The organism is Mesorhizobium sp. C399B (genome assembly GCF_030323185.1).
Taxonomy (GTDB): domain Bacteria; phylum Pseudomonadota; class Alphaproteobacteria; order Rhizobiales; family Rhizobiaceae; genus Mesorhizobium.
The window spans coordinates 57672-112840 of the sequence record NZ_CP100472.1 but is presented as its reverse complement, the minus strand read 5'-3'; the positions used below and the strand labels follow the sequence as shown (position 1 = coordinate 112840).

The window sequence follows — 55169 nt, the reverse complement described above, 5'->3', positions numbered from 1 at the left end:
TCCGCGTTCTGCGGGTGCCGCGATTCGAGGTAGGTGCGCACTTCCTGGGTGTGGGCCAGCGTCTTGAGCGCGCCTTCCATGTCGACCGGCTTCGGCGGAAATTCATAGTAGCCGGTGATGCGATTGGGATCGACGCGCCCGCTCTGGGCGTCACGGGCATAGCGCAGCACGCGCGCCGACAGCGCCATCTCGAAGCGCACGAGTTCCTTCAGATGGGCATCGGCATCGACTGCCGATGCGTTGGCTGCCGGCACCTCGACCGTGTAGTCGGCCGATGCGAGGCCATAGCTCGCGGCCTCGCCAAGCACCCTCACCGCGTCCTGGGCGCGGGCATTGGGATTGCCATCATTCACCCAGATGAAATCAGGATTGGCAGAGTAATAGGCAATCAGTGCCTTGGCGATATCGGGCTCGGCATAGAGTTCATAGTCGCTGAGGCCTGCAACGGCTTCACGGAAGGCAGTGCTGGTTGCCGACGGCACAAAGGCGGCGTCTTCAGCTGTTGCCACCTGGGGAGGTGCTGCCACCAATGCGGCAAAGTCGACGCGCACCAGCCGGTCGGCCTTGTAGGTGTAGTAGGACGGGCTGCTGATTCTGGTGCCGCCACCGCCCGATACGGCGGGCTTCGGCTTGCGCTTTGGCGGCGGCGGGAATTCGCCTTGCGGCCTGTGCTTGACGCCACCGCCGAACAGCATGTCGAACAGGCCTTGCGCGCTTGCCTGCGGCACACCGAAGGCCAGTGCTGCCGCCACTGCAAGCGGCATCACGGTGGCTTTATTTCCGAGGAATTTCATTAATCACCCGCTCCGGCTGCAAGCCGGCTCCCGTTCCGCGCCGCTAGACGATCTTGCCAACCGCATGGCGGATGTAAGGCGCTACCATACCGATTCATACCGATTTCGTTAAGCTTCCATAAATTTCCGCAGGCCTGTTGCAGAACGGTTTCACAACATCGTGACGTCTGGAGCGGCGTTGCCGCTCCAGACCGGTCAAAGCGGCTGCTGCTTCAGGCGTTGGCGCCACCGTCGATGGTGAGCGCGGCGCCGGTGACGAAGCGCCCTTCCGGACCGGCGAGCCAGGCAACCATGCCGGCGATCTCGTCAGCCTTGCCGAAGCGGGGCGTCGCCATCTTCCGCCGCTGGTGTTCGGCATGCGGGCCTTGGGCCGGGTTCATGTCGGTGTCGGTCGAACCGGGATGAACGACGTTGGCGGTAATGCCGCGCGGACCGAGGTCTCGCGCCAGCGCCTTGGTCAGGCCGACCAGCGCAGCCTTGCTGGTCGAATAGGCGCTGAGGCTGGTGTCGGTGACGCGCTCGGCCAGATTGCTGCCGATCGAAATGATGCGGCCGCCCTCGCCCATGTGAGCCGCTGCCGCCTTCGAGGCCACGAACGGCGCTCTCAGATTGACCTCAATGGTCTCGTCAAAGTCGGCCAGCGACATCTGTTCGATGGGCGCCGCGCGCCAGATGCCGGCGCTGTTGACCAGGATGTCGAGCCGGCCGAAGGCATTCACCGCCTCGGTGACCGAATTTTCGACGGCGGCAGCGTCGCGATTGTCGGCTTGGATGGCGATCGCGCGACCACCTGCCGCTATAATCTCGGCGACGACAGCTTGGGCCGGCGCCGCACTGTTGACATAGGTGATGGCGACGTCGGCGCCATCGGCCGCGAGCCGCTTGGCAATCGCAGCACCAATGCCGCGGCTGCCGCCGGTGACGAGTGCTGCCTTGCCGTTCAATCCATTCGCTGACATGTCATGCTCCTTTTATATAACGATCGATACATAAATCTGGCAACCTTGCCTGGCGACGTCAAGTGAATTATGTATCGGTCAACACAGAAAAGATCGTCATGCCGGAAAGAGGCCGTCCCCGCACCTTCGATCGAACCGCCGCCTTGCGGCAGGCGATGGAGCTGTTCTGGGCCAAAGGCTATGAGGGCACCTCGATCGCCGACCTGACCGCGGCGATGGGGATCAGCTCGCCCAGCCTCTATGCCGCCTTCGGCAGCAAGGAGGCGCTGTTTCTGGAAGCGACCGAGTATTACACCCGCAACGAAGGCACCGAGATCTGGAGCGCGCTGGACGAAGCGCCGACGGCATGCCAGGCGATCGAGAATTTCCTGCGCCAGACGGCAAAAGCGTACTCTCAGGACGACCGCCCGCAGGGCTGTCTCATCGCGCTGGGCGCACTGCACAAGGATTCAAGCAGCGGCGCGATCTGCGATGATTTGCGCCGCCGCCGCGCCGAAAACCACACCCTCTTGCTGAGACGGCTGGAACGCGGTGTGGCGGAAGGCGAATTGCCGGCGGGCTTCGACAGCAACGCGGCGGCGACCTTCTATGCGACGGTCCAGCACGGCATGTCGATCCAGGCCCGCGACGGCGCCTCGTGCGACGCGCTGATGGCCACAGTGGCCGGAGCGATGGCGGCGTGGCAGGGGCTGGTCGGAACAGCGTGACAAAGCGCGGAGCTTGTGCTGGAAATCCAGTCGGCGGCGAAATGCGCCGGGAGGGATCATCCGTGAAAAAAGGGTATCGCGAGTTGCTCGACGAGGCCAATGCCGAGATCGAGGTGGTCTCGCCCGAGGAAGCGGCCGGGCTGCTCGACGACGAGGACACCATCTTCGTCGACCTGCGCGATCCACGCGAGATCAAGCGGGACGGCCAGATCCCCGGCGCCAAACATGTCACTCGCGGCATGCTGGAATTCTGGATCGATCCCGAAAGCCCCTACCACAAGCCGTTCTTCGCCTCGGGCAAGAGCTTTGTCTTCTTTTGCGCGGGCGGCTGGCGCTCGGCGCTGGCCACCAAGACGGCGCAGGATATGGGGCTGTCGCCGGTCAAGCACATCCTTGGCGGCTATACCGCCTGGAAGGCGGCCGGATTGCCCGTCGAGCCGGGCGGCAAGAAGAAGGGCTAGCTCACCGCTCCGGCGTTGTCGGTGTCGGACAATACACCGATTGAATCAATGCAGTATCGGCTCGCGCTCGTTTTTGACAAAGGTCACAGCGCGTTCGATGACACCTTTGTCGGCGAGAATGCGACGGTGGCCGAGCCCATCGGCCCAGTGCAGCCGCACATGGCTGCCGGCGCCGGCGTAGCGCCTGGCATGGTCGGCCGGAACTTCGCGGTCGTCCGGCGCGTGGATGACCAGAGTCGGCACCGGCGCTTCGGCCAGCTGGCGATCGCCGGTGAATTCGTGCAGCGGCCGGCCCGACAACCTTTTCACCTGATCCGCCATGGAAACTTGCGAACGCGGGCCGACGTTGAGCATGCGGCTGAAGTCGGCGAAGATCGCCGGCAGGGAACTTGGCGCGGCGACCAGCACCAGCCGCTCGGCCGCGACGGGCTGGATACCCCTGATCGAACCGGCAATGGCATTGGCGGCGACGGCGCCACCGAAGGAATGGCCGACGATCGCCTTGAACGGACCGAACCATTCGCCGGCGACCCTGACCGCCTCGACCGCATTGACCATATTGAGATGACGGCCCAGCGACTGGCCATGGCCCGGCAGGTCGAGCGAGGCGACCCGGTAGCCCGCATCGCGAAAGCCTTCGATCAGCGCCCGCATATATTCCGTGCGCGAACGCCAGCCATGGACCACCAGCACCGTGCCGGCGGACGCCCTGCCCGGCTCGGGCCGGAATTCGTGCACCATGACGCAGCCGGCCTTGGTCGTCAGCCGATGATGGCGCGCCTCGGCCATGAAGCCGGCGGCGCGGTCGACCGCACGCCGCTCGCCGTCGCTGAGCGCCTTCACGCTCGGCGTGCGGCAGAACAGTTCGAAGGCGGCGCGCCCGCTCAGGCGGGGCGCCACATGCTCGGCGGCGCGGAACACGCCCCGGATGACCTTCAGTCCAAATGATGCCATAGTGGCGATCCATCCATTCCGTTCAAGCATGAACATAATAGTTCAAACATGAACATTAAACAAGAGCTGCCCTGGGACAACCCGCGCTTTCGCAACTGGGTCGCGGTGGCGCGCGCCTGCCATGTGCTGGAGCGTACGCTGGCGGTAAAGCTGGCGCCGCTGGATCTCAAGCCGGCGCAGCTCGACGTGCTGATGAACCTCTATCGCCATCCCGGCATGTCGCAGCACGATCTCGCCCGCAAACTGCTGGTCGGCCGCTCCAACATCACCATGCTGTTGCCGCAGCTCGAGGCGCGCGGCCTGCTGCGCCGCGAAGGCGATGAGAAGGACAAGCGCGTGCTGCGGCTGACGCTTACCGAGGCCGGCACGGAGCTCCTGATGAAAGCGCTGAAGGTGCATATGGCGCTGATCGAAAAGGCGATGAGCCAGTCGACAGCGGAACAGTGCGACATGATCGGCGAACAGATGCGCAAGATCTATGACGTGCTGAAGGATACCTGAGCCGTTCGATCCACGCGCCTCCCACCTCACCACATCGTCTTCTTCGCCCGCTCCGGCCATTCCTTGTCGTAAGTACCGGCATCGATATTCTTGCGGCTGGTGACTTCCAGGATTGTTCCGGGTGTCGGCAGCGATTTCGGGTCGACGTGCTTTGCCGGGTTCCACAGCTCCGAGCGAACGATGGCGCGGGCGCACTGGAAATAGACCGAATCGACATCGACCACGGTGACCGAGCGCGCCGGCTTGCCTTCGACGGCGAAGGAGGCGCAAAGCGCGGCGTCGGTGGTGATGCGGGCGCGGCCGTTGACGCGCAGCGTCGTGCCCGAACCCGGCACAAGAAACAGCAGCCCGACGCGAGGATCGCGGATGATGTTCTTAAGCGAATCGGCGCGGTTGTTGCCGCGCCTGTCCGGCATCATCAGCGTTTTCGGGTCATGCATGCGCACAAAGCCGGCGAGATCGCCGCGCGGCGAACAGTCCAGCCCTTCCGGCCCGCTCGTCGCCAAAGCGACAAAAGGCGAGGCTTCGATGAAGGCGGCATATTCGGGAATGACGTGGTCGAGTTCCTTGACCGTCGACGCTTCGCCGGGCAGGCCGTAGAGGGCTTCGAGCTGTTCGACCGTGGTGATGTCAGACATTTTCCCGTCTCCGAACCGTTGCCAGCGTTACCCCCAGTCAATGACGTTTTGCCGACAGTGCCGAACTAGCGGTCGCGGCTCAGTCCCTTCTCCTGGAGCTCGGCGAGATAGGCATTCCAGCGCGCGTCCTTTTCGTGGCCAAGCGTGTGCAGGTAATTCCAGGTGAAGATGCCGGTGTCGTGGAAATCGTCGAAGGTGATGCGCACGGCGTAGTTGCCGACCGGCTCGATCTTCAGGATAGCAACGTTACGCTTGCCGGGAACCGTCACCCGCTGGTCCGGCGAATGGCCCTGCACCTCGGCCGAGGGTGAAGCGACGCGCAGCAGTTCGGCCGGCAGTTCGAACGGCCGATGATCGGGAAAGGTGACGGACAGCAGTTTTCTGTCCTTCGAGACCCTGAGTTCCTTCGGCGCCGTCATTGTTCTGCATCCCGCATCAATCCGCCCTTCCCTACGCTGCTTCGCGCGAGCGGAAAAGGCCATTTGGACCCGGCCGACACCGGATGTCGGCCAGGGAATGTCACCAAAGATCGAGAGCGGCTATCTTGAATGGCGGGTTGGATCGTATCACATAGCCGTATATAACGGCACCACTCGCAGCATTGGAAACGCTTGAACGCATGGACATGATCGATCCCTTCGGTCGCACGATCAGCTACTTGCGCGTGTCGGTCACCGACCGCTGCGATTTCCGCTGCACCTATTGCATGGCCGAGGACATGGCGTTCCTGCCCAAGAAGGACCTGCTGTCACTCGAGGAACTCGACCGGCTCTGCACCGTCTTCATCGAAAAGGGCGTGCGCAAACTGCGCCTCACCGGCGGCGAGCCGCTGGTGCGCAAGAACATCATGCATCTGGTGCGCCAGCTGTCGCGGCACCTGAAGAGCGGCGCGCTGGAAGAGTTGACGCTGACCACCAATGGCTCGCAGCTGTCGCGCTTTGCCGCCGAGCTTGCCGATTGCGGTGTCGAGCGCATCAATGTCTCGCTGGATACGCTCGATGCCGACAAGTTCCACGCCATCACCCGCTGGGGCCATCTCGGCAAGGTCATGCAAGGCATCGATGCCGCGCAGGCGGCGGGGCTGAAGGTGAAGCTCAACGCCGTTGCGCTGAAGGACTTCAACGACGTCGAGCTGCCGGAGATGATGCGCTGGGCGCATGGCCGCGGCATGGACTTGACCGTCATCGAAACCATGCCGATGGGCGAGATCGACGCCGACCGGACCGACCAGTATCTGCCGCTATCGCTGCTGCGCGCTTCGCTCGAGCGCCAGTTCACGCTGAGCGACATCCCCTACAAGACCGGCGGTCCGGCCCGCTACGTCCATGTCGCAGAGACCGGCGGCAGGCTGGGCTTCATCACGCCGATGACGCATAATTTCTGCGAAAGCTGCAACCGCGTGCGGCTGACCTGCACCGGCACGCTCTATATGTGCCTGGGTCAGGAGGATGCCGCCGACCTGCGCGCGCCGTTGCGTGCCTCAGAAGGCAACGAGCTGGTCGCTGCTGCCATCGACGAAGCGATCGGCCGCAAGCCGAAAGGCCATGATTTCATCATCGACCGCCGCACCAGCCGCCCGTCGGTGTCGAGACATATGAGCGTCACCGGCGGCTGATTTTCTCCGCGATTGGTGCAGAATGCTTCCGTTGGAAGCGAGGGGGATTTCCATGCAGCGTGTTTGCCAAACCGGGCTGTCAGCGCTGGTCGTGGCCCTATCATTGGCGACCACAGTGGCGCTCGCAAAGCCGTTCACCTACATCAATGCGCGCTATGGCACGGTGTGCACGTTCCCGAGCCAGATTTTCAGCAAGCCGATGGCTGAGTCCCTCAATGGCGACGGTCGAAAATGGCTTAGCCCCGATGGTGCGAGCTTGTCCTGTTACGGCGGATACAAGCTGACGGAAGATACGCCCGACAGTCTGGTTGAAAAGGAAAAAGCCGACCCTGACTCTGGGGAAAAGGTCACTTACAGCAAAACCGGTAAGAACTGGGCAGTGGTCTCAGGCACCAAAGGCGACAAGATCTTCTATACCCGAATCGTCTTCGAAAAAGAGGATGCAATCCATACAGTCTGGATCGAATATCCCGCCTCGCTCAAGGCCAAGTACGACCCACTGGTCGGCGCTATCGGCGACAGCCTGCATGGGGCTGAGCAACACTGGGAATAAATCGCTCTCGACGCTGCAAACCCGATTTACCGCCATCGCGTTCCGCCCTAAATTTCGGCCTATAGCGGCTCGTCGCTCGGTTTGGGGGAATACGACATGCGCACATTCTTACTTTCTCTTGCAATGCTTGGGTTTGCCGTCGCGCCGGCAGCAGCACAGTCCATCGGTGGCAGCTACACCGTTGCGGGCACCAATTTCGACGGCTCGAAATATGGCGGCGAAGCCACCATCACACTGACCAGCGAGACCACCTGCACCATCCATTGGGAGACGGGCGGATCATCGTCGGACGGCATCTGCATGCGCAACGACGATGCCTTCTCCGCCGGCTATGTCATGGGCAAGGAAATCGGTCTCGTCGTCTACAAGGTAGAAGATGACGGCTCGCTGCACGGCCTGTGGACCATCGCCGGTAAGAACGGCAGCGGCACCGAGGTGCTGACGCCGAAATGAGCCTGCCGGTCATCGGCCAGCCCTCTCAGGGATTTCTATGGGTCACGGGTGAAAATCCGTGGCCTATTTCTTTGACGTTGCTGTCTTGCCGCCGGCTGCTACAGGCTTGAGCGGTTCACCGTTTCGCCGAAACGTCGAACCGCTTTATTCTTTGTTTTCACGCAATTCCGGACGGAAAACCGTTTCACACTTTTCCTGGAATTGCTCTTGCAAAACCGGTAACGCCCTTGCCTCTTTCCCCAAACATTCGCGGCGCGCTGTGCATGATGGTGGCCATGATCGGCTTCACCCTCAACGACGCCATCACCAAGTTCTCGTCGGAATCGATGAACATGGCGCAGGTGATGCTGGTGCGCGGCGCCTTTGCGTCGCTGCTCGTCGGCCTGCTCGCCTGGCAGCAAGGCGCGCTCGCGCGACCGAGGTCGATGCTGCAGCCGCTGGTGGCGCTTCGCGTGGTCGCCGAGGCCGGCGCCACCGTCGCCTTCCTTGTGGCATTAGCGCATCTGCCGATCGCCAATGTCTCGGCGGTGCTGCAGGCGCTGCCGCTGGCGGTGACGATGGGGGCGGCACTCGTATTCAACGAAGCGGTCGGCTGGCGGCGCTGGCTGGCGATCGCGGTCGGCTTCGGCGGCGTGCTGATCATCGTGCGGCCAGGCTTCGAAGGCTTCAGCGTCTATTCGCTGTACGCACTCGTCAGCGTCGCCTGTTGCGCAGTACGTGACCTCGCCACCAAGCGCATCCCGAGCGCTATCCCGACCTTGCTGGTGTCGACGGCAACGGCAATCGCCATGACCATCGTTGGCGCCGTGCTCCTGTCGCCGATGGGCGGCTGGACGCCGATGTCCGGCAAAGGCACGGCACTTTTGGCATTGGCGGCGGTGCTGGTGCTGATCGGCTACCAGTTCATCATCATGGCAATGCGGGCCGGCGACATCTCCTTCATTGCGCCATTCCGCTACACCGCCCTCTTTTGGTCGATGCTGCTTGGCCTCATCATCTTCGGCGATGTCCCCGACCTGCCGATGATCGTTGGCTCCGCAATCATCATCGGCTCCGGCCTCTACGCGCTCTATCGCGAGCGGGTCGTCGGCCGGCAGAAGCCGGCGGCCGAAAGCGCTGGACCCGACATGGCGCCGGACGGCATATAGGTTGGCCATGAGCCAAGACATTGCAGGAATTATCCTGGCCGGAGGCCTGTCACGGCGCATGGGCGGCGGCGACAAGACTTTGCTGGCGCTTGGCGGGCGTCCGCTTCTCGACCATGTCGTTGCCCGCCTGGCGCCGCAGGTCGGATCGCTGGCGCTCAGCGCCAATGGTGACCCGGCGCGCTTCGCCGCGGCCGGTCTTCCGGTTCTCGCCGATGCGGTCGAAGGCTATGCCGGACCGCTTGCCGGAATCCTCACCGGCCTCGAATGGGCGGCAGCGAACACCGCTTGCACGGCATTGGCGACGGCCGCCGGCGACACGCCGTTTCTGCCGGTGGATCTGGTCGAGAGGCTGGCTGCGGCTGTTGACGAGCGACCAGGCTCCATCGCTGTTGCCAGTTCCGGCGGCAGGCGGCATCCGACCTTTGCGCTGTGGCCGCTCGGGCTGCGTGAGGCCTTGCGCCATTTCCTGATCGAGGACAACAGGCGCGTCTCCGCCTTCATCGAGCGGCACGACTGTGTCAAAGTGGCATTTCCGTTGCTGACCCACGGCAGTGACGAGATCGACCCGTTCTTCAACATCAACACACCGCCCGACCTTGCGGTGGCCGAGCGTCTGTTGCAGAGCATCGGCCCATGAACATCTTCGGCATCACCGGCTGGAAGAATTCCGGCAAGACCACACTGACCGAGAAGCTGGTCACAGAGCTCGTCCGGCGCGGCTGGACAGTGTCGACGGTCAAACACGCCCATCATGAGTTCGACATCGACAAGCCTGGCGCCGACAGCTTTCGTCACCGCCAGGCGGGCGCCACCGAAGTCGCGGTGGTGTCGGGCAAACGCTGGGCGCTGATGCATGAATTGCGCGGTGAGGACGAGCCGACGCTGGAGACGGTCCTGTCGCGGTTGGCCCCGTGCGACATCGTGCTGGTCGAAGGCTACAAGCGCGAGGCGCACAAAAAGATCGAGACCCGGCGGCGGGAGGCCAAGGACCGCTCGCCGCTGTCGGCGAACGACGGACATATCGTGGCGATTGCCGCCGACTTCGCGGTTACCGGCGAAAGCCTGCCTGTGTTCGATCTCGACGACACGGAAGGGATAGCCGACTTCATCGAGCGCATGACCGGCCTCAAACCTTGAGGCCCCTGCCCTCGCCCGGGTCAGCCGCCCTCTTCAGCCGTTGCATTGTCTAAGCGCGTCGCGCCTGAACGGCCTCATGCGACGCGCTTCAGGTTGTTTTATTTATGCATGTCGTCGTCCCAAAACCGCTGCGCACTTTTGGGCGACATGCATTAACCCGGCGTCGGCATTGGCTGGACCCGCAAATCCCGCAAGCAACGGTTTTACAGTTGCTTTTCTCCCGAAAACAGTGGGAGTATCGCGCCAGCGGGCGGTCAAAAGCACCGCCCCACAGAGCCGTTCCGGAACGACGGCCGGGAGCCATAAAGAGAGGACTATCATGCGTATTGCACTGCGTATCGCGCTCGCCGCATCGGCTGCGCTGCTGACGCTCGGCGTCGCCCAGGCTCAGGAAACGACCCTGAGAATCGGCACCGAAGGCGCGTACCCCCCATTCAACAACCTGACCTCCGACGGCCAGCTCGTGGGCTTCGACATCGACATCGCCAAGGCGCTCTGCGACGAGATGAAGGTCAAGTGCACCTTCGTCGCCCAGGATTGGGACGGCATCATTCCGGCCCTGCAGGCCGGCAAGTTCGACGCCATCGTCGCCTCGATGTCGATCACGCCGGAGCGCGCCGAGAAGGTCGACTTCACCCACAAATACTACAACACGCCGTCGGCGATCGCGGTACCCAAGGATTCGACCCTCAAGGGCGTGACCAAGGAAGACCTGGCCGGCAAGACCATCGGCGTCGCAACCACCACGACGCATTTCAATTATGCCTCGAAAACCTATACGGACAGCACGGTCAAGGGCTATCCGAGCAGCCCCGAAGAGCAGGCCGATCTCGCCAATGGCCGTCTCGACGCGATCGAGGACGATATCGTCGTGTTGCAACAGTTCCTGGATTCGCCTGATGGCGCCTGCTGCAAGATTCTCGGCCAGCCTTCGCCGCAGCCGGTCGATATCTTTGGACCGGGCGCCGGCATCGCCGTGCGCAAGGGCGAGACGGATCTGGTCAACAAGTTGAACAGCGCCATCGACGCAATCCGCGCCAACGGAAAGTACAAGGCAATCAACGACAAGTACTTCAAGTTCGACGTCTTCGGCGCCGAGTCCTGATCGTCTGAAACAAGGCGGCAGGGGAAGTTTCCTGCTGCCGCCTTGGCCTGACAGAAGTGGAGACAAGACCCGTCAATGCCAAGCCAGAACATATGGATACTTCTCACTTGGGGACCCGATGGCTGGATTGACGATATTGCCTATGGCGCACTGGTCACGATTGCGCTCGCGCTGGCGACACTGCCGATCGGCCTGACGATCGGCTTTTTCGTCGCCTGGGCAAAACAATCCGAAGAGCCGTCGCTTCGCGTGGCTGCCAACATCTACACCACGGTGTTTCGCGGACTGCCGGAACTGGTGACGCTTTTCCTGTTCTTCTTCGGCATGCCGATCCTCTTGCAGTATGTCATCCGTCTGTTCAGGCCGGAAGCGACGGTCGATGTCGACAGCTTCCTCGCCGGCATGATCGTGCTGTCGCTGATCTTTTCGTCGTATTCCAGCGAAGTCTTCCTGTCGGCCTTTCGCGCCATTCCGAAGGGCCAGTACGAGGGCGGCTATGCGATCGGGCTGTCGAAATGGCAGACGATGCGCAAGGTGATCCTGCCGCAGCTGCTGCGCATCGCCTTCCCCGGCCTTGAGAATTGCTGGCTGAGCCTGCTCAAGGACACGGCCCTGGTGTCGGTCGTCAACCTGGCTGAAACCTTGCGCAACGCCGGCGTGGCGGCCCGTGTCACCAAACATTCCTTCCTGTTCTACAGTGTCGCGGCGATGGTGTTTCTCATCCTTGCCATCCTGTCGTCGATCGCCACCGGCTTCATCCTGCGTTCGCTCGGGCGGAGGGAGGCACGATGAGCGTCGTGACGCGCGCCGCCGTCGACATCGAGAAGCCACCACCACGGGCGCGGGGCTGGCCGCGGGCCCGTGTCGTCGGCTATGCACTGGTCGGCTTCTGGATCCTGTTCGGCATCGGCATCGCCGTCTATCTGGTTTACGCCTGGAATGGCGAGTTCTTCGCCAGATACGCGCCTGCCTATCTGCAGGGCTTGGGAACCACGCTTGCGTTGGTGGCCATCTCGATGGTGCTCGGCGCGCTTTTTTCGCTGCCCGTCACCTATGCCCGCATGTCAACGAACCGCTATTTGTCTGTCCTGGCCTATTGCTACGTCTATTTCTTCCGCGGCACGCCACTGCTCGTCCAGGTCTATCTCGTCTATTACGGCCTGGGCTCATTCCGGGTGCAGCTCGAATCCGTCGGACTGTGGTGGTTCTTCCGCGACGCCTTCAATTGCGGTGTGTTCGCCTTCGCGCTCAACACCGCCGCCTACCAGGCCGAAATCCTGCGCGGCGCCATAGAAAGTGTTCCGAGGGGCCAATGGGAGGGCGCTGCTTCGCTCGGCCTGCACAAATTGCAGACGCTGCGCAAGGTCGTCCTGCCGCAGGCCTTTATCGTCGCGCTCCGGCCCTACGGCAATGAACTCGTCTTGATGATCAAGGCTTCCGCCATCGTTGCCATCATCACCGTCTATGATTTGATGGGCATCGCGAAGCTGGCCTACGCCAAGTCCTTCGACTTCCAGGCCTATGTCTGGGTCGCCATCGTCTATCTGGTGATGGTCGAGATCCTGCGCCACGGCGTCGAATGGATCGAGCGACGGATCACCATTCATCTGATCCGCTGAGCGGTCGGCTGTACCAGTCGATCGGCTCATGCGCGTCTTGACGAATGGCGCGTAGAGCCTAGAGCTTTCCAAGACAATTCCGTTCCGTCTGAAGGGCAAACTCATGGCATCTGTGGCATTTCTCGGTCTTGGCGTGATGGGCTATCCCATGGCCGGGCACCTCAGGAACAAAGGCGGCCACGACGTCACCGTCTACAACCGCACCGCGGCGAAAGCCGAGCAATGGGTTGCCCAGCATGGCGGCAAGTCTGCCGCGACGCCGGCGGAGGCCGCAGAGGGCCAGGACTTCGTCTTCTCCTGCGTCGGCAATGACGACGATCTGCGCTCGGTGACGACCGGGGCCCATGGCGCCTTCGCCGCGATGAAAAAAGGCTCCGTCTTCATCGACAACACCACGGCTTCGGCCGAAGTGGCGCGCGAACTGGCCGACGCCGCCGAAAAGGCCGGTTTTTCCTTCCTCGACGCCCCGGTTTCCGGCGGCCAGGCGGGCGCCGAGAACGGCGTGCTGACGGTGATGGTCGGCGGCGAGCAGGCTGCCTTCGACAAGGCCAGGCCGGTCATCGACGCCTTCGCCCGCATGGTCGGGCTGATGGGTCCGTCGGGCGCCGGCCAGCTCGCGAAAATGATCAATCAGATTACCATTGCCGGGCTGGTTCAGGGACTGGCCGAAGGCATCCATTTCGGCAAAAAGGCCGGGCTCGACATCGAGAAGGTCATCGAGGTGATTTCCAAGGGCGCTGCCGGGTCCTGGCAGATGGAGAACCGCCACAAGACGATGAATGCCGGTAAATATGATTTCGGCTTTGCCGTCGACTGGATGCGCAAGGATCTCGGCATCTGCCTCGATGAAGCCGACCGCAATGGCGCGAGACTGCCGGTGACCGCCCTTGTCGACCAGTTCTACAAGGATGTGCAGGCGATGGGCGGCAAGCGCTGGGACACCTCGTCCCTGCTGGCGCGCCTGGAAAAATAGGCGTTCGCAATGGCCGAGCTTTCGCCCCAATCGAGCGCCGATGAGATCGTCGCCCATTTGCGCTCGATCGGCTCGGAGGACAATCGCCGCGGTATGCTGCGCTACGGCATCAAGATCGAGCGCGCGCTCGGCATCTCGCATGGCATGCAGCGGCAGATCGCCAAAAAGATCAAGCGCAACCACGAGCGTGCTTTCGAGCTTTGGCAGACCGGCATCATGGAGGCGCAGTTCATCGCTTCCGTCACGGCCGACCCGAAGCGCTTCTCAGCCGCGGATGCACGACAATGGGCCGCGTCCTTCGATTCCTGGGATATCGTCGACGGCGTCTCCGATCTCTTCGTCGACACGGACGCCTGGAAGGAGCTGATCGAAGAGTTCGCGGCGGACGAGCGCGAGTTCGTTCGACGCACGGCCTTTGCCATGATGGCGTGGTCCGTCGTGCACCGGAAGCAGGAGCCGGTGGCGACTTTCCTCGGCTTCCTGCCGATCATCGAAGGGCATGCCGCCGACAGCCGCAATTTCGTGAAGAAGGCGGCAAACTGGGCGCTTCGTTCGATCGGCAAGCGATCGTTGGAGATGCACGGTGCTGCCCTTGCCGTGGCCGAACGGCTGGCCCAGTCGACCGACAAGACGGCTCGCTGGATTGGCAAGGACGCCGTACGGGAACTCACCAATGCCAAGATCATCGAGCGGATCGCCGCCAGAAAAGGCTGACCTGGCCAACGTCCGGTTCACCGAGGTGACGCGGCAGACGCGCGCCGATTTCGAAGGCCTCTTCGAAGCGCAAGGCGGTCCGAAGTATTGCTGGTGCATGGTCTGGCGGCCCCTGCCCGGCCGCCGCGAGCATGTTCAGCACGCCGAGTTGAAACGGGCCATGATGGCGCTTGTCGAGGCCGGCACGCCGGTCGGAATCTTGGCCCAGATTGACGGCAAGACCGTCGGCTGGTGCTCGGTCGCGCCGCGCCAGACATATCGGAAGCTGACGTCGCAACAGGACGATGACGAGACCGGCATCTGGTCGATCGTCTGCTTCTATGTGCCAAGGGCGCTGCGCGGCGGCGGGCTGGCGGCAGCGCTGCTTGACGCTGCCATAGATCACGCCTTTGCCAAGGGCGCCGGCGTGATCGAGGCCTACCCGGTCGGCGAGGCATCGCCGAGCTACCGTTTCATGGGGTTTCGCGACATGTTCATCGCTCGCGGGTTCCATGAGGTCGGCATGGCCGGCTCTCGCAGACATGTGATGCGGCTCGAGCGTTGACGCGATCGGCCGCGGCGTCTTTACTCCTGCACAAAGGAAGCGGCCGATGAGCAGTCCTCTCAAATCGACCTTGGCGCTTGCAGCCGCGTTGTTGGTGTTCACCGCTACCAACGCCTCAGGCCAAACCGCGCGCATCTTCTGGAAAGATCTGCGTCCTGCGACGCAGGCGGTGGCCGAAGATGCCGGTCTGCCGATGATTGCGGCAAAACTGCCCGATCGTGGCGAGACATTGTCGCTCAACCTGCAAGACAAGATAGTACAATTAGCCGGCTACGCATTGCCGGTCGACCGTGATGGCGATCTCGTCTACCAATTCCTGCTGGTGCCGTGGACAGGCGCTTGCAGCCACATGCCGACGCCGCCGCCCAACCAGATCGTGCTGGTGACGCCGGCCCGTCCCTACAAGATGTCGCAGTCCTATGAGTCGGTTGCCGTGACCGGCGCTTTGCGGCCCGGCTTGGAGAAGAGCCAGTTGTTCATTCTCGACGGCGTCAGCATCATCCAGTCCGGCTACACCGTACGCAAAGCCGATGTGGTGGCAGTCGACACGGTGCCGGACACGATCACGCTGCCGGTCAACTCGCCCTGGAGTTTCCTCAACAAAAAGAAGAACTAAACGGCGCCTGCTTGTGCAGCGTCACCGCCCAGTCACGGACAACCGCGCTCAGGCCGCGTTGGCGCCGGATTCCTTGTCCAGCAGCATGTAGTCGAGCGGCATTTCGGTCGTGTACTTGATCTGCTCCATGGCGAAGGACGACGATACGTCGCGGATCTCGATCTTGGCGATCAGCCGCTTGTAGAAGGCGTCATAGGCGGCGATATCGGGCACCACGACGCGCAAGAGATAATCGACGTCGCCGCTCATGCGGTAGAATTCGACCACCTCGGGAAATTCCTGGATGACTTCCGAGAAACGCCGCAGCCATTCATGGCTGTGCGAATTGGTGCGGATCGACACGAAGACGGTGACGCGCACATTGACCTTTTCGTGGTCGAGAATGGCGACGCGCCGCTTGATGACTCCCTCTTCCTCCAGCTTCTGGATGCGGCGCCAGCACGGCGTCGTCGACAGGCCGACTTTCTTGGCGACATCGGCAACCGCGAGCGTCGCGTCCTCCTGCAGGAGGCGGAGAATTTTTCTGTCGAGGCGATCCATTGAGGTGCTCCTGGTGCAGGCCGCGTTCCCTCGAGCGCGACGCGCTTTGGGAATAGATTGGCTATACTCCCTCTTATTTCGACCTTTCACAAGAAAGAAATTCTGCCGGATGGCACAAAAGCGAGTGATATCTTGCTTAAAGTCTAATCTATGCGATAGCGGATTTCCGATCTCAGAAACGGCAGCAAATCCATTTCAAACCATGGATTCTGCTTCAGCCATCCTGAGTTGCGCCATGACGGGTGTGGCAGCGGCAGCACTTTCAGGCTGGCCGGCGCATCCCAGATGGTGCGCCAGTCCTTCACGGTTTCGGTCAGCGACGGCCGGCGCGTGGCGCCCATATGCCAGGATTGCGCGTAGGAGCCGATTGTCAAAACGAGGTCGATCTGCGGCATCAGCGCCATCAGCGGCGCGCGCCAGGCCAGCGCGCATTCTCGGCGCGGCGGCAGGTCGCCGCCCTTGGCGTCCTGGCCGGGGAAGCAGAACCCCATTGGCACGATGGCGAATTTATCCGTGTCGTAGAATTCCTCGCTTGTCACGCCCAGCCAGCTTCGCAAGCGGTCGCCGGAGGCGTCGGTGAACGGCATGCCCGACAAATGCACCTTTGTGCCTGGCGCCTGGCCGGCGAGCAGGATGCGGGCGCTGGATGATGGCAGCAGCACCGGGCGCGGCTCGTGCGGCAGTGGCCTGCCGACCGGAGTGTCGACGCAGATGCGGCAGGCGCGGACCTTTGCCGTCAAGCGTTCGAGTTCCGCCTCCATCAGGCGGAAGCGCTCGGACGGCTGGAGACGGCGCTGTACCAGCGCAGCACGTTGGTGCACTCGTCCGGCACTTTGATGCGCGCCGGTTTCATGAAATCCATGGCGATCATGCCGGTGATATCGGCGATCGAATAGGCGTCGCCGGCGGCGAATTCGCGGTTTGCCAGTTCGGGCTCGAGCAGTTTCAGGAATTCAACCGCTTTCGCCTTGTTGGCCTCGCCCCATTCGGGGATCTGCGGAATTTCCCATTCCTTCATCGCCGGATGGATGTGGCGAAAAGCCTGGGCGACGCAGCTGAGCAGATTGAACTCCATGCGCCTTTGCCACATCTCGACCTTGGCCTTGCCGAGCGCGCCTTGCCCGAACAGCGCCGGTTCGGGATGCAGTTCCTCGAAATAGCGGCAGATGGCGACGGATTCGGTGAGGATGGTACCGTCGTCGAGCTCGAGCACCGGCAGCCGCTGCAGCGGGTTGCGCGACCTGACCGGCTCCTGCTTGTGCCCCATCGCACCCATGTCGACCGGCACCAGCGGCACTGCGATGCCCTTTTCGGCGAGGAAAACCCGCACGCGCCGCGGATTGGGGGCGCGGCCGCCGTCGAACAGTTTCATGCTTATCCTCCCGATCTGGTCCTTCAACTATAGTGCTCGTCACCAGAAGCGAAACATCTCTCGCAAGGCGTCACCGACCGAAGCCAGGGTGCCGTGCTTTCTTTCGAGCGGGCCGCCGTGGTGGCTTTCGCGCCAGTCTTGCGGCTGATCGAACGTGCCGGCCCAGATGCCAACCTTGCCGGCGCGGGCAATGGCCTGCTCGGTGTCGAAATCGCCATAGGCAATTGCCCAGCCGGCCTCAACCTGGGCCCGGTTGAGATCCTTTCCACCGGCCTTGCAATCGCCGAGCAGGCGGCCGTAGCGGTCGCGCTGCCAGCCGCTGCAGGTCACCGGATTGCCTGATATCAGCCGCACCAGCGCCTGGCGCGCCAGCCTGCCGCAAGCATAGTCCGCGCCATCCCTACGGCAGATCTGCTGGTATTCCGGAGCGTCGATGCCGCGCATGCGGATACGTTCGGTGCCAAGAGTGAGTGAATCGCCATCGTTGACGATCGCCGCCCCTTGCGCCTTGCGCGTCTCGAAACGGTCGAGGCGTGCGGCGAGCAGGATCAGCAGGCCGAGCAGAATGACCGTCAGCGCGTAGTCCAGCAGCTTGCGCCACAGGCTTCGCGGCGGCGGCGGATAGTATCGCCGGCGCGGCCTTGGCGACCACGAACGGCTCATATGGCAAACAGTCTCTTAATCATTCGAACGTAGCTTAACGAATTGAGATCGCTGCGCGCATAAATCGAAGTTTCCATGCCTCTGCTACGCTCGAACACAGCGGATAAATTCATTGTGGACCGCCGGAAACCGCACCGCAACAGCGATGTGGCGCGCGCGGTGCGCAAGACGCGCGACCGTCTTTCGCAGCAGGTCGGCAATCTCGACTTCGACCGCGAGCTGCTGAAGCTGCACGCCGGGACCATGGTGGGCGGCGCAGCCGTCATCCCACTGCTGGTGTTGGCGGTCGCGGCGGCCGGGCTGCTGGCCGGTGTGGACAAACAGATCAGCGTCTGGGCGCTGTTCACCCTGATCTGCTATTCGATCGTCGCCTTCATGGCGCGCCGCGTCGGCCGCACCGAAGCCGCCGAGCTCAATCCTGTTCACACCCGCAGGGATTTCCTGATCGGACATTCGCTGTGCGGCCTCGGCTGGGCGTGGTTCGCATGGCTCGGCTGCGCCACCTGCCAGATCGACCAGTTCCAGGCCGCCAAGGCGGTGGTGCTGCTGCTGGCCATGGCGGCGACCGCTATCATGGCGTCGTCCTTGCGCGGCTCTCTGCTTGCCACCTTCGTCGTTCCGGTGGCGGTCTATGCCTATGCTGAAACGAAATTTTGGGTGCCGGTCGGGACGATCATGGTCGCCCTGCTGGTCGCGGCATTGCCGTTCTTTGCCTATATCGCGCGCCATCTCAACCGCTCGTCGCTGATACTTCTGTCCTTCCGCTCCGAAAAGGACGCGCTGCTCGCCGAGGTGGAGACAGCGAAATCAATGTCGGACGAAGCTCGTCGGCGGGCCGAAGACGCCAATCTGGCGAAGTCGCGCTTCCTTGCTTCTATGAGCCATGAGCTGAGGACACCCCTCAACGCCATTCTCGGGTTTTCCGAGGTGATGGCCAATGAGGTGCTCGGGCCGATGAGCAACCCCACCTATCGCGACTACGCCCGCGACGTGCACGATTCCGGCCAGCATCTGCTCGACCTGATCAATGAAATCCTTGATCTGTCGCGCATCGAGGCCGGCCGCTATCAGCTCAACGAAGAGCCGGTGATGCTGCTCAACATCGCCGAAGATTGCTGCCACATGATGGAATTGAAGGCGCGCAACAAGGACATCCGCATCGTCCAGGATTTCGAAAGTGCCCTGCCGCGGCTGTTCGCCGACGAGCGCGCGGTGCGGCAGATCACGCTCAACCTCCTGTCCAACGCCATCAAATTCACCGCCACCGGCGGCGAAATTCGCGTGCGCGTCGGCTGGACGGCGGGCGGCGGCCAGTACATTTCGGTCAAGGACAATGGGCCGGGCATACCGGAAGACGAAATCCCGATCGTGCTGTCCGCCTTCGGCCAGGGCTCGATCGCCATCAAGAGCGCCGAACAGGGCACCGGGCTCGGACTGCCGATTGTGCAGGGCCTGCTCGCCATGCATGGCGGCGAATTCGAACTTCAGTCGAAATTGCGCGAAGGCACCGAGGCAATCGCCATCTTCCCGCTCGCCCGAGTGATGGAGGAACTGCCGGCGCTGCCAACCAAGACCGTGGCGGCGGCCCGCCGACGTTGACAGCTTGTTCTAGGCTTTGACCGCCGCCGCCATGCCCGAACTGGTAAGCGCCGCCGCCTTGACCAGACCGGCGGCAAGGGCGGCCCCTACCCCTTCGCCGTGGCTGATGCCGAGATCGAACAGCGGCCTGAGGCCGAGCCGCTCGGCGGCAAGCCTTTGGCCGGGTTCGGGCGACTGGCTGGCCAGCAGGCAATGGTCGAGCGCACCCGGGTTGGCGGCATGCAGCACGGCAGCGGCAGCGGTCGCGGCGAAGCCGTCGAGCAGCACCGGGATTTTTTGCATCCGGGCGGCGAGGATGGCGCCGGCAATGGCCGCAAACTCGCGGCCACCGACCCGGCGCAGTGCTTCCAACGGGTCCTTCAGAGCCGCACCATGGAAGGCGACGGCTGCATCGACTACATCAGCCTTGCGCGCCTGCATGGCCGCGTCGGCACCGGAGCCGGGGCCGACCCAGTCGGCGCCGCTGCCACCGAACAGGGCGGCGCACAAGGCCGCCGCAACGGTGGAGTTGCCGACGCCGAGATCGCCGAGGCAAATCAGATCGGAGCCACCGGCAATGGCTTCCATGCCGAAGGCCATGGTGGCGGCGCAGCCGCGTTCGTCGAGGGCGGCGTCCTCGGTGATGTCGGCGGTCGCAATGTGCAGCGCCAGATCGAACACCTTGAGGCCAAGATTGTTGGCGACGCAAATCTGGTTGATTGCCGCACCGCCGGCGGCGCACAGCTCAACGGCGTTTGCGGTCGCAGCGACAGGGCGCGGCGAGATGCCGTGGCGGGTCACGCCATGGTTACCGGCGAAGATCGCCACTAGGGGCCGGTTCACCGCCGGCGGGGCGCGCCCGCTCCAGACAGCAAGCCAGGCGGCGATGTCCTCGATACGTCCAAGCGAGGCTTTCGGCTTGTCGGCCTTGGAAAACAGGGTGCGCACCCTGTTTTCCGCGACTGTATCGGCAGGCGGCAGGCTCGCCAGCAGATTGCGAAAGTCGTCGAAGGGCAGCGCGCTGGTCATGTCGGTCCTGATCATTCCCTGTGGTTGATCAGCGGCATAACCGCCTTGCCCGGCCGGCACAACTCCCCTCGACATTGGCGCGAAAGCGGTTGCCCGCGCCGCATTCCGAAGGGCTTGCATTGGCTTTGCCGTTGCACCATGTGGAGATGGAACGAGGGATTCCGGACGGAACCTTCAAGAGAAAGTCATGACGGCCATCGAATCCCCGTGCATCCTGGTCTGTTCGATCGACATGAAAACCGGCTTCTGCTTCGGCTGTGGCCGCACGCGCGATGAAATCGGCGCCTGGATGGGGATGACGCCGGAGGTACGCCGCAGCGTCATGGCCGAGTTGCCGGCCCGATTGGAAACGGTCGAGCGCCGGCCGCGCCGGGAAACACGCCGCAGCCGCATGGCGCGCGAGCGCGACGTCCTCTCTTGAGGCGGCAGGTCCAATGAACCGACTGTTCTGGATCGTGATGGCGGCAATCGGCCTCGGGCTGGTGCTGCTGATGATCAACAACGACGCCGGCAGCACGTTCGGCATCGAGAATTACGATTTCAGCCGTCTGGTCTGGCTGGGGGCGATCGGCTTGCTCGTCAGCGCCGGCCTTGTCCGGTCCGGCAGGCCGCTCGGCGTCATGGCCCGCAATCTCGGCACGTGGGCCCTGATCGTGCTGGCGCTCGTCGCCGGCTACCAGTACCGCTACGAGTTGCAGGATTTCGCCAGCCGGGTGACGGCGGGCCTCGTTCCCGGCAGCCCGCTGGAGCTCGGCGTCGAGGACGGCCATGCCACCGTGACCCTGGACAAGGCCGACAGCGGCCATTTCGAGGCCCGCATCACGATCAACGGCGCGCCGATCCGCACCGTCGTCGATACCGGCGCGACCAGTACAGTGCTCACCGCCGAAGACGCGCAGGCGGCCGGCTTCAATCCGGCAGCGCTGAGCTTCACCGTCCCGGTCTCGACCGCCAATGGCATGGCGCGCGCCGCTTCGGTGCGCACCGACGAACTGGCGATCGGCGGCATCGTGCGCAGGAACATGCAAGTCATGGTCGCCGCGCCCGGCGCGCTCAGCCAGAGCCTGCTCGGCATGAATTTCATCGGTTCGCTGTCGGGTTTCGACGTGCGCGGCAACCGGATGATTCTGCGCGACTGAACTGCTTAAGCGGCCTTTTCAACACGGTCGAAATCGACGGCAGCGAACGCTGCCTTCAGCACATCCGGTCCGGCGCCGGGTTTCGTGGCGTCGGTGGACAGTATCTGCCGGAAGCGGCGCGCGCCCGGCAGGCCGTGGAACAGCCCGACCATGTGGCGGGTGACGTGGCCGAGCCGCCCGCCCTGCTCGATATGCCGCGCGGCGTAGTCGGCCATCGTGTCGATCAGCGCGGCAAAATCGTAGGCGACGGCCTTGTCGCCGTAGAATGCCGCGTCGACGCCGGCCAGGATGCCTGGCGTGTGGTAGGCGGCGCGGCCAAGCATGGCGCCATCGACATGATCGAGGTGGCGAGCCGCCTCTTCGAGCGATTGAACGCCGCCATTGATGCCAATGAATTTGTTCGATTTTCTAGCCTTGAGGCGATAGACCCTGTCATAGTCGAGCGGCGGGATGTCGCGATTTTCCTTCGGGCTCAGACCCTCCAGCCAAGCCTTGCGCGCATGCACCCACAGCGCGTCGGCGCCGGCCGCGAAAACGCCGTCGGCCAGCGCGTCGAGCGCGGGCTCCGGATCCTGCTCGTCGACGCCGATGCGGCATTTGACCGTCACCGGGATTTTCACCGCCGCCTTCATCGCCGCCACACAATTGGCGACGAGGTCAGGCACTTTCATCAGGCAGGCGCCGAACGTGCCGGACTGGACGCGGTCGGACGGACAGCCGACATTGAGATTGATCTCGTCGTAACCGAAGCCCTCGCCGATGCGCGCCGCCTCAGCCAGCTTTTGCGCATCGGAGCCACCGAGTTGCAGTGCCACCGGATGTTCGGTCTCGTCAAAACCAAGCAGCCGCTCGCGCGTACCATGGATGACGGCGTCCGCCACCACCATTTCGGTGTAGAGCAGCGCACGCCGCGTCAACTGGCGGTGGAAGAACCGGCAATGCCGGTCGGTCCAGTCCATCATGGGTGCAATAGCCAGTCTATGATCTTGATTTTTCAGCATTTTTTCTTTAACATCAAATCGTTAGAGCAGCCCGAGTGCACGCGAATTTACGCCAGAATACGACCCTTTTCGCCACGTTTCGATCTCTCAGTGCACACGGAGCGCACACGAGAAAATGGCCACCTACACAAAACTCTCGTCCGGTTCATGGCGTGTCCAAGTCCGTCGCAAGGGTCGCTACGTTAGCGAGACCTTTCTGCGCCGAGACGACGCCAGGCGCTGGGCAACCTAAACCGAGCGCCAAGCCGATCGCGGTGAGACGCCGACCAAGTCCGTATAGCGCGCCTGAAAACTTTCGGCGAACCCATCGACCTTCATATCGACGACATGTGCGATGTAGGCAAGTCCCCTCGCCGCTCCAAGGCCGCAGCCCTCGATATGCTCCAAAGACATCCGGGGAAGTGCAACATAGCTGCCCTTGATCGCGAACGGCTCATTCGTTTTGGTCGCGACCGGGCCGCCCAAGGTGCCGGACGATGAGTCTCGGTATCGACATCACCTAGGGAAAGTCGTTGAGCGTCGTTCCTGGATGATCTGCCTGGTCGTGATCGCGACAGCCGCTGGCGAGAGCCGCCAAACTCGCATGAGATTGTCTGAAGCGGAGGACCATCCATGGAAGGACCCATTTCGAGCTATTTTGCATCGATTGAACCCGTGGGGCCCTTACGTTTTCTGGACCGCTTGCTGCATCCGGCGCGGCATTTCAAACATCCCCACGACGTTTTGGCCGATGTTGCCCTGGACGATCAGGAGAAGCGCGCCATTCTTTCGCCATGGGCATCGGATGCCTGCGCCGTAGAATCCGTGCCAGCGCTTCGCATGCTGCCGCGAGCGGGTGAACCGGTCAGCTTCGACACGATCATGGATGCGTTGCAACAGTTGGATCAATCGGATGAGCGTGCCGGTCCTGACTGCAGTGACAGCGCGGCAGTGGCCGCGTTCGTACCATTCGTCGATCGGATTTAAGGGCGACGTAGTTGTTCTTGCACCATGGACCCGTCGGCGAGTGACCCCGCCGGCGGAAGGGGTGGCATTGGTGCGTTCGCCCAGATTGCCGATGAAAATTTTCCTATTCTTGCTCTTGAAGGTGCAAGTCGCGATTCTAAATTGATGGTCGCCGGCCGCCCAATGGGGCCGGCAACACCAGGAGGCGGCAAGGCTCTTGGGCGCCTTCTGTTGTCCATGTTGCTCAAAGGAGGATGTGGCTATGAAGACAAACCTCGATTTTACCCCTCTATACCGGTCCAGCATCGGCTTCGACCGCATGGTCGACATGCTTGAAAGTGCGAGCCGTGTGGCCTCGTTCGACAACTGGCCGCCCTACGATATCGCCAAGGTTGATGATGATCAGTATCGCATAACGATGGCGGTCGCCGGTTTCCCGCAGGACCAGCTGACCGTCACCCACCAGCCCAACATGCTGGTTCTGAGCGGGTCGCAATCCGGCGATGAGAACGGCCAGTATCTCTACCGCGGCATCAACGGGCGCGCTTTCGAGCGTCGGTTCGAACTGGCCGATCATGTCAAAGTCGAGGGCGCCAGCCTTGAGAACGGGCTGCTGAGCATCGATCTCAAGCGCGAGGTTCCCGAGGAGATGAAACCGCGCAAGATCGAAATCTCCAGCGGGGCTCCCATGCCGAAGATCGAGGCTCCCAAGATCGAGACCGACAAGCTGGCCGCCTGAACAATCCACCATGAAGGCTTTCGCTTGAGCCGGGCGTCCCGTCCGGCTCAGAGACCTACGAAAGGAGAAAGACAATGAGCGTACGTGACTTGATCCCCTGGGGCCGGGGCAACGGAAACTCGGCGCCCAGTCTCTTCCCCGACGGAGATCGAGACCCCTTCGTCTCCCTCCACCGGGAGGTAAACCGGCTGTTCGATGACGCCTTCCGCAGCTTTGGCGCCAGACTGCCGGCCTTCGGTCCCTCTTTCGCCGCCAGTTGGCCGAGTGTCGAAATCTCCGACACGGACAAGGAAGTCCGCGTCACGGCGGAAATACCTGGCCTGGACGAGAGCGACATAGAAGTCCTGCTGGAAAATGGGGCGCTCAAGCTTAAAGGCGAGAAGCGTTCCGAGACCGAGGACAAGGACCGGCAGTTCTCCGAGCGCTTCTACGGTCGCTTCGAGCGCCTCATTCCGCTCGGCTACGAGGTTGAAGAAGACAAGGTCAACGCCGCCTTCAAGAACGGGGTGCTGACCGTGACGTTGCCCAAGACCGAGCGGGCGCAGGCGAAGGCCAAGCGGATCGCAATCAACGGGAAGAACTGACGGATGCAGTATGGGTGGCGGCCCTTACGGCCGCTGCCCGTGCGACCCTTCATAACGGGAAGGACAGGCAATGGAGACAGTTCAAAGCAGCGACAACAGAAACCTAACCAAGACGTCCGTCCGGCCGGACAATGACAATCGGCCTCGTCTAGACGGGCCGGCTTTGTCAATGGGACGGTCAGTGTTTCCGGACGGCGCAACGGCGCGGATCTACCAGCCATGCCGCCCGGCCATGACCTCGGCAAAGCCCCGCAAGGCCTGGCGATTGGTCTTCGAACGCCGCACAGCCCCGTTCATCGAGCCGCTGATGGGCTATACCGGTGGCCGGGACACCCTGACCCAGGTTGAACTGAACTTTCCGACGCTGGAAGCGGCGATCCGTTATGCCGAGCGTCAAGGCCTCAACTATGTCGTGCAGGCTGCACCTCCTGCTTCCCAGGCCAAGGTCACGCGCCAGCATGCATCGGAGGAGAAACAGGCCTTTTCCGACCTGGTTTGGCAGCGGCTGCAGTTGGCTTGGCTCCAGGCAAGCCACGGCTATGGCGCCGGCGCACAGGCAGCGCACATACAGACGGCGCTTTCCGAGCCGGAGACATTCTACGCCTCTCCGATGGAGGTTGTGGATGACCCGGTGCTCGCACCCGACGAGAAAAGCGCTGTGCTCAAGAACTGGGCCTGGAACGAGTACCTGATCGACCTGGCCACCGCCGAAGGCATGCCGGAAAATGCACGCCCGTCGCGATTGGACGAGGTCGAACTCGCCTTGCTGGCCTTGGAAGTCCGAAACCGGGGCTTCCAGACCTGGACCAGCCCGGTGCACTCCCGGATAGCCGCATGATAAGGCAAGAAGGAACCCACTGATCGTCTTCGACGCCCAATGGACCATCCCGAAACCCTTCCCGCTTGCGGTCGCGGCAGCGGGCGGGCGCGCGCCGACAACTTTCCCAATGCGTGGGCGCCCGATTGCGCCTCGGCAGAACTCGGCCCAGTTGTTAGGATCGCGCTGATATGGACTCCAATGAATTGGCGACAGAGGTTCCTATGTATCAATCCTTCAACGGCTCCGCCCATCCCCTGGCACCGAAAGAGATCGCGATCGCTGCCGTCCCCGAAGACGAGCGTGTCTGGGTCCCACAGGCGGAGGGCGTGTGGTTCCGACCACTTATGCTCAACACAATGCAAGGGCAGTGGTGCAATCTGCTCCGCGTACGCCGGGCCGGGATATTAAGCCGTCATCTGCATCCGGCCCCCGTGCATGGCTATGTGATCAAGGGGCGTTGGCACTATCTTGAACACGACTGGGTGGCAGAGACGGGATCTTACGTTTTCGAGCCGCCCGGTGAAATCCACACGCTCACGGTTCCAAGCGACGTGCCCGAGATGATCACCTTCTTCAACATTTCCGGCTGCATGGTTTACCTGGACAAGGATAACAAGCAGATTGGTTTCGAGGACGTTTTCACCAAGATCGACATGTGCAGAAATCACTATGCGAGCGTGGGTCTCGGGGACGATTTCGTCGATCAATTCGTGCGGTAGACATCCGCCCGTTTGTCTTCCGCTGCGGTAAGTTCGCGCTCCGCCACAGAGGCGAAACGAGGAGATCTTGGTGACCGATTCCATATGGGCCATTCCCTTCTTCGCGGGCAAGACCGTCGTCATTACCGGAGGCACGACAGGCATCGGAAACGGCATCGCCATGGCGTTCGCCGAGGCCGGGGCAATTGTCCACGCGACGGGGGCCACGGCCGCCGAGGTAGCGGCCGCTCGTGCATACGGCACCGCCGTCTCGTATTCAGTACTCGACGTCCGGGACATGACTGCGGTCGAAGGATATTCCAGTCAGTTCACATCCGTTGCAGCGCTCGTAAATTGCGCAGGGGTAAACCTGCGCGCCGCCGAATTCACTGTCCAGGGTTTCGAAACGGTGGTCGATATCAATCTCACCGGCTCCATGCGGAGTGCGAGCGCGTTCCGAGGGGCACTCTCGAACGGGGGCGCCATCGTCAACATCGCCTCGATGTTCGCGTTTTTCGGCGCGGCTCATGCCCCGGCTTACGCCGCATCCAAGGGCGCCATCGTGCAACTTACCAAGTCGCTCGCCATCGCCTATGCCGGGGATGGCATCCGCGTAAACGCATTGGCGCCTGGCTGGATCGAGACCGCCATGACCGCCGCGCCACGGGCCGATCCAGTTCGCAACGCGGAATTGATGAAACGCACTCCGATGGGTCGCTGGGGTACGCCGGGCGACCTGACCGGCCCCGCCTTGTTCTTGTGTTCTCCGCTCGCGGGGTTCATCACTGGGGCAATTCTGCCGGTTGACGGTGGCTATCTCATTGCGTGAGGCGTTGGCTATGCTGCGCGACCGATCTCCAAGCCTGTGTCGTCGAGATCAAGATCGAACGCGACCAATCGACCATGCCTGACCGCAATTGCCGCCACCAACTCCGCAAGCTCGCCATCCGTATGCTCGCAAAAAGCTGCCTGTTTCCTGACAATCGTGACCGCATCCCGGGTCGATACGACAGAGAACGGCCTCCGGGATCTCACGAATGATTCCGCAACCTCGGCGACGGATGAAGCTCGGTCAAAATTATCTTGCATACTTGCACCTCTGTACGACGCTAGCCCAAGCTCGGCCCGCGCAAATTGTTCCCATTGGCCTAATGCAGCCAGTTAGCATCCGGCTTGGGCTCTTTGTGTGCGAAGGCCGGGAGCAACGCGACATGGCCGTCGCCGTCTGCCTTAGACAGTCGGCTGGACGCATTCGTCTCCGAATACGAACACGGGGCCGGACGCCTAAAAACGAGGAGGATCAGATGTGTCCAAGCCGCTCGCCAAAGTTTCCGATCCTCGGATCACCGCAGTTCCCGCGCAACAAGTCGCCGGGAGGACTGTTTGCTCGCGTTAATTGCGGTCGACCGACTCTGGCTCATTCGCCGCCTCGCCAGTTGGCTCCGGTCAGCCGGCCTCGTCCGTCTCCGTCATCGCTGGCCGGCGGACGATCCAATCCACCAAACCGGCTTCGGTCTGCTCGCAGGCCACGAATTCGCGCACCAGACTTCGCGCCAGCTCGCGCCATTGACACTCGGGCACGTTCATCTCCGCGATCAGATCTCGGCATGCAGCGCGTATGATGTCGGCATCGAAGGCTGACACGGCGACAGGACCACGGTCTGCATTCTTTGCTCGAGCAGTGTCGTCGCCCTGACGTTCGCGAAAGCGCCTCAGCACCTCGCGCGATGCGGCGATCGCTTGTCGGGTTTGACTCATAGCCTCGTAAAATCCAACTTCGCGGACCAGTGAGCGGTGCCGCGATAGAATGAAGTCCTCCATAACCGCATGCGCAGTGTCCGTACGCGTTGCAACCATCGCCGCCTCCCTGCAGGCGCACCCAATGCTTGCAGCTTCTGCCGGTGTTCGGGCGGCCGCCTGCATTTGTCGTGTCGCTGCTATGATCGCGTGAGTTAAAGCCGGTGAAGCGTCGCTGCAATTACAAATGTAAGTGTGGCATCCGATAAGTGGTATGCCCGCTGGCTGCGGCGGCGGCGAGTTCGTTCTTCAGACGGTCGAAGTCTTCCTCGGCGAAGCGCTCTCCGCGTTGCCGGAACGAGGAAGCAGGATCTGGACAAAATGCATGCGGCCGTGCCGCCGTTCAGGGGGCGCTATTGGCGAAAATCCGCCAATTTCCGCCAGTCGAAGACAACGCCCACTCCAGGCTCGTCGGGTGCTATCGCCAAACCATCCTGAAGCCTCAGCGGCTCAGTGGTATAATGGTCAACATCAAAACTATGCGCCTCCACCCAGCCGGCATTTGTCTGACCTGCAACGAGGCTGACATGAAGTTCCTGCATCCCGTGACTGCAGACCGGAATGCCAGCCTTGCGTGAGAGCGCTGCCACGCGCAGCCAGCCCGTGACCCCGCCGCAGTTGGAGGCGTCGGGTTGGATGTAGCTGAGATTCGACCAAGCGAAGGCATGCTCGAACTCCTCGATGACATGCAGGTTTTCTCCCATTGCCAGGGGCATTCCGGTCGCCTTGGCAATGCTGGCGTAACCCTCATAGTCGTCGGGTATGATGGGCTCCTCGAACCACAGCAGATCGTAGGCGGCGAATGCTCTCGCTGCCTCGATCGCTCGCGGGACGTCCAGCGCGTAGTTGGCGTCAACCATAAAGGTGACATGAGGGCCGATGCGCTCGCGAACTGCCTTCACCCGGGCCACATCCTCGGCAAGGTCGTCCTTGCCGACCTTGATCTTCACCCCGGTGAAGCCGGCATTGAGATAGGAATCGATGCTAGCCAAAAGCTGATCGAGGGTGAAGTTTAGGTCGATGCCGCCGCGATAGGCGTTGGCGCTCTTCCCGGCCCCGCCCGCCATCTGCCAAAGCGGCAGGCCGCTACGCCGGCCCTTGAGGTCCCATAATGCGATGTCGATCGCCGAGATCGCGAAAGAAGCGATGCCGCCGCGCCCGACATAGTGGATGTGCCAGAGCATGCCGTCGTAGATCGTGTCGATTTGCGTTGCGTCGCGTGCCTTGAGGAACGGCGCGAGGTCGTGATCGATCATTGCCTTGATTGCATAGCCGCCCCTGCCGCCGGTGTAGGTGTAGCCTGTGCCCTCGGTGCCGTCGGCAAGCCTCAGCGTGACGGTGACCAGCTCGAAATGCGTGTGCGCGCCGTGCTTGGCATCGGTCATCACCTCACGCAGTGGGACCCGAAACAGCCGGGTCTCGACTTCCTTGATTTCGGTGCGGCTCATGCTGCGCTCCATTCACGTTTTTTCATCGGACCATAATTGCACCGGCAGCGCTGACTGGCAACAATGTGGCTGATCTTTCAGCGGTTCTGAAGCCAATCCGTCATTTTTGGTCCTACAAAAGCATCAATCCGCTTGTGCTTTGGTCCGATTTACCTTCTAATAACAGGACCATCTGGGAGGAAAAGGCTTGCTGGATACGGAAGAGCGTCCTGAGATGCCCGCGGCTATTCTCGCCGCCCGCGCGGCCGACGCGATGGTGGCCGGCATAGAGGCCGACATCACGTCCGGAAGGCTTGGCGACGGCAGCTACCTGCCGGCCGAGCGCGAACTGATGATCGAGTATGGTGTGGGCCGGGGCGTTGTGCGTGAGGCGATTGCGCGCCTGGCCAGCCGCGGCCTGGTGGAAGCGCGTCCGCGGTTCCGGCCCGTGGCGCGCCGGCCTGGCCTGGATGCCGCGCTCGGCGCCCTCGACGGCATTGTAGGACATCTGCTGAGCGACCAGGCGGGCGTGAAGAACCTCTACGACATGCGCGTCTTCCTCGAGGCGTCGCTGGCGCGCAACGCCGCCATCCATGCCCGCAAGGATGACGTCACAGCCCTGAGGGCGGCGCTGGCGATGAACGAGGCGGCCATCCCGGATTCCGAGAAATTCTATGCGACGGACGTGGCGTTCCACGCAGCGCTCTATGACATCGCGCGCAACCCGGTGCTGCCTGTCGTGCACAAGGCATTTACCGCCTGGCTGTCGCCGCATTGGATGCGCATGCCGCGGTCGCCCGAGCGCAACCGCGTGAATTTCCTCAGCCATCGTGAAATCTGCACGGCCATCATTGAGCGAGATCCTGACGGCGCCGAGCGGGCGCTGCTCAACCACCTCTCGGCGGCCTGGGAGTATGTCCGCGGTACATTCGAAAGCCGTGAGGCGCCGGAAGCATGACGCAGTCCTACGACCATATCGTGGTGGGCGGCGGAGCAGCCGGCTGCGTCGCGACGGCAAGGCTTGTCAAAGCGGGACGGCGAACCCTGCTGCTGGAGGCCGGCCATTCCCATCATCACCCCTTGCTCGACATGCCGCCCGGCATCTTCAAGATGATCAACGGCTCGAAATTCATGCGCTATCACCGCACCGAGCCGCAGGCCCATCTCGACGGCCGCGTCCATGAAATCTCGCAAGGCAACGTGCTGGGCGGCGGCACCTCGGTCAACGCCCAGGTCTACATGCGAGGCCGCTCGGCCGACTATGAGGAGTGGGACGAACTGCTGCGCGGCAACAATGCCGGCGTGCGCTGGAACTGGCAGGCGGTGCTGCCGCATTTCACCGGCATGGAGGGAAACAACCGCCTCGGCGGCGAACTGCATGGCAGCGAAGGTCCGCTGCTGGTCTCGGATCCAGGCCACATCGATGATGTTTCCCGTTGGTTCGTCCAGGCCGTCCAAGGCCTTGGATTGCCGTACAACCATGACTTCAACGGACCGTCGCAGCGCGGGGTCGGCTTCTACCAGTTCATGAACCGGCGGGGAAAGCGCAGCAGCGCCGCCTATGCCTTCATCGAGCCGCTGACGAATGATCCCAAGCTGACGCTGAAACTCAATTGCACAGTCAGCCGGCTGCTGATCGAAAACGGTCGGGTCACCGGCGTCGTCTATTCGGATGCGTCGGGCGCCGAGCATACCGTCCATGCGGATGCCGACGTGATCGTCTCGTCCGGTGCCCTCGTCTCGCCGAAACTGCTCATGCTGTCCGGCATCGGCCCCGCCGAGGCGCTTGCCGGGCACGGCATTTCCTGCGTCGCCGACCTGCCCGGGGTCGGCGAAAACCTGATCGACCATCCGGAGGTGCCGATCATCGCCACCGCAAACGGCCCATACGGCTATTTCAGGCAGGGCCAAGGCTGGAGGATGATCAGGAACGGCCTGCATTTCAAGCTCTTCGGCACCGGCACGATCCTGTCAGCGGGGGTGGAGGCCGGAGCCTTCGTCAATCCGGCCGATCCCGAGGGCGAACCGACGATCCAGGCCTTCTGCGTGCCGCACGTCTATCTGGACCGCGATATCCTGACCTTGGTCGAGAACACCTATGGGCTTACCGTGACGACAGTGGTGGTGAAGCCAAAGTCGCGCGGTTTCGTAAGGCTGCGTTCGGCGGATCCGAAGGACATGCCGATCGTTTCGCCGAACCTCCTTAAACATCCCGACGACATGCGGGAAATGATCTCCGGCCAGCGTTATTTCCTGCAGGCTTTTCTGACCAAGCCGCTCGCCGATCGGGTCAAGACCATTGCCGTGCCAAGCCAGGATGATCTCAGCGACGAAGCCATGACAAAGCATTGCAAGCGCTTTGTGAAGACCAACTACCACCCGGCCGGGACATGCCGGATGGGCTCGGACAGCGACCGGATGGCGGTGCTGGACGCGGCGCTGCGCGTGCGCGGAATAGACAATCTGCGGGTTGCCGACATGTCGGCCTGCCCCAACATCAATGCCGGCAATACGGCGGCGCCCGCCATGATGCTGGGCGACCGCTGCGCCGACTTCATTTTGGAGGCGGCATAGAGCCTGATCCAGCTTGCCGACGGCGTCATCGCCAAAGCCGTCAAGGCCGATATCGTGAGGAAATTACACAGTCGCTGAAAGCGACAATAAAGGAGGAAAGAGCATGATCATTACCCGTCGAAAACTATTGGTTGGCTCCGCCGCCGGCGCGGTCGCGCTGACACTCGGCTCACGCGCCTTCGCGGCGCTCCCGCCGCTCGCCAAGAAGGACAAGTACAAGGTCGGTTTCGCCCAGACGGAAAGCAACAATCCGTGGCGTCTTGCCGAGACCAAGAGCATGCAGGACGAAGCCGCCAAGCTTGGCCATCAGCTGGTCTACACGGATGCCGCCGGTTCGTCGGCCAAGCAGGCCTCCGACGTGAACTCGATGATCGCGCAGGGCGTCGACGCAATCTTCCTGCCGCCCCGCGAAGACAAGCCCCTGGTGCCGGTCATTCTTGCCGCGCGCGATGCCGGCATACCGGTGTTTCTGGTCGACCGCGACGTTGATCACACCATGGCCAAGCCGGGCGAGGATTATGTCTGCTTCATCGGTTCGGATTTCATCGAGGAGGCGACCCGCGTCGGCGAATGGCTGGTCAAGAACGCCAATGGCAAGTCGAAGATCATCGAGCTGGAAGGCACGACCGGAGCCTCGGCCGCTACCGACCGCAAGAAAGGCTTCGACGATTTCATCGCCAAGCACTCGCAGTTCACCATCCTGGCGTCGCAGTCCGGCGACTTCGCCCGTGACAAGGGCCGGCAGGTCGCCGAGACGCTGCTTCAGGCGCACCCTGATGCGGATATCATCTACGCGCATAATGATGAGATGGCGCTAGGCGCCATCGCCGCTCTGGAAGCCGCCGGCAAGACCCCGGGCAAGGATGTGCTGATCTTGTCGATCGACGGCGAGAAGGAAGGCGTTCAGGCGATCATCGACGGCAAGATCGGCGCTATCTGCGCTTGTAGTCCGCTGTTCGGGCCGAAGGCCTTCGCTACGATGGCCGACTATGCGGCCGGCAAGAAGATCCCGCCGTTCATCAAGAACGAGGATGCCTTCTTCGACGCCACGAACGCGAAGAAAGACTTCGATATTGCGTTCTGATATCCACTTTCTTTCCAGTTGCCCTACCCGCTTCGGCGGGTAGGGTTTGGGAGTTTGACGATGACCGCTCAGCCGGACCAAGCCGCGCTGCTCCTGGACATGCGTGACATCCAGAAGCGTTTTGCCGGCATCCCTGCCCTGGCCGATGCCTCGCTCCAGGTTCTTCCGGGCGAGATCCACGCACTCATCGGCCAGAACGGTGCGGGCAAATCGACACTTATCAAGGTGCTCACCGGCTATTACCGCCGGGATGCGGGGCAGGTGCTGTTCGAACGGAAGCCGTTCGAAGTTGGGTCTCCGCATCAGGCGCAGGTCAGCGGCATCAGCACCATCTACCAGGAGATCAATCTCGTACCGCTGCGCTCGGTGACCGAGAACATCTGCCTTGGACGCGAGAAGCGCCGCCGCGGCCTGCTCGACTGGAGCGCGATGCATGCGGAAGCCGAGCGCCTGCTCAGCCGCTTCTCGATGGGCATCGACGTGCGCCGCCCGCTCAGCGATTTCAACACCGCCACGCAGCAGATGGTGGCGATCGCCCGCGCCATCGGCTTTTCCGCCCGCCTCGTGATCATGGATGAGCCGACCTCCTCGCTGGACGAGCGTGAAGTCTCGGTCTTGTTCAGCGTTATCCGTCAGCTCAAGGCCGACGGCGTCTCCGTTCTGTTCGTCAGCCACAAGCTCGACGAGTTGTACGAGGTCTGCGACCGGGTCACGATCATGCGTGACGGCCGCACGGTGCGAAGCGCGGCGATGAGCGACATCGGCAAGCTGGAGCTGGTCGCGGCCATGCTCGGCCGCGACGTCGCAGCCGTCGAAGGCCACGCGACCGCGTTCGGCGAACGCGATCGGTCGAGGATCGGTGATGTGCTGTTTACCGCGCAAAGGCTGGCAGCCGGCCAGTTGGTCCGTGACGTGAGCTTCGACCTGCGCCGCGGCGAGATCGCCGGCTTTGCCGGCTTGCTCGGCGCCGGCCGCACCGAAACAGCCCGCCTCGTATTCGGCGCCGACCGCCGGAGCGCAGGCGAGATGACGATGGAGGGCGCGTCCTACCATCCCGCACGTGCCGCTGATGCCATCGCCGCAGGGATGGGCTTCTGCACTGAGGACCGCAAGGCCGAGGGCATCGTGCCGGAAATGACCGTCGCGGAGAACATAACACTGGCACTGCTGCCGAAAATCAGCCGCAATGGCATCCTGAACGAGGCCCGGCAGAAGGAGATCGTCGAGCGCTTCATTCGTGAACTCGACATCAAATGCTCGGGGCCTAACCAGAAGGTCCGCGAGTTGTCGGGCGGCAACCAGCAAAAGGTGCTGCTTGCCCGCTGGCTGGCAATGAACCCGAAGCTGCTCATTCTCGATGAGCCGACGCGCGGCATCGATGTCGGGGCCAAGGCCGAGATCCAGCGCCTCATCCGCAAGCTTGCCGATGACGGGCTCGGCGTGCTGATGATCTCCTCGGAACTCGAGGAAGTGATGGAAGGAGCCGACCGCATATTCGTGCTGCGCGAAGGAGTGAGGGTGGCCGAACTGGAAGGCCAGGCAGCCGACGAGGAGGACGTGCTCGCGGCGATGGCGCATGGCGGCGCGGCGAAGGAGGCAGCGTGAGCGATCTGGCCACACCATCCGCAGCCAACGACGCTGGAAACCGCCGCTTTGATGTGTTCGGTTTCCTGGCGCGCTACGGCACGGTGATCGCGCTTGTGCTGCTGGTGGTCTTCAACCTTGCCTATACGCGCAATTTCGCGACGCTGCAGACACTCAACGTCAACCTAACCCAGGTCTGCACGATTGTGATCGTCGCGGTGGGGATGACCCTGGTGATCGCCACCGGCGGCATCGACCTGTCGGTTGGTTCGCTGATGGCGATCTCCGGCGCATTGGCGCCGATGATCTTCATGGGCACGATCTTCCCGGTCGGAAACATCTATCTGGCGGTAGCCGTCGCGATGATTGCCTCGATCCTCGTCGCCGGCCTGTTCGGGCTGTTCAATGGCTGGTTGGTCTCGCGTTTCCGCATCCAACCTATTGTTGCAACGCTCGTGCTGTTCATCGCCGGGCGCGGGATCGCGCAGGTCATGACCAACGGCAATCTGCAGACCTTCCGCGTGCCGCAATTCCAGTGGATCGGACTTGCCCGCCCGCTCGGCATTCCCGCGCAGGTCATCATCATGGCCGTGCTGGTTGCGGTGGCCGCTTGGGCCCTTCACCGCACGGTGTTCGGGCGAAGCATCCTGGCGGTCGGCGGCAATGAAAAGGCCTCTGAACTCGCCGGCATCGCCGTATCGAGGATCAAGCTCGCTGTCTATGCGATCAGCGGCCTGTGCGCGGGGCTAGCCGGTCTCGTCGTCATTGCGATCAACTCCTCCAGCGACGCCAATCTCGTGGGGCTGGGCATGGAACTCGACGCCATCGCGGCGGTCGCGGTGGGCGGCACGCTGTTGAGTGGCGGAAAGGCCACAATCATCGGCACCCTGCTGGGCGCACTGACCATCCAGTTGGTGCGCTACACGCTGCTCGCCAATGGCGTACCCGACGCCGCTGCGCTCGTCGTCAAGGCCGGCATCATCGCATTCGCCGTCTGGCTGCAGCAGCAACACCGGGTGTAATCCATGAACAGCGCCAGACTGGTTCGCATCATCGGCACTTACGGTGTCGTCATCGCGCTTGCAGCCCTCGTCCTGTTCGGATTCCTGCGCTACGACCGCTTCCTCGGCCTCTTCAACGTGATGAGCGTTCTGCGCTACAACTCGATGTTCGCGCTCGTCGCGCTCGGCATGTGCTTCGTGATCATGACCGGCGGCATAGACCTGTCCGTCGGCTCCGTCGCCGCCTTGGGCAGCGTCGCGTCAGCCCTGGCGAGCCCGCACGGCATCGTGGCAGGCCTTGCAGCGGGCGTTGGCGCCGGCCTGGCAGCCGGGCTGATCAACGCGCTCCTGGTTACACGCGGCAACCTGATGCCATTCATCGCCACGCTTGCCACCATGCTGGCCGCAAGCGGCTCGGCGCTGCTTCTGGCCGGCAACCAGACCGTTTCGGTGTCTTACGATTCGGGTTTCACCGCCATCGGCCAAGGGAATTTCTGGATTTTCCCGATTCCGGCAGTCATCGCCCTGGTTGCCTATGCCGTCGGCTCAGTGGTCCTGAACTACACCAGCACGGGACGGACGGTGCTGGCCATCGGCGGTGGCGAGGATGCCTCGCGGCTGATGGGGCTGCGCACTGACCGCGTCAAATTTCTCGTCTATGTCGCAAGCGGGTGCCTGGCCGGGCTCGCCGGCGTCGTCCTCGCTTCTCAGTTCGGCGCAGGCCAGCCGATCGAGGGCGTCGGCTGGGAGCTGTTTGCCATCGCAGCCGTGGTCGTGGGCGGGACGCTGCTGACCGGCGGCTCGGGCTCGGTGTTGACCACGCTGGCCGGCGTGCTGTTGCTCGGGATCCTTTTCAACGTCCTGAACTTCGAAAACGGCATGGGTTGGATTTCGCTGTCAGCCTACTGGCAGTCGGTGATCCGCGGGCTGTTTTTGCTCGTCGTCGTCCTTCTCCAGGCACGGCTTACGGCAAGGCGCGAAACTGCCTGAGGATGGGGAGCACACTCGAGCACGACGAGCTCAAAAGAGCTCTGAGGCTGCAGAATAAGTGCGCGTTGCGCGCCTGGCCAATGAGCGCATCCCGCAAACTTTCTGCGGCGATGCTTCCCCGTTGCACCTGGGCTCCGGCGCCTTTGGAGCGGATCCGCAAGCGGATCGTGGTGCAGTCACATGGCCGTCCTGGAGACGGTCATTTCCCGGCGACCGCCACGAACACGGACTGCCCCTGCCTTTCCAGCCGAAACAGGATGGGCTTGCTCTGCCGGCGAGAGTTCGCCCACTCCTCGACGATATCCGAAGGCTCCGTCACGCGGCGATCGTTGGCCGATATGATGACATCGCCCGGCTGCAATCCGCTCCGGGCGGCAAGGCCATCGGGAACCACTTCCACGACGAAGACGCCGGTCGTTCCTGATTTGATGCCTAGCTGCTGACGCGCCTGATCCGGAATCGGGCTGAGGGATAGGCCGAGGCCTTCGGCCGCCGACTTCTTGTCGGGAACAGCGCCGGTCTTCACCTCCGCATCCTTGCGCTCACCGATGACAAGCGCGATCTCCTGGTCCTTGCCGCCGTTACTCCGTGTCAGAGTGGCCTTGCTGCCAGGCTTCTGGCTAGCCGTCGCAAGCGTGAGGTCATGGACACCCTCAATGCCCTTGCCGTTGAACCGGGTGATCACGTCACCCGGCTTCAAGCCGGCCTTCTCCGCCGGGCTGCCGGGCTCAACCGAAGCAACCAGCGCGCCCTTGTCATCCTTCATCCCGAGGGCCTCAGCCAGCGACGGCGTGATGTCCTGCAGGCGGACCCCGATGAAGCCGCGCTCGATCCGGCCGGTTCGGATCAACTGGTCGGCGATGCTCTGGGCGGTACGGGATGGCACCGCAAACCCGATTCCGATGCTGCCGCCCGACGGTGAGACGATGGCGGTGTTGACGCCGATCACCTCGCCACGTGCGTTGAACAGCGGACCGCCCGAGTTGCCTCGATTGATCGACGCGTCCGTCTGGAGAAAATCGTCGTACGGCCCGGCTTGAATGTCTCGCGAGCGGGCCGAAAGAACGCCGACAGTGACAGTCCCTCCGAGCCCGAAGGGACTGCCGATCGCGATTGTCCATGCGCCCGGCTGCATTGCATCCGAGTCACCCCATTTGGTCGTGGTCATGTTGGGCCGCGGCTCGACCTTCAGCACCGCTATATCGGTGGCGGGGTCACGGCCGACCAATTGCGCCGGCGCCGTTTCCTTGTCGGAAAATACGACATGGATCTCTGTCGCATCGGCAACGACATGGTTGTTGGTGACGATGTAGCCGTCGGCACTGATCACAAATCCGGAGCCAAGCGCCTCCCTCACCTGCGGCTGAACGGGTCCGAGGCCCTGGCCGTCGAACGGACTTGTAAAGTCGCCCGCCGTCGTCTGGTCCTGGACAACCTCCCGGGTCGTGATCGCGACCACGGCCGGCAATTTCTGCTGGATGATCGCTGTGAAGTCGGTCGGGGTATCCTGGGCCAGGACAGGCGCCACGCCACTGGCCGAGAGCATCAGCGCAACCGCGATCAAGCGCGTTGCAAATCGTCTTTGCATATCGTGAGACATTGCTGGACCTCCTGCCGGACAGCCCCGGCCGCTCGGCCGCGCCGCGCGGAGCCGGTGCTCCGGACGCTAGAACTGCCAACAAAGCTGTTTGTTTCAGCCCCCCGGAAAAATGGCACGGCCAGGAAAAATAGCCCGACCGCGGGGGTCCGGAAGGCAGCAGCCGGGAACCATTGAGGCCGTCGAGTTGAACCGTCCACAGGACTGGTCCCGGACGTGGCAGAAATCAGCAAAGCGACTGCGTCAGCTCCGGCAAATGCCCGATATGCCCATGGAGCCAACCTAGCGGCTGAGGTGCCTCTACCGGGCCTGGTGCGAAAAGGATCTGCAATGAAAGAGGGAGCTCCACAGCCGCTGAGAGACGCGGCTGTGATCACCACCGCTCGAACTCCCTCAAGGGAACAAAAAGGTACCAACTAAGTTCGACCCCATAATGAGGATGCCTATATGGACCTGTTGCCCCAGTCAGCCGAACACACCGTCTCCCCGCCGCCCGCTCCAGACCTTCACCGGCTTTTGTTCGATCCAAACTTGCGTATACACGGCTTGATTGATGACACTGTCGTCACCAAAGCCTTGGACGATTTGAAAGCCGTGCGTTCCGGCGAAGACGATCTCTACGTTGAAATCGACACGCCCGGAGGCGACGCCGACGGCGCGCGACGTCTAGCTCTAGAGTTCAAACTTTTTCTGAAACACTCAGGCCGCAACGGCTACATCATTGGCAAGAATACGGTTTACTCTGCCGGGGTAACGGTCCTTGCCGCTTTCCCGAAAGCCTGCAGGTTCCTTTGCCCGCAAGCAGTCCTGCTGATTCATGAAAGAAGGCTTGAGAAAGACTTGGTTCTGAATGGACCAATTCGAAGCTGTCTTCAGATCGTTCGCGAACAACTTGCGCTGTTGGAAACAGCAGAGCGACTCGAGAATGAAGGGTTCGCCGATCTCGTCCAAGGTTCTCGAACATCGCTGGAAGAGCTGCGCGACCATGCCCTGAACAGCTGCTACCTGATGGCAGCAAGAGCTTTGGAGCTAGGCCTTGTTGAAGACATTGCCCATTAACTTGATGCCTCGATGCAAACGGCAGAGCGGAGTCCAACACGTTTCCCCTCACTCATGTCGGCGGCGACCATGAACGACGAGGTTGACAAGATAGAACGGACCGGCGGCTGTCTTTGCGGGTCTGTGAGGTATGTTGTTACCGGCGCGCCGTTGCGCGTTGGCTTGTGTCATTGCCAGGATTGCAAGCGAACCAGCGGCAGCACCTACAGTGCCTTTGCCGTGTGGCCGCGGTCGGCTTACCAGTGCAAGGGCGAGCTTGCAGCGTTCAACGGCAGAGGTTTTTGTCCGGCATGCGGGTCGCGCGTGGTGAATCTCCGCGACGACGAAGCCGAGATCATGACCGGCACTCTCGATGATGCGCCAAACGACCTTCTCCCGACATACGAGCTTTGGACCCCCCGGCGCGAAGCCTGGCTCCACAACCTGCCTTGGGCTGACCAATTCGCGGGCGATCGCACCGAAGAAGGCCAAAATTGGCGCGAAGCCCGACGAGTATGACCATGCTCGAATGGCCCTCCACCCCTTGAACCGTGAAAGTCAGCTTGATGCGCGATGAATCACTCAAGTTCTTGAAGGAAATTGTGGCGACCCCGTCGCCGAGCGGCTTTGAGCAACCCGTAGCGGAGCTTTTCCGCAAGTATGTTCGTCCGTATGCCCACAGGTTGACGACGGACGTCATGGGCAATGTCACGGCGATCATCAATCCTGAGGCGTCTGTGCGCTTCATGTATGCCGGGCACATGGATGAGGTCGGCTTCATCGTCCATTACATCGACGATGACGGCTTTCTTTTCTTCAGCACCATAGGTGGAACGGACGTTGCCACTGAAATCGGCCAGCGTGTCTGGGTGCACGGCAAGGAGCCGATCCTGGCGTCGTAGGTCGCAAAGCAATCCAGACGTTCAAAGCCTCTGACACGTCTCAAACTCCCTCGCTGATGCAACTATGGATCGATATCGGCGCGAGTTCGCGAGAGGAAGCGTTGAAGGTCGTAGAGGTCGGCAGCGCGGTCACTATCCACGGCGAGTTTGCGGCGCTACAGGGCAACCTTGCTGTCGGACGAGCGTTCGACAACAAGGTTGGCCTCCTCATCGGCGCCGAGGTCCTGCGCTGCCTCTCCGAGGAGGGAGGCGTTCACCCCGGCGTGGGCCTCTATATCCTGGGTACGGTTCAAGAGGAAATTGGTTCCCGAGGCGCGATGACCTCAGCGTTCAACATCGCACCTCGAACCGGCCTCGCAATCGATATGGGCGTGGCAATGGACTATCCGCGCGCTCGCGCCGAGGATCAGGGCAAACTGGACCTTGGGAAAGGGCCGGCAATCACTCAAGGCGCGAACACCAACCCGGTGGTGTTCAATCTGCTGAAGTCGGTGGCCGAGAAAGAGGGCCTACCTTATCAGCTTCAGGCGGTGGGCAGCTCAAGCCCTACCGACGCGCGTGTCATGCAGCAGAACCGAGGCGGCGTCGCAAGTGGGGTGCTCTCCGTGCCTTTGCGTTACATGCATACCCCGTCGGAAGTTGTTTGCCTGGATGATGTGCAAACGACGATTGACCTGGTTTGTGCATATTGCCGGCAATTGACGCCGGAGATCGACTTCACGCCAAGATGAGGCGGCGGGATTGATTGTGGAAGTCGTGGCTCCAACAGTCGCCGATCTGGCGCCTGTCGGCTACCGTCTGGTGCGTCGGTCACCGCGCACCTGGGAAAACCCGACTGCAGTCCACCAGAGAGCGCGCCTCAGGTCACCGCCACCGCTTCCACCAAACGCCTGAGGAAGTCCGTCAGACCGGCTTCAGGATCATTACCTGCGCCAACGAGCACCGAAATACCCCAGCGCCCAAGCACGGCCTCCTCCACAGGGTTGCGGCTGGGCATGAAGATGAACGAAGGGGGACGATCTTTCTCATATCCAGACCGGTGCCAGGTCTGCCAAAGCCGGTGCAACAGCAGCCTGATGTTTGGATCGGAGAGGCTATAGCCAATGAACAGGATCGTGCTGCCGAGAGCATCGGAACGAAAGCGGACATCAAGGGGAGAATTGAAGGACAGGCGGTCAAGATAGTCGGTTTCGGTGAGGACAAGGGAAGAGTCCTCGTCAAAGTCGCCGTGAAATTTCACGATGTGCGTTACGCCTCGACGGGCCTGCGCAACGTGCCGTGCGTTGGCCACTTTCACGTACTCTCGACCGTGGATTTCAAAAGCGAGTTCCAGGTTCCGGTCATAGTTCGTCGTATAGATCACGGGAAAATCGAGCGTCACGATGAGACGGTGCAATTCCGATTTCTCGATCCGTTCCTTGGCGACAGACCAGTTTCTGTCCATCCAACTGCGAAGTGGTCCGATGCTGCCATGCTTGATCCGATAGTATTCGGCCAAGGTCTGAAAACGATCGCGTCGCGTGGAAAATTCATCGTCGACGCCGAGCTCCTTTGCCATTCGCTCGATGAGCTTCTCCCAAGACGGAAGTCCGACGCTGATCGATACCCCCGCCCCCACAAACAAAATTGCGCTGCGATGACGAATTGCATTGGCGAGCGAATTTATAGGATCATCATCGTTCATGGATAGGTCCTCCGAAGCCACTCGCGTGGGCCGGACCTAAAGGTGCGTGCCCCGGTGCGGGGATCGTGGACGTGGCTCCCCAATTCGAGCCAGCGTGCTCCGCCCCCATCGACTAAATCGGATCGACCACGCACCAGCCAGCCCAGAGGGGGCGGCCCTTGCAGTCCTGCCGAGCCGCTTGCCACCCGAACCGAGGTAGCGGCTGCGAGGACACTGGCTGTGAACTGGAACCGGCGCTGTTGCGGTTTACTGGCCACGATGATTCAGTTCTGCGCCAGCCATATTGCGCAAAGCTCTATCGAGTTTCGCATTCACCAAGAGGTTGCGCCGCTTCGCGCCGATAAAGATGGCGAGAGAGTAAATCATTGTAAGAACAGAGATCATCGTCATTCCGGCCTAAACATCAACGACCGGAGATGTTCCATGCGCCCGGAAATATTCCAGTGTAGGTGTTTTAAATCGCCGAAGCTACGCGCTCAATGCGCGGTTGGTTTCGTGTCCAGGGCGGACGAATTAGCGCAAGGCGGTATTCATCCTCCCACATCGGCGGAGGACTGAAGCGAAATGCTGGTTGTGTCCCCCAGGATGCAATGAAACGCCGATGCTTTGCATGCGGCCCGGAACAAATGCCCGCTTGCACAGTTCGAGCCATGCAGCGGTCGACCCCCGCGCTGCAAGATCGGTAGCCCGATCGCCCGCGCCGGCCCCTCCCACGGCGCGGGCTTTCGTTTGAATTCACGCTGTCGGGGTTGGAGTCGCTCCACCGTTGTCGCGAGCCGGCTGATATACGCGCTGTCCGGGGCTCGCGGGGTGTCGGCGACATCGGCATTCGCGCAGTCCGGCAGGTCAGCCGATGCACGGGAACAACGCGGCACTGTGATGGTTTGGTGGCTCGGAAGGTGGCAGAGAACGATGGGCAAAAAGCCCAAACAGCACGCAAAATCCACGGCGGATCGCGAAAAGGCGATCGAAGCGCTCTACTTCGCGCGCAAGTGCGGCCTTACGAAGGAAGAGGCACTCAAGATGCTCAGGGAAGCCCCGATCGGGATCGATGATGAAGCCGAAGAGCGCTCCGGCAGTTAGAGTCGATCGCCAATCGCGCGTCGCAGCCGGCCGCGGCGCATGATCTTCTTCACTTCCGATACGCATTTCAACGATCCGCGCATTCTGCGCCTCGACCGGCGTCCCTTCGCCTCGTTGGTAGAGCATGACCAGGCGCTGGTTGCGTTTTGGAACGAAACCGTTGGCCCGAACGACGAGGTCTGGCACCTCGGCGATTTCGCCAAGGGTCCAGCCGAGACCGTGTCTTCACTGCTGTCGTCTCTTAACGGGTCCAAGCACCTGATAATTGGCAACAATGACAGCGCTGCCACCGTTGGCGACCCGGCCTGGGCGAGCGTGCACCACTACATGGAGCTTCCTGTCGAGGGCAGCTTGCTGGTTCTCTGCCACTATCCTTTTCGCACCTGGAACCAGATCGGCAAGAGATCGGTAAACCTGCACGGTCATTCGCACGGTCGTCTGAAGCCGATGACGCGCCAGCATGATGTCGGCGTCGACGCATGGGGGTTTCGTCCGGTAACCTTTGCTGCCATTCAGGCCAGTCGCCGGCGGGGTTAGCCCGGCAGAACGCCGGGCGAGCGAAGGTCTCAGCTTTGCGGGATTCGAGCCGACGAGAGGCCGTCTGTGATCCTGCCGTGTTCGCAACAATGCGACCATCCTGGTGGCGGCTTCAAATGGGAGAACAGCCTCACGGATAGCGGTTTTCGCGCGTGGATCGGCACTGCTCGAGGGCCCGGTACGCGGACCGCGCCACACCATCAACTTGAGTGCGGCGAAGTCTTAAGGAATCCCCACCGGCCGTCGCAGCGCGAGATCGAACCCGTCGCCTGAGCTCAGCACGTGAACCCTAAGATCATGGATGGAAAGGGCGGCATCAGGCTCACCTTCCGCGATGTTGGAATGCGTCACGCCGGCTGCATCGACCAGATAGACAGCGCCGCTGCCGATGACCTTGAACATCTCGCCCTTCACCACGATCGCGGTGTCTTCATCGATGCCGATGCCGAGGACGCGCGGGTTCTGCGACACCGCCCCGATGAGCCGCCCAATGCGGCCCCGTTCCGCAAAGTGCTGGTCGATAATGACATTCGGCAGCAGGCCCAGTCCCGGCGCCATCCGAATGTGGCCGATCCGAAAGGACGCTGCGTTCGGCCCCCTCACCATCATCGTGTCGCTCATCACCGACGCGCCCGCGGAGGTGCCGGCAATGACGCCTCCGGCTTCATAGATTTCGTGCACCCGCTCGTCGATGGGCGTGTCGCCGATCTGGCTGGTGATCCGGAGCTGGTCGCCGCCGGAGAAGAACACCGCGCTCACGTCTGCAAGCGCACTTATTTTCTTTTCATGAGCTGCCTCGAGGCGGTCGTTGACGTAGAGTTCGATGACATCCTTGATGCCCAGCTCACCGAAGGACCTCTGATACTTCTCGAGATAGCCATCCGGCTCATGAGACGCGATGGTGGCAAGCACCAGGCGGCCGTTCGGAACCAGGCTCGCCACCTCCTTCAAGATGACACGATCGCCATCATGGTCCTCGTGGCCGCCGATGATGACGAGCGTTCCGGCTTTACCGTTCGAGGATCGTTTTTTCTTCTTGTCGGTCATTTGTCCACGTCTTTCTTGCGCAGGAAAACGTGTGGGTGGTTGTCCTCGCTGGTCATGAATGCGACTGCGAACTCCCTGCTGTTATGCGCCCATCCAGACACGCCGGTCGCGGTAAGCACGATGGCTCCGGCTTCGCCGCCGATCGCCTCGACTTCCTTGAGCGCGGGATTCAGCACCTGCTCCAGGCCGCCTTCAGCCTGCCCCGAGGACAATGCCTGCCGCGCCGAGAGTGCCTGCATGACACGGGCCGCGAGAGCCTTTCGCGCAATATGCTCACCGTCTCCCGAGAAGGCGACGCCTCCCAATTGGTTGTCGGCATAGTAGCCGCAACCGGGTTGCGGAGAATCCCCCACACGACCCGGAGCACTGCCGTCCAGTCCGCCGGTCGAAGTGCCCACGGCGATGTCCCCGTATTGATCCAGGGCAACCACACCGATCGTATCCTTCGCCTCAGACTTGCTGGAGGCGTCGCGCTGCTGCGGCGTGATCAAATCCGCCGGATCGCAAAGCTCCAGCTGCTTGTCGGCGGCGAAACGCCGGGCCCCCTCCGACGCCAGCAGGATCGGCTCCTCATGCAGCATGGCCTTCGCGACACTGATTGGATGGCGCACGCCCTTGATCACTGCGACGGCACCTACATTGAAGTCCCTGCCCTCCATCAGGCCAGCGCACATCTCGACCTCGCCGTCCGAATTGAGGGCACTTCCATATCCCGCATTGAACGTCGGGTCCGCCTCGAGGACGCGACCGGCAGCTTCCACGGCATCGACCGCCGTTCCGCCGCCGGCCAGGATGGCCCGACCTGCCTCGAGCGCCTCGATGCATCCGTTGCGATGCGCCTCCTCCTCTTGCGGATCGATCTCCTTGGCGCCGCCGTGCAGGATCAGCGACCACATCAGCCAGCCCTCAGATGGCGAATATGGGTCTGATCGGGCCCTCCCCTCGAAGGCGTCGCGCCTCCGAAGCCGGTTACCTGCCGCCACACGGCTTCAACGTCGTCGACGGTGAGCACGACAAGGTCGTTCTCCCGAGCAAGCCGGAGACACACGTCGACGGCCTCCTTCTCGGGACAGACGGCGTGTATGCGGCCTGGGGCGCAGCCGGCGTTCAACGCACCTTCCCGCAGCAAGCCGGCGATCGCTCCGGGGGCTCGGCCGCGCAGCTCCTGCTCATCCTCCTTGAAGACGATGACGTCGAATATCCGCGAAGCGATCGCGCCCATCTCGCGGATATCGCAATCGCGGCGGTCGCCCGGTATGGCGACCAGGCCGATCGTGCGCTGATAGCCGCGCCTCATGTGGGAAACGAGCTTTCCGAGCGCCTTCAGCCCTTCCGGATTGTGCGCATAGTCGACGATCGTGCGGAAACCATGCCCGTCGAAGACGTTGAGGCGACCGGGAGATTGCTCGAACGAGGTGCCAAACTCGGCCAGCGCCGCCCGGATCGTTGCCGCCGGAACGTCGTGGCAATGCGCCATGGCGACGGCTGCCAGGCTGTTGGCAACGTTGAATTCGGCCGAACCCTCGAAGGTCGCGGGAATTTCGTCGACGCTCATCAGGAACATCGATTCCCCATCCTCGTGGATGAAAATGTCCCAGCCGTCGCTGCTGGGCTCCCGCGTCACGGCGCGGCCGCCTTCCGCCAGGTGGCTGCGCAAGAAACCGGGCCACTCGCTCCTGCTCGCCAGCGAGAAGTAGCAGGTCCTGCCGCCGGCATCGCGCGACATTGCGGACGTATGGACGTCGTCGGCATTGAGAATGCTCCATCCGCCGCGGCGGACGGACTCGACCACGACCGATTTCACCTCCGCCAGGTCCTCGATCGTGTCGATGCCCCTCAGCCCGAGATGGTCGCCGTGGACGTTCAGCACCGCGCCAACATCGCATGCATCGAAGGCAAGCCCTTCGCGCAGGATCCCGCCGCGCGCACATTCCAGCACCGCGACATCGACACCCGGCTCGCGCAGCACGATCCTGGCGCTCTGCGGGCCTGAGCAATCGCCTGTGATGATTCGTTCGCCGTTCAGGTAGACGCCGGTGGTCGAGGTGAGCCCGACGGTTGCGCCATTCGCCTGCAGGATGTGCGCCAGCATTCTGGCAGTGGTCGACTTGCCGTTGGTCCCGGTGATCGCGAAGATCGGAATCCGGCCGTCCTTGCCGCCTTTGAAGAGAAGATCGAGCACGGGCCGTGCGACGTTGCGGGCGCGCCCCGACGAGGGTTCGAGATGCATGCGAAAGCCGGGACCGGCATTCACCTCTATGATGCCGCCGCCGGTTTCGCTCACCGGCCATGAGATGTCGGGACAGACGAAGTCGATCCCGGCAATGTCGAGACCGACGATCTGTGCCGCCCGCCTGGCGATCAGCGCGTTTTCGGGATGGATTTCTTCCGTTCGGTCGATCGCGGTCCCACCGGTGGAGAGATTGGCGGTGGGCCGCAAGAGCACCATTTGACCCGGCGCCGGAACGCTCGCCAGGGTGAGCTGCGATTTTGACAGGAAATGCTCGACACATTCGTCGATCTCGATGCGGGTCAATACCGAGGAATGGCCCTCTCCCCTTCGTGGGTCGCGGTTCGTCTCCTCGACGAGCTCGGCGACAGAACTCCGGCCATCGCCGACCACATGGGCCGGAACCCTCTCGGCAAGCGCCACGACCTTTCCACCGATCACCAGGATCCTGTGGTCCGAGCCGACGAAATGCTGCTCGACGATAACGCTGCGGCTGTATTCTCGCGCCTGTTCGAAGCCCCAGCGGACCTCGTCTTCTGTTGCCAAACCGATGTTGACGCCGCTTCCATGATTGCCATCGAGTGGTTTGGTGACCACGGGGTAGCCCAGCCGTGCTGCCGCCGCGACTGCGTCCTGCGCCGATCGCACCAGCTCCCCGCGTGGCACCGGCAGGCCGGCCTGTTGCAGCAGGAATTTGGTCAGGTCCTTATCCGAGGCGATCTCGGTCGCAATCTCGGAAGTGAGGTCGCTGCAACTGGCGCGGATGCGCTTCTGATGCTTTCCGTGACCAAACAGCACGAGGCTGCTGTCGTCGATCCGCGCCGCCGGAATGCCTCGCCTCTCGGCCTCGCGCACCAAGGAAGCAGTCGTAGGCCCCAAGGCACGCTCGGCGGCCAGAAGCTTGAGCTGCTGCAGCCTGGCTGCGAACTCGAATGGCCCCTGCGTTTCCGCAATGTCGCCGAGCCCCTCGACACCATGCAGATTGGCCGGCAGCAGGCTGTCCACCAGTTCGAGCGCGACGCGTCCGGCGAGCAGCCCGACAAGCTCATCCTTGTAGGCGAACATGACGTTATAAGTGCCGGGACTGCCTTTGACCGACCGTGTCTTTCCTCGTGTCACCCGGTGACCGAGCATGCTCTGCAGTTCCAGGGCGACATGCTCGACGACGTGGCCGAGCCAGGTTCCTTCCTGCATGCGGCGGACGAAGCCGCCGGCGGCGCCATAGCTACAGCCATGGCCCGCAAGGCCGGGCAACAGTCGGACGATTTGTTCGGAAAACCCAGGCAGTTTGTCTGTCGGGAACGCCTCAAGTGCTCCGAGGTCGATCCGAATCTGGACCATTGGCGTCATGCTATAGAGGTGCGGCCCGCGAAACACGCGGGCGTCCACGACGCGGATAGGGCGAAAACGCGAGGCGCCCCGATGAATTTCTTTGTCCGACATAGTCCGTTTCTCCTGACTAACTCCGCAACATCCGGAGGATCGGTTAGTTCCCGGCCTTTCAGCCCCAAATATTTTTGCAGGAGAGAGAAACAAAAGTGGCCGTTAACATATGTTGGCCCAAGAACACCCTCTGGTCATCTCGGCCACGTACGGTCGCTGTTCTGAGGGCTACTTATCTCTCGGGACGAGGCGGGCCAGGCATTCGCTCCTCTTCACAAGCATTCGCCGGGCACACCGCGGCCGTTGAGCTAGTGCCCGGCTTTGCTCATGGCGACCCATTGTGCGGGTGCAGCACTGAGGCATTAATCTTCAGCACGCCTTCGGCACCCGGGAACATTTCCAGACGCGTCAGGTTTGGAACCATCCTTGCACCGGAACTACAGCCATGCAGAGTCGAAAATCGGTGAAGGCCGCGCTTGTCAAGGAGATCGACGCGGTCCGCCTTCGTATCTCGCTGCTTGAAAGCGAGTTATGCAGAGATGGCAGACCCAGGCAAATTGGATGGCGTTCAGGATACGAACTGAACGCCCACAAAGCCCGCCTTGCTCGACTGGAGACCGTGCTTGCCCACTATCCGTCGGCACCGGCGGCCCGGGCATCGAAACAGCAACAGCTTGAGTTGCGCGCAAGGCAACCAAGTAATTTTGGGGAAACGCCATGGCTGACAGACCCTCAATCAGAACTCCGCTAGCTCGAGTGCGGGGCCTTGGATCGGCGAAACACGGAACCGAAACGTTCATGCTGGAGCGGCTGACATCTGCTGCCCTGTTGATCCTTGTCATTTACATCGTCGCGGTCGTTATAATGCTGGTCGGTGAGCCTCGAGACGCCGTCCTCAGCGTCGTAGGATCGATCTATGTCGCGCCAGCCCTTATTGGCTTCATTCTCGTAAGCTGCGTTCACATGCGGCTTGGAATGCAATCGATCATCGAAGATTACTGCCATGCCACCGTGCTCAAATCGCTTCTTCTGATCGCCAATTGGTTATTCTGCTGGGCAGTCGCGCTCGCAAGCTTGTTCGCTGTGCTGTTAATCAGCTTCAGATAGCGATCCGGTTCTCAGCTGCAGCCAACGTCTGCCACCGGCAGGCTGAAGTTCGCCTCAGCGGCGAACCGGGCTGGCTTGCGCAAAGGAGTTCGACAACCCGGCCTCATCTGATTTGCGGCAGCCTGTCCCATTGATGGAAAGGGGGTGGAGAGGTCAGCTCCCACTCCAATGTGGTAGCTCCTGGCCCCCATGGGTTCATGCCGGCGGCTCTTTGCCGGTAGAAAGCTTCCAAGATGCCGAAGAGGAAAATCACGACACTCGCGGCCGACAGGTACGATCCATACGAGGACACCATGTTCCAGCCGGCGAATGCGTCGGGATAGTCGACATAGCGACGCGGCATGCCCGCCAATCCAAGGAAGTGATGGGGGAAGAAGACGAGGTTCACGCCGACGAAGGTCGTCCAGAAATGGACCCCAGCCAGAAGCGGATTGTAGAGATATCCCGTCATTTTCGGAAACCAGTAATACCAGCCCGCGAAGATGCCGAAGATCGCTCCCAGTGAAAGTATGTAGTGGAAATGCGCGACGACGAAGTATGTGTCGTGCAGTTCACGGTCGAGGCCGGCATTTGCGAGTTGAACGCCCGTCACCCCGCCTACGGTGAACAGGAATATGAAGCCGAGGGCCCAGAGCATCGGCGTCCGCAGGCTGACCGAACCGCCCCACATGGTTGCAATCCAGGAGAACACTTTTATCCCGGTCGGCACTGCGATCACCATCGTGGCGAAGGTGAAGTAGCGCTGCGTGTCGAGGCCTATCCCGCTGGTGTACATATGGTGGGCCCAGACGACGAAGCCGATCACCCCGATCGCCACGATCGCGTAGACCATCCCGAGATACCCGAAGATCGGCTTTCGCGAGAAGGTCGAGATCACCTGGCTGACGATGCCGAACGCCGGCAGGATCATGATGTAGACTTCCGGGTGGCCGAAGAACCAGAAGAGATGCTGGTACAGCAGCGGGTCGCCTCCGCCGTCCGGCGCGAAGAACGTGGTTCCGAAGTTGCGATCGGTCAGGAGCATGGTGATGGCGCCGGCCAGCACCGGCAGAGCCAGCAGCAGGAAGGCGGTGATGAGGATCGACCACACAAACAGGGGCATCTTGTGCAGGGTTATCCCCGGCGCGCGCATGTTGAAGATGGTGGTGATGAAGTTGATGGCTCCCAGGATCGAGGAGGCGCCCGCAATGTGCAGAGACAGGATGACCAGATCCACGGCGGGACCGGGATGGCCGGAGGTCGACAGCGGCGGGTACAGGAACCAGCCGGTCCCAGGGCCATAGCCGCCGGGGACGCTGGGCATGAAGATCGACAATAAAAGCAACATCAATGCCGGCGGCAGCAGCCAGAACGAGATGTTGTTCATGCGCGGGAAGGCCATGTCGGGGGCGCCGATCATGATCGGAACCATCCAGTTGGCGAAGCCGCCGATCAGGGCGGGCATCACAGTGTAGAAGATCATGATCAGCGCGTGGGCCGTGGTGAAGACGTTGTAAAGCTGCTTGCCGGCGTCGATCGCCGCGTCGCCCTGGTAACCGTAGATCATCGACGCCAGTCCGGGGAAAAACTGGATCCCGGGTTGCTGCAGCTCGATTCGCATGCTCACCGACAAGAGCATGCCGATCACCCCCGCGATGAAAGCGAAGACCAGATAGAGTGTGCCGATGTCCTTGTGGTTGGTCGAAAACAGCCATCGGGTGATGCCGCTCGGCTGATGGCCGTCGAGACCGCCCGGATCTGCCGCCGTATATTCGTTCATGACCTTCTCCGCTTGAGCCGTCCGTCGCCAGCATCGAACCGTGCTGGAACTTGATTGTTCCCTCCACCGAACCGACAGCCAGGAACATTCCACGGAAGCCGCTGTTAGGTTCCGCGCGGCCGACCCTGCGCGGCTGAGGATCGACGTCCATGCTGGCGATAATTGCTGCGACACTGGTTCTGACGACGGTGGTTGGTGGGCTGATATCCGCCTTCTGGCTCGAGGCGCGTCATGGTCTCCATGACCCCATGCCGCCGGACATGTCGGTGCGCAGGCAACTGAACGCCCCGGCCTGGAGCCGGTGGTCCTGACATGGACGCGATCACCGCGACACTCGACCCGAGAACGCGAGCCGGCTGGCTGCTGCTCGGCTTCGCGCTCGGCGGTTTCTTCGACGGCATCGTCCTGCATCAGATCCTGCAATGGCATCATCTTCTCTCGGGCGTCGCCGATCCGGTGGGTTCCGACCTGCGCTTCCAGATCATGGCCGACGGCCTCTTCCATCTTTGCATGTATGTGCTCGCCGTCGCCGGCACGGTGCTGCTGGTGGCCGCGAGGGCGGCCGGCGCGCGGCCCGGGACCACCACGGAGATCCTGCGGCTCGCCTTCGCCGGGTTCGGCGTCTGGCATGTCGTCGATGCCGTCGTGTTTCACTGGCTGCTGGGTCTGCACCGGATCAAGATGAACAGCGACTTGCCGCTCGCCTGGGATATTGCGTGGCTGGTCATCTTCGGCATCGTGCCGCTTGTGTTGGTGCTGGTGCTGCCCAACCGCGGCGGACCGGCACGCGGTGCTTCGGCAGCGCTGACCAGCATCGTCCTGCTTGCGGGACTGGCAGCCGGCGCCGGCCCGTTCTTCAACGGCGCCGCCAATTCCATCATCGTCTTTCGGGCCGGGATGGAACCGGCGGCGATGATGCGGGCCGTTGAAGTCGCCGACGCCCATCTCAAATGGGTCGACGCCAGCGGCACCATCTGGGCGGTCGACCGCGTCTCATGGCGCGGGTTGGTAGCTCTTCACGCGCGCGGCGCCCTTGTGGTCAGCACGACGCCTGTCATTGCCGGATGCCTTGCCTGGACCGATGCCGCCGGAGTGAGCAGTAGCTCCAGCCAGCAGCGAGGCACTCCTGCCAGGCTATGACTTCCGGACAGGGATAGGGGAGTATCAAGCATGCAATTCGCCACCGAGAGCAGCCACGGCCGGAGCCTGACACCGCGCATCGTCGTGGTCGGCGGAGGCTTTGCCGGTCTGGAGGTTGCCAAGGCGCTCGGCAAGGCGGAAATCGGGGTGACGATCATCGACCGCCACAATCACCACCTGTTCCAGCCCTTGCTCTATCAGGTTGCAACCGCCGCCTTGTCGGCGCCTGACATCGCCGAGCCCATCCGCAAGATCCTGGGCCGCTATCCCTCGGTTCAGGTCCTCTTCGGCGATGTCACCGAGATCGGCACCGAGGCCAGGATACTGGTGCTGGCCGATGGGACCACGGTCCCCTACGACATCCTGGTCTTGGCCACTGGTTCGCAGCCATTCTATTTCGGCCAGGAGAGCTGGGCTCGGGTCTGTCCCGGTTTGAAGACCATCGAGGACGCGCGCACGATCCGGTCACGGCTGCTGCTATCGTTCGAGCACGCGGAACGGACCACCGATCCAGTCGAGCAATCCCGGCTGATGACGATCGCCATTATCGGCGGCGGCCCGACCGGTGTCGAACTGGCGGGCTCGATCGCCGAACTCAGCCGGCACACACTGGCGCGCGACTTCCGCAACATCCGGCCCGAGAAGACAAGGATCATACTGGTAGAAGCCGGCGAGCGTCTGCTCGCCGGATTCGCCCCGGAGCTTTCCAGATATGCACGTCTGCGCCTTGAAAGCCTGGGCGTCGAGGTCGCGCTCGGCAACCGGGTCGAGGCGATCGAAGCGCATCAGATCACCGTCGGCGGCCAGGTGATCCCGGTGGCCTTGACGCTCTGGGCCGCCGGGGTGGCGGCTTCTCCGCTGGTCGCCCAGCTTGGTGTCGGGCTCGACCGCGGCGGTCGGGTGAAGGTCGAATCCGACCTGCAGGTCGTCGGCCATCCCGATGTCTTCGCGCTTGGCGACGTCGCACTGGTCCTCGATGGGAACGGCCAGCCATTGCCGGGTCTTGCCCAGGTCGCCAAGCAGCAGGGCGAGCACCTCGGCAAGGCACTGGCACGCCGGATAGATGCTGGCGATACGCTGCCCGCTTTTGTCTTCAGCAATCGAGGCAACACGGCCATTGTCGGCCGCCACGCTGCCGTGTTCGAATCGGGTAGGCTGAAACTGAAAGGCTGGTTCGCCTGGTCTGCCTGGGCGCTCATCCATGTCTACCTGCTCGTCGGTTTTCAGCACCGCGTTCAGGTCTCGATCCAGTGGCTCTGGCGCTACCTGACCTATGAGCGTGGCGCCCGGCTCATCGCCGAGGAGCGAGTCGAACCGGGTTCGAAATCATCGCCGGGAGCGGCCCCGAGAGAGCCGCTGCCAACCAAGGCAGACGCCGCCCCGGCATTGCACGCCCGCACTGACTAGATTGCCGGGTGCTCAGTTCGGAGACAGTGGCGATGCGGGGGTCAGCTCTGGATTCCGCCACGGCCCGGCGTCCCACGGCAGCCCGAACCTCGATAATCGAGGCGGGTGGTTCCCAGCTTGTATCCCGTGCCGGCCTGATGGATCCGGATGGCACCAACGACGTTGCGTCCCTATATGCACAAATGAACACAGGCTCCTCGAGAAGGGAGCTGTTGAACCCCTCTTCAGAGACAGCTTGTCATGACGTCACCTGCGACTGCTGAACAACCCCCGGTCATTCAGATGGGGCTTCCCGCCCTGAGCAACAGCTATGGGCAACTGCCGGAGCGCTTCTTCGCGCAAACAGATCCGAAGCCGGTGTCCGAACCGCGGCTGATCCGGTTCAACCGGCCCCTCGCCGAGGAACTCGGGCTCGATGCCGACCTGCTTACCAGCCCGGATGGAGTGGCGATGCTGGCCGGCAACAAATTTCCGGAAGGCTTGCAGGCAATCGCTCTGGCCTATGCGGGCCACCAGTTCGGAAACTTCGTGCCTCAACTCGGCGACGGGCGCGCTCTGCTTCTTGGCGAAGTGGTGGACGTCAACGGCATTCGCCGTGACATCCAGCTGAAGGGATCGGGACCAACGCGGTTCTCGCGCAACGGTGACGGCCGCGCCGCACTCGGCCCTGTCCTGCGCGAATATGTCGTCAGCGAAGCGATGGCGGCGCTCGGCATTCCGACGACGCGAAGCCTTGCGGCGGTGCTCACCGGCGACCCGGTCTATCGCGAGGTCCGGCTGCCCGGCGCCGTCCTGACACGGGTGGCGGCAAGCCATATCAGGATCGGCACGTTCCAATATTTCGCCGCGCGCCACGACACCGAGGCGCTCAAGATATTGGCCGACTATGCCATTCAGCGTCACTTCCCACAGCTCGCGGGGGAAGCACGGCCGTACCGGGCTTTGCTGGAGGCCGTTGTCGCCGCACAGGCGGACCTGGTGGCGCGCTGGATGCTGGTCGGCTTCATCCATGGCGTCATGAACACCGACAATATGTCGATCTCGGGCGAGACGATCGACTATGGTCCATGCGCCTTTATGGACGCCTATGACCCCAGCGCGGTGTTCAGTTCGATAGACCGCGCCGGCCGCTATGCCTATGCCAACCAGCCTCGTGTCGCCACATGGAACCTTGCGCGCTTTGCCGAGACCCTGCTGCC

The 55169-nt window shown here is 62.4% G+C and carries 58 protein-coding genes and 1 pseudogene (2 of these 59 cut by a window edge); 40 read left to right on the top strand and 19 right to left on the bottom strand.

Going from position 1 to position 55169, the window contains the following annotated elements; translation table 11 throughout:
* Window positions 1-794, bottom strand: partial view of a L,D-transpeptidase family protein gene (locus NLY36_RS00565; protein WP_023736605.1) — the beginning only. It extends 1087 nt beyond the left edge of the window; 794 of the gene's 1881 nt are visible here — the first part of the coding sequence; it begins with the start codon at window positions 792-794; the stop codon falls past the left edge of the window.
* Window positions 795-1006: 212 nt separating this feature from the next.
* Window positions 1007-1753 carry a 3-oxoacyl-ACP reductase family protein gene (locus NLY36_RS00560; protein ID WP_023736604.1) on the bottom strand — a complete coding sequence of 249 codons (747 nt, stop codon included), beginning with the start codon at window positions 1751-1753 and terminating at the stop codon, window positions 1007-1009.
* A 98-nt stretch (window positions 1754-1851) separates the two neighbouring features.
* On the opposite strand from NLY36_RS00560, the gene NLY36_RS00555 reads away from it, so the two are divergent.
* Window positions 1852-2460, top strand: a complete 609-nt coding sequence (locus NLY36_RS00555) for a TetR/AcrR family transcriptional regulator (protein WP_023696142.1) — start codon at window positions 1852-1854, stop codon at window positions 2458-2460.
* Window positions 2461-2522: 62 nt separating this feature from the next.
* Window positions 2523-2921, top strand: coding sequence for a rhodanese-like domain-containing protein (locus NLY36_RS00550; protein WP_023696143.1), 399 nt, complete (start codon window positions 2523-2525; stop codon window positions 2919-2921).
* A gap of 45 nt (window positions 2922-2966) precedes the next feature.
* Here the strand turns inward: NLY36_RS00550 and NLY36_RS00545 are convergent, their stop codons facing one another.
* Complete coding sequence (locus tag NLY36_RS00545; protein WP_023696144.1) at window positions 2967-3875, bottom strand: alpha/beta hydrolase; 909 nt, start codon at window positions 3873-3875, stop codon at window positions 2967-2969.
* A 48-nt stretch (window positions 3876-3923) separates the two neighbouring features.
* On the opposite strand from NLY36_RS00545, the gene NLY36_RS00540 reads away from it, so the two are divergent.
* Entirely contained in the window at window positions 3924-4376 is a 453-nt protein-coding gene (locus NLY36_RS00540) for a MarR family winged helix-turn-helix transcriptional regulator (RefSeq protein ID WP_023682500.1), read from the top strand.
* 26 nt (window positions 4377-4402) lie between these two features.
* Here the strand turns inward: NLY36_RS00540 and NLY36_RS00535 are convergent, their stop codons facing one another.
* Entirely contained in the window at window positions 4403-5014 is a 612-nt protein-coding gene (locus NLY36_RS00535; protein WP_023696145.1) for a pyridoxamine 5'-phosphate oxidase family protein, read from the bottom strand.
* Between the two features lie 65 nt (window positions 5015-5079).
* Window positions 5080-5433: a gamma-butyrobetaine hydroxylase family protein gene (locus tag NLY36_RS00530; RefSeq protein ID WP_023668999.1), complete on the bottom strand. Its 354-nt coding sequence runs from the start codon at window positions 5431-5433 to the stop codon at window positions 5080-5082.
* Window positions 5434-5633: 200 nt separating this feature from the next.
* Between NLY36_RS00530 and moaA the strand changes: the two genes are divergently transcribed.
* The 13 genes from moaA to NLY36_RS00465 all read left to right on the top strand — a co-directional run bounded on the left by moaA (window position 5634) and on the right by NLY36_RS00465 (window position 15491).
* Complete coding sequence (moaA, locus tag NLY36_RS00525; protein ID WP_031193366.1) at window positions 5634-6629, top strand: GTP 3',8-cyclase MoaA; 996 nt, start codon at window positions 5634-5636, stop codon at window positions 6627-6629.
* Window positions 6630-6681: 52 nt separating this feature from the next.
* Window positions 6682-7182, top strand: coding sequence for a hypothetical protein (locus NLY36_RS00520; protein WP_023696147.1), 501 nt, complete (start codon window positions 6682-6684; stop codon window positions 7180-7182).
* Between the two features lie 96 nt (window positions 7183-7278).
* Entirely contained in the window at window positions 7279-7635 is a 357-nt protein-coding gene (locus NLY36_RS00515; protein WP_023696148.1) for a hypothetical protein, read from the top strand.
* Window positions 7636-7862: 227 nt separating this feature from the next.
* Window positions 7863-8783, top strand: coding sequence for a DMT family transporter (locus NLY36_RS00510; RefSeq protein WP_023696149.1), 921 nt, complete (start codon window positions 7863-7865; stop codon window positions 8781-8783).
* 7 nt (window positions 8784-8790) lie between these two features.
* Window positions 8791-9420 (top strand): molybdenum cofactor guanylyltransferase MobA, encoded by a 630-nt coding sequence (mobA, locus tag NLY36_RS00505; RefSeq protein ID WP_023702271.1) that lies wholly within the window; start codon window positions 8791-8793, stop codon window positions 9418-9420.
* On the top strand, window positions 9417-9920 hold the full coding sequence (gene mobB, locus NLY36_RS00500) for a molybdopterin-guanine dinucleotide biosynthesis protein B (protein ID WP_023682492.1): 504 nt from the start codon (window positions 9417-9419) through the stop codon (window positions 9918-9920). The genes mobA and mobB overlap by 4 nt, the downstream gene beginning before the upstream one ends.
* Before the next feature lie 319 nt (window positions 9921-10239).
* The gene (locus tag NLY36_RS00495) at window positions 10240-11025 is read left to right on the top strand and encodes an ABC transporter substrate-binding protein (protein WP_023682491.1); all 786 of its coding nucleotides are present in this window, start codon (window positions 10240-10242) and stop codon (window positions 11023-11025) included.
* Window positions 11026-11100: 75 nt separating this feature from the next.
* Window positions 11101-11817 (top strand): ABC transporter permease, encoded by a 717-nt coding sequence (locus NLY36_RS00490; protein WP_023669007.1) that lies wholly within the window; start codon window positions 11101-11103, stop codon window positions 11815-11817.
* Complete coding sequence (locus NLY36_RS00485) at window positions 11814-12644, top strand: ABC transporter permease (RefSeq protein WP_023736603.1); 831 nt, start codon at window positions 11814-11816, stop codon at window positions 12642-12644. Before NLY36_RS00490 ends, NLY36_RS00485 begins: the two co-directional genes overlap by 4 nt.
* 103 nt (window positions 12645-12747) lie before the next feature.
* Window positions 12748-13617, top strand: coding sequence for an NAD(P)-dependent oxidoreductase (locus tag NLY36_RS00480; RefSeq protein ID WP_023696152.1), 870 nt, complete (start codon window positions 12748-12750; stop codon window positions 13615-13617).
* A gap of 9 nt (window positions 13618-13626) precedes the next feature.
* Window positions 13627-14331, top strand: a complete 705-nt coding sequence (locus NLY36_RS00475) for a DNA alkylation repair protein (protein ID WP_023682487.1) — start codon at window positions 13627-13629, stop codon at window positions 14329-14331.
* On the top strand, window positions 14291-14875 hold the full coding sequence (locus NLY36_RS00470) for a GNAT family N-acetyltransferase (protein ID WP_023682486.1): 585 nt from the start codon (window positions 14291-14293) through the stop codon (window positions 14873-14875). Before NLY36_RS00475 ends, NLY36_RS00470 begins: the two co-directional genes overlap by 41 nt.
* A gap of 46 nt (window positions 14876-14921) precedes the next feature.
* Complete coding sequence (locus tag NLY36_RS00465) at window positions 14922-15491, top strand: DUF3299 domain-containing protein (protein ID WP_023682485.1); 570 nt, start codon at window positions 14922-14924, stop codon at window positions 15489-15491.
* Between the two features lie 48 nt (window positions 15492-15539).
* Here the strand turns inward: NLY36_RS00465 and NLY36_RS00460 are convergent, their stop codons facing one another.
* From NLY36_RS00460 to NLY36_RS00445, 4 genes are all read right to left on the bottom strand, one after another.
* Complete coding sequence (locus NLY36_RS00460) at window positions 15540-16031, bottom strand: Lrp/AsnC family transcriptional regulator (RefSeq protein ID WP_023669013.1); 492 nt, start codon at window positions 16029-16031, stop codon at window positions 15540-15542.
* 143 nt (window positions 16032-16174) lie between these two features.
* Window positions 16175-16792, bottom strand: coding sequence for a uracil-DNA glycosylase family protein (locus NLY36_RS00455; protein ID WP_023682484.1), 618 nt, complete (start codon window positions 16790-16792; stop codon window positions 16175-16177).
* Entirely contained in the window at window positions 16792-17403 is a 612-nt protein-coding gene (locus NLY36_RS00450; RefSeq protein ID WP_023682483.1) for a glutathione S-transferase, read from the bottom strand. Before NLY36_RS00450 ends, NLY36_RS00455 begins: the two co-directional genes overlap by 1 nt.
* Before the next feature lie 39 nt (window positions 17404-17442).
* On the bottom strand, window positions 17443-18066 hold the full coding sequence (locus NLY36_RS00445) for a thermonuclease family protein (RefSeq protein ID WP_023682482.1): 624 nt from the start codon (window positions 18064-18066) through the stop codon (window positions 17443-17445).
* Between the two features lie 75 nt (window positions 18067-18141).
* On the opposite strand from NLY36_RS00445, the gene NLY36_RS00440 reads away from it, so the two are divergent.
* The gene (locus NLY36_RS00440) at window positions 18142-19665 is read left to right on the top strand and encodes a sensor histidine kinase (RefSeq protein WP_023736602.1); all 1524 of its coding nucleotides are present in this window, start codon (window positions 18142-18144) and stop codon (window positions 19663-19665) included.
* A 9-nt stretch (window positions 19666-19674) separates the two neighbouring features.
* Here NLY36_RS00440 and NLY36_RS00435 read toward each other — a convergent pair whose 3' ends face one another.
* The gene (locus tag NLY36_RS00435) at window positions 19675-20673 is read right to left on the bottom strand and encodes a nicotinate-nucleotide--dimethylbenzimidazole phosphoribosyltransferase (RefSeq protein WP_023736601.1); all 999 of its coding nucleotides are present in this window, start codon (window positions 20671-20673) and stop codon (window positions 19675-19677) included.
* 187 nt (window positions 20674-20860) lie between these two features.
* Here NLY36_RS00435 and NLY36_RS00430 point away from each other — a divergent pair, with 187 nt between their 5' ends.
* Window positions 20861-21094 (top strand): DUF1289 domain-containing protein, encoded by a 234-nt coding sequence (locus NLY36_RS00430; protein ID WP_023824914.1) that lies wholly within the window; start codon window positions 20861-20863, stop codon window positions 21092-21094.
* Between the two features lie 13 nt (window positions 21095-21107).
* Window positions 21108-21812, top strand: coding sequence for a TIGR02281 family clan AA aspartic protease (locus NLY36_RS00425; RefSeq protein WP_023736600.1), 705 nt, complete (start codon window positions 21108-21110; stop codon window positions 21810-21812).
* Between the two features lie 5 nt (window positions 21813-21817).
* Here NLY36_RS00425 and dusA read toward each other — a convergent pair whose 3' ends face one another.
* Window positions 21818-22813 carry a tRNA dihydrouridine(20/20a) synthase DusA gene (gene dusA / locus NLY36_RS00420; RefSeq protein ID WP_023696157.1) on the bottom strand — a complete coding sequence of 332 codons (996 nt, stop codon included), beginning with the start codon at window positions 22811-22813 and terminating at the stop codon, window positions 21818-21820.
* Window positions 22814-23425: 612 nt separating this feature from the next.
* Between dusA and NLY36_RS00415 the strand changes: the two genes are divergently transcribed.
* The 6 genes from NLY36_RS00415 to NLY36_RS00390 all read left to right on the top strand — a co-directional run bounded on the left by NLY36_RS00415 (window position 23426) and on the right by NLY36_RS00390 (window position 27428).
* Window positions 23426-23779, top strand: a complete 354-nt coding sequence (locus NLY36_RS00415; protein WP_084026252.1) for a hypothetical protein — start codon at window positions 23426-23428, stop codon at window positions 23777-23779.
* 241 nt (window positions 23780-24020) lie between these two features.
* Complete coding sequence (locus NLY36_RS00410) at window positions 24021-24497, top strand: Hsp20 family protein (RefSeq protein ID WP_023672654.1); 477 nt, start codon at window positions 24021-24023, stop codon at window positions 24495-24497.
* 74 nt (window positions 24498-24571) lie between these two features.
* Window positions 24572-25081, top strand: coding sequence for an Hsp20/alpha crystallin family protein (locus tag NLY36_RS00405; RefSeq protein WP_023696160.1), 510 nt, complete (start codon window positions 24572-24574; stop codon window positions 25079-25081).
* A 181-nt stretch (window positions 25082-25262) separates the two neighbouring features.
* Complete coding sequence (locus NLY36_RS00400; protein WP_348524912.1) at window positions 25263-25919, top strand: NADH dehydrogenase ubiquinone Fe-S protein 4; 657 nt, start codon at window positions 25263-25265, stop codon at window positions 25917-25919.
* Between the two features lie 203 nt (window positions 25920-26122).
* The gene (locus tag NLY36_RS00395; protein ID WP_023710477.1) at window positions 26123-26620 is read left to right on the top strand and encodes a 2,4'-dihydroxyacetophenone dioxygenase family protein; all 498 of its coding nucleotides are present in this window, start codon (window positions 26123-26125) and stop codon (window positions 26618-26620) included.
* Window positions 26621-26690: 70 nt separating this feature from the next.
* Window positions 26691-27428 (top strand): SDR family oxidoreductase, encoded by a 738-nt coding sequence (locus tag NLY36_RS00390; RefSeq protein ID WP_031249332.1) that lies wholly within the window; start codon window positions 26691-26693, stop codon window positions 27426-27428.
* A 617-nt stretch (window positions 27429-28045) separates the two neighbouring features.
* On the opposite strand, the gene NLY36_RS00385 is transcribed toward NLY36_RS00390, so the two are convergent.
* Window positions 28046-28456: a hypothetical protein gene (locus NLY36_RS00385; protein WP_023736597.1), complete on the bottom strand. Its 411-nt coding sequence runs from the start codon at window positions 28454-28456 to the stop codon at window positions 28046-28048.
* A 293-nt stretch (window positions 28457-28749) separates the two neighbouring features.
* Window positions 28750-29844, bottom strand: coding sequence for a mandelate racemase/muconate lactonizing enzyme family protein (locus tag NLY36_RS00380; RefSeq protein WP_023736596.1), 1095 nt, complete (start codon window positions 29842-29844; stop codon window positions 28750-28752).
* Between the two features lie 187 nt (window positions 29845-30031).
* Between NLY36_RS00380 and NLY36_RS00375 the strand changes: the two genes are divergently transcribed.
* The 6 genes from NLY36_RS00375 (at window position 30032) to NLY36_RS00350 (ending at window position 37056) form a co-directional block, all read left to right on the top strand.
* Window positions 30032-30781 (top strand): FCD domain-containing protein, encoded by a 750-nt coding sequence (locus NLY36_RS00375; protein ID WP_023682469.1) that lies wholly within the window; start codon window positions 30032-30034, stop codon window positions 30779-30781.
* Complete coding sequence (locus NLY36_RS00370) at window positions 30778-32397, top strand: GMC family oxidoreductase (RefSeq protein WP_023736595.1); 1620 nt, start codon at window positions 30778-30780, stop codon at window positions 32395-32397. The genes NLY36_RS00375 and NLY36_RS00370 overlap by 4 nt, the downstream gene beginning before the upstream one ends.
* 103 nt (window positions 32398-32500) lie before the next feature.
* Entirely contained in the window at window positions 32501-33481 is a 981-nt protein-coding gene (locus NLY36_RS00365; protein WP_023672664.1) for an ABC transporter substrate-binding protein, read from the top strand.
* A gap of 60 nt (window positions 33482-33541) precedes the next feature.
* Complete coding sequence (locus NLY36_RS00360; protein ID WP_023736594.1) at window positions 33542-35086, top strand: sugar ABC transporter ATP-binding protein; 1545 nt, start codon at window positions 33542-33544, stop codon at window positions 35084-35086.
* Entirely contained in the window at window positions 35083-36087 is a 1005-nt protein-coding gene (locus NLY36_RS00355; RefSeq protein WP_023693472.1) for an ABC transporter permease, read from the top strand. Before NLY36_RS00360 ends, NLY36_RS00355 begins: the two co-directional genes overlap by 4 nt.
* Window positions 36088-36090: 3 nt before the next feature.
* The gene (locus NLY36_RS00350) at window positions 36091-37056 is read left to right on the top strand and encodes an ABC transporter permease (protein ID WP_023672667.1); all 966 of its coding nucleotides are present in this window, start codon (window positions 36091-36093) and stop codon (window positions 37054-37056) included.
* A 199-nt stretch (window positions 37057-37255) separates the two neighbouring features.
* On the opposite strand, the gene NLY36_RS00345 is transcribed toward NLY36_RS00350, so the two are convergent.
* Window positions 37256-38620 (bottom strand): Do family serine endopeptidase, encoded by a 1365-nt coding sequence (locus tag NLY36_RS00345; protein ID WP_286461631.1) that lies wholly within the window; start codon window positions 38618-38620, stop codon window positions 37256-37258.
* A 480-nt stretch (window positions 38621-39100) separates the two neighbouring features.
* Between NLY36_RS00345 and NLY36_RS00340 the strand changes: the two genes are divergently transcribed.
* The 3 genes and pseudogenes from NLY36_RS00340 to NLY36_RS00325 all read left to right on the top strand — a co-directional run bounded on the left by NLY36_RS00340 (window position 39101) and on the right by NLY36_RS00325 (window position 41324).
* Window positions 39101-39712, top strand: coding sequence for an ATP-dependent Clp protease proteolytic subunit (locus tag NLY36_RS00340; protein ID WP_023672669.1), 612 nt, complete (start codon window positions 39101-39103; stop codon window positions 39710-39712).
* Window positions 39713-39781: 69 nt separating this feature from the next.
* Entirely contained in the window at window positions 39782-40210 is a 429-nt protein-coding gene (locus NLY36_RS00335) for a GFA family protein (RefSeq protein WP_050587750.1), read from the top strand.
* Between the two features lie 47 nt (window positions 40211-40257).
* Window positions 40258-41324 (top strand): annotated as a pseudogene (locus NLY36_RS00325) (M42 family metallopeptidase).
* Window positions 41325-41452: 128 nt separating this feature from the next.
* Here NLY36_RS00325 and NLY36_RS00320 read toward each other — a convergent pair.
* Window positions 41453-42277 carry an SIR2 family NAD-dependent protein deacylase gene (locus NLY36_RS00320; protein ID WP_023736591.1) on the bottom strand — a complete coding sequence of 275 codons (825 nt, stop codon included), beginning with the start codon at window positions 42275-42277 and terminating at the stop codon, window positions 41453-41455.
* 912 nt (window positions 42278-43189) lie between these two features.
* On the opposite strand from NLY36_RS00320, the gene NLY36_RS00315 reads away from it, so the two are divergent.
* Both NLY36_RS00315 and NLY36_RS00310 read left to right on the top strand, forming a co-directional pair.
* On the top strand, window positions 43190-43360 hold the full coding sequence (locus NLY36_RS00315) for a hypothetical protein (RefSeq protein ID WP_023672674.1): 171 nt from the start codon (window positions 43190-43192) through the stop codon (window positions 43358-43360).
* A 39-nt stretch (window positions 43361-43399) separates the two neighbouring features.
* Window positions 43400-43897: a hydrolase gene (locus NLY36_RS00310; protein WP_023736589.1), complete on the top strand. Its 498-nt coding sequence runs from the start codon at window positions 43400-43402 to the stop codon at window positions 43895-43897.
* A gap of 222 nt (window positions 43898-44119) precedes the next feature.
* Here the strand turns inward: NLY36_RS00310 and NLY36_RS00305 are convergent, their stop codons facing one another.
* The 3 genes from NLY36_RS00305 to cphA are packed head-to-tail and all read right to left on the bottom strand — an operon-like array spanning window position 44120 to window position 48617.
* Window positions 44120-44944: a cyanophycinase gene (locus tag NLY36_RS00305; RefSeq protein ID WP_023736588.1), complete on the bottom strand. Its 825-nt coding sequence runs from the start codon at window positions 44942-44944 to the stop codon at window positions 44120-44122.
* Window positions 44941-45840, bottom strand: a complete 900-nt coding sequence (locus NLY36_RS00300) for an isoaspartyl peptidase/L-asparaginase family protein (protein WP_023736587.1) — start codon at window positions 45838-45840, stop codon at window positions 44941-44943. The genes NLY36_RS00305 and NLY36_RS00300 overlap by 4 nt, the downstream gene beginning before the upstream one ends.
* Entirely contained in the window at window positions 45840-48617 is a 2778-nt protein-coding gene (gene cphA, locus NLY36_RS00295; protein WP_050591538.1) for a cyanophycin synthetase, read from the bottom strand. Before cphA ends, NLY36_RS00300 begins: the two co-directional genes overlap by 1 nt.
* A gap of 657 nt (window positions 48618-49274) precedes the next feature.
* On the opposite strand from cphA, the gene sdhD reads away from it, so the two are divergent.
* On the top strand, window positions 49275-49664 hold the full coding sequence (gene sdhD, locus NLY36_RS00290; RefSeq protein WP_027050929.1) for a succinate dehydrogenase, hydrophobic membrane anchor protein: 390 nt from the start codon (window positions 49275-49277) through the stop codon (window positions 49662-49664).
* A 103-nt stretch (window positions 49665-49767) separates the two neighbouring features.
* On the opposite strand, the gene ctaD is transcribed toward sdhD, so the two are convergent.
* Window positions 49768-51423, bottom strand: coding sequence for a cytochrome c oxidase subunit I (gene ctaD, locus NLY36_RS00285; protein ID WP_023736585.1), 1656 nt, complete (start codon window positions 51421-51423; stop codon window positions 49768-49770).
* A gap of 312 nt (window positions 51424-51735) precedes the next feature.
* Here ctaD and NLY36_RS00280 point away from each other — a divergent pair, with 312 nt between their 5' ends.
* The 3 genes from NLY36_RS00280 to NLY36_RS00270 form a co-directional block, all read left to right on the top strand.
* Entirely contained in the window at window positions 51736-52563 is an 828-nt protein-coding gene (locus NLY36_RS00280) for a DUF2243 domain-containing protein (protein ID WP_023710464.1), read from the top strand.
* 30 nt (window positions 52564-52593) lie between these two features.
* Entirely contained in the window at window positions 52594-53970 is a 1377-nt protein-coding gene (locus tag NLY36_RS00275) for an NAD(P)/FAD-dependent oxidoreductase (RefSeq protein ID WP_023693465.1), read from the top strand.
* A gap of 282 nt (window positions 53971-54252) precedes the next feature.
* A protein-coding gene (locus tag NLY36_RS00270; RefSeq protein ID WP_023736584.1) for a protein adenylyltransferase SelO crosses the window boundary here: on the top strand, window positions 54253-55169 show its 5' portion. 553 nt of this gene lie beyond the right edge of the window; the window shows 917 of its 1470 coding nt (coding positions 1-917); it begins with the start codon at window positions 54253-54255; the stop codon falls past the right edge of the window.

What these genes read in the sequence shown, in the direction of transcription:
- NLY36_RS00560 (WP_023736604.1), bottom strand. Translation starts at nt 1,753, where the DNA reads ATGTCAGCGAATGGATTGAACGGCAAGGCAGCACTCGTCACCGGCGGC.
- NLY36_RS00555 (WP_023696142.1), top strand. Translation starts at nt 1,852, where the DNA reads ATGCCGGAAAGAGGCCGTCCCCGCACCTTCGATCGAACCGCCGCCTTG.
- NLY36_RS00545 (WP_023696144.1), bottom strand. Translation starts at nt 3,875, where the DNA reads ATGGCATCATTTGGACTGAAGGTCATCCGGGGCGTGTTCCGCGCCGCC.
- NLY36_RS00540 (WP_023682500.1), top strand. Translation starts at nt 3,924, where the DNA reads ATGAACATTAAACAAGAGCTGCCCTGGGACAACCCGCGCTTTCGCAAC.
- NLY36_RS00535 (WP_023696145.1), bottom strand. Translation starts at nt 5,014, where the DNA reads ATGTCTGACATCACCACGGTCGAACAGCTCGAAGCCCTCTACGGCCTG.
- NLY36_RS00530 (WP_023668999.1), bottom strand. Translation starts at nt 5,433, where the DNA reads ATGACGGCGCCGAAGGAACTCAGGGTCTCGAAGGACAGAAAACTGCTG.
- moaA (WP_031193366.1), top strand. Translation starts at nt 5,634, where the DNA reads ATGGACATGATCGATCCCTTCGGTCGCACGATCAGCTACTTGCGCGTG.
- NLY36_RS00520 (WP_023696147.1), top strand. Translation starts at nt 6,682, where the DNA reads ATGCAGCGTGTTTGCCAAACCGGGCTGTCAGCGCTGGTCGTGGCCCTA.
- NLY36_RS00515 (WP_023696148.1), top strand. Translation starts at nt 7,279, where the DNA reads ATGCGCACATTCTTACTTTCTCTTGCAATGCTTGGGTTTGCCGTCGCG.
- mobA (WP_023702271.1), top strand. Translation starts at nt 8,791, where the DNA reads ATGAGCCAAGACATTGCAGGAATTATCCTGGCCGGAGGCCTGTCACGG.
- mobB (WP_023682492.1), top strand. Translation starts at nt 9,417, where the DNA reads ATGAACATCTTCGGCATCACCGGCTGGAAGAATTCCGGCAAGACCACA.
- NLY36_RS00495 (WP_023682491.1), top strand. Translation starts at nt 10,240, where the DNA reads ATGCGTATTGCACTGCGTATCGCGCTCGCCGCATCGGCTGCGCTGCTG.
- NLY36_RS00490 (WP_023669007.1), top strand. Translation starts at nt 11,101, where the DNA reads ATGCCAAGCCAGAACATATGGATACTTCTCACTTGGGGACCCGATGGC.
- NLY36_RS00485 (WP_023736603.1), top strand. Translation starts at nt 11,814, where the DNA reads ATGAGCGTCGTGACGCGCGCCGCCGTCGACATCGAGAAGCCACCACCA.
- NLY36_RS00480 (WP_023696152.1), top strand. Translation starts at nt 12,748, where the DNA reads ATGGCATCTGTGGCATTTCTCGGTCTTGGCGTGATGGGCTATCCCATG.
- NLY36_RS00475 (WP_023682487.1), top strand. Translation starts at nt 13,627, where the DNA reads ATGGCCGAGCTTTCGCCCCAATCGAGCGCCGATGAGATCGTCGCCCAT.
- NLY36_RS00470 (WP_023682486.1), top strand. Translation starts at nt 14,291, where the DNA reads ATGCCAAGATCATCGAGCGGATCGCCGCCAGAAAAGGCTGACCTGGCC.
- NLY36_RS00465 (WP_023682485.1), top strand. Translation starts at nt 14,922, where the DNA reads ATGAGCAGTCCTCTCAAATCGACCTTGGCGCTTGCAGCCGCGTTGTTG.
- NLY36_RS00460 (WP_023669013.1), bottom strand. Translation starts at nt 16,031, where the DNA reads ATGGATCGCCTCGACAGAAAAATTCTCCGCCTCCTGCAGGAGGACGCG.
- NLY36_RS00455 (WP_023682484.1), bottom strand. Translation starts at nt 16,792, where the DNA reads ATGGAGGCGGAACTCGAACGCTTGACGGCAAAGGTCCGCGCCTGCCGC.
- NLY36_RS00450 (WP_023682483.1), bottom strand. Translation starts at nt 17,403, where the DNA reads ATGAAACTGTTCGACGGCGGCCGCGCCCCCAATCCGCGGCGCGTGCGG.
- NLY36_RS00445 (WP_023682482.1), bottom strand. Translation starts at nt 18,066, where the DNA reads ATGAGCCGTTCGTGGTCGCCAAGGCCGCGCCGGCGATACTATCCGCCG.
- NLY36_RS00440 (WP_023736602.1), top strand. Translation starts at nt 18,142, where the DNA reads ATGCCTCTGCTACGCTCGAACACAGCGGATAAATTCATTGTGGACCGC.
- NLY36_RS00435 (WP_023736601.1), bottom strand. Translation starts at nt 20,673, where the DNA reads ATGACCAGCGCGCTGCCCTTCGACGACTTTCGCAATCTGCTGGCGAGC.
- NLY36_RS00430 (WP_023824914.1), top strand. Translation starts at nt 20,861, where the DNA reads ATGACGGCCATCGAATCCCCGTGCATCCTGGTCTGTTCGATCGACATG.
- NLY36_RS00425 (WP_023736600.1), top strand. Translation starts at nt 21,108, where the DNA reads ATGAACCGACTGTTCTGGATCGTGATGGCGGCAATCGGCCTCGGGCTG.
- dusA (WP_023696157.1), bottom strand. Translation starts at nt 22,813, where the DNA reads ATGCTGAAAAATCAAGATCATAGACTGGCTATTGCACCCATGATGGAC.
- NLY36_RS00415 (WP_084026252.1), top strand. Translation starts at nt 23,426, where the DNA reads ATGGAAGGACCCATTTCGAGCTATTTTGCATCGATTGAACCCGTGGGG.
- NLY36_RS00410 (WP_023672654.1), top strand. Translation starts at nt 24,021, where the DNA reads ATGAAGACAAACCTCGATTTTACCCCTCTATACCGGTCCAGCATCGGC.
- NLY36_RS00405 (WP_023696160.1), top strand. Translation starts at nt 24,572, where the DNA reads ATGAGCGTACGTGACTTGATCCCCTGGGGCCGGGGCAACGGAAACTCG.
- NLY36_RS00395 (WP_023710477.1), top strand. Translation starts at nt 26,123, where the DNA reads ATGTATCAATCCTTCAACGGCTCCGCCCATCCCCTGGCACCGAAAGAG.
- NLY36_RS00385 (WP_023736597.1), bottom strand. Translation starts at nt 28,456, where the DNA reads ATGGTTGCAACGCGTACGGACACTGCGCATGCGGTTATGGAGGACTTC.
- NLY36_RS00380 (WP_023736596.1), bottom strand. Translation starts at nt 29,844, where the DNA reads ATGAGCCGCACCGAAATCAAGGAAGTCGAGACCCGGCTGTTTCGGGTC.
- NLY36_RS00370 (WP_023736595.1), top strand. Translation starts at nt 30,778, where the DNA reads ATGACGCAGTCCTACGACCATATCGTGGTGGGCGGCGGAGCAGCCGGC.
- NLY36_RS00365 (WP_023672664.1), top strand. Translation starts at nt 32,501, where the DNA reads ATGATCATTACCCGTCGAAAACTATTGGTTGGCTCCGCCGCCGGCGCG.
- NLY36_RS00360 (WP_023736594.1), top strand. Translation starts at nt 33,542, where the DNA reads ATGACCGCTCAGCCGGACCAAGCCGCGCTGCTCCTGGACATGCGTGAC.
- NLY36_RS00350 (WP_023672667.1), top strand. Translation starts at nt 36,091, where the DNA reads ATGAACAGCGCCAGACTGGTTCGCATCATCGGCACTTACGGTGTCGTC.
- NLY36_RS00340 (WP_023672669.1), top strand. Translation starts at nt 39,101, where the DNA reads ATGGACCTGTTGCCCCAGTCAGCCGAACACACCGTCTCCCCGCCGCCC.
- NLY36_RS00335 (WP_050587750.1), top strand. Translation starts at nt 39,782, where the DNA reads ATGAACGACGAGGTTGACAAGATAGAACGGACCGGCGGCTGTCTTTGC.
- NLY36_RS00320 (WP_023736591.1), bottom strand. Translation starts at nt 42,277, where the DNA reads ATGAACGATGATGATCCTATAAATTCGCTCGCCAATGCAATTCGTCAT.
- NLY36_RS00315 (WP_023672674.1), top strand. Translation starts at nt 43,190, where the DNA reads ATGGGCAAAAAGCCCAAACAGCACGCAAAATCCACGGCGGATCGCGAA.
- NLY36_RS00310 (WP_023736589.1), top strand. Translation starts at nt 43,400, where the DNA reads ATGATCTTCTTCACTTCCGATACGCATTTCAACGATCCGCGCATTCTG.
- NLY36_RS00305 (WP_023736588.1), bottom strand. Translation starts at nt 44,944, where the DNA reads ATGACCGACAAGAAGAAAAAACGATCCTCGAACGGTAAAGCCGGAACG.
- NLY36_RS00300 (WP_023736587.1), bottom strand. Translation starts at nt 45,840, where the DNA reads ATGTGGTCGCTGATCCTGCACGGCGGCGCCAAGGAGATCGATCCGCAA.
- cphA (WP_050591538.1), bottom strand. Translation starts at nt 48,617, where the DNA reads ATGTCGGACAAAGAAATTCATCGGGGCGCCTCGCGTTTTCGCCCTATC.
- sdhD (WP_027050929.1), top strand. Translation starts at nt 49,275, where the DNA reads ATGGCTGACAGACCCTCAATCAGAACTCCGCTAGCTCGAGTGCGGGGC.
- ctaD (WP_023736585.1), bottom strand. Translation starts at nt 51,423, where the DNA reads ATGAACGAATATACGGCGGCAGATCCGGGCGGTCTCGACGGCCATCAG.
- NLY36_RS00280 (WP_023710464.1), top strand. Translation starts at nt 51,736, where the DNA reads ATGGACGCGATCACCGCGACACTCGACCCGAGAACGCGAGCCGGCTGG.
- NLY36_RS00275 (WP_023693465.1), top strand. Translation starts at nt 52,594, where the DNA reads ATGCAATTCGCCACCGAGAGCAGCCACGGCCGGAGCCTGACACCGCGC.